The following is a 53,604-nucleotide window of genomic DNA, read 5'->3' as shown; positions in this document are numbered from 1 at the left end:
GCCCCGGCGGTGGCCGCGCGCCGCGCCGCCCCCACCCCCCACCGGGGCGGGCGCCGGGCCCCCGGCCCCCCCCCCCCCCCTCCCGTTCTCTCGTCGTTCTGCTACTGGAGGTGCTTCTTGACGGCGGCGGCGACACGGCCGCCCTCCGCCAGCCCGGCCACCTTCGGGCTCACGATCTTCATGACGGCGCCCATGGCCCGCGGCCCCTCGGCACCCGCGGCCCGGGCCTCCTCGACGGCCTGCGCCACGATCGCGGCGAGCTCGTCGTCGGTCAGCTGCTTCGGCAGGTAGGTGTCGAGGAACTCGCCCTCGGCCGTCTCCCGCTCGGCCTGGTCGGCCCGGCCGCCCTGGGCGAACGCCTCCGCGGCCTCGCGGCGCTTCTTCGCCTCCTTGGCGATCACCTTCAGGACCTCGTCGTCGGAGAGGACGCGCGCCTCCTTGCCCGCGACCTCCTCCTTGGTGATCGCGGCGAGGGTCAGTCGCAGCGTGGCGGAGTGGAGCTCGTTGCGCTCCCTGATCGCGGTGGTGAGGTCTTCCTGCAGCTTGGCCTTGAGCGTGGTCATGCCCAAGAGTCTGCCAGGTGCGGGGGCGGTGGCGCCTTCCGGTTTTCCGGGTCTGAGACGATGGCCCCATGCGTGCGCGTTACGGAGTACCCCTGAAGGTCACCGCCGGTATCGCGGCGGTGGGGGCCGCTGGAGTGGCCTATGCCGCCGGATTCGAGGCGCGGTCCTTCCGACTGCGCCGGATCACGATTCCGGTTCTGCCCGCCGGGATGCGCCCCCTGCGGGTACTCCAGGTGTCGGACATCCACATGGTCGGCGGCCAGCGCAAGAAGCGCGCCTGGCTGCAGTCCCTGGCCGGCCTGCGCCCGGACTTCGTCGTGAACACCGGCGACAACCTCTCCGACACGGAGGGCGTGCCCGAGCTGCTCGACGCGCTCGGCCCGCTGATGTCGTTCCCGGGCGTGTACGTGTTCGGCTCGAACGACTACTACGGGCCGCGGCTGCGCAACCCCGGGCGGTACCTGCTCGAGAAGGTGCAGGGCCGGCACGGGCTGAACGGCAACAAGCCGGTCGTCGGCGCCGTGCACAACCCGTGGGAGGGCATGCGGGACGCCTTCGACGCGGCGGGGTGGCTGAACCTCACCAACACGCGGGCCCGGCTCAAGCTGGACGGGCTGGAACTGGCCTTCACCGGCCTCGACGACCCGCACATCAAGCGCGACCGCTACGAGCGGGTCGCCGGCGGCCCCGAAGCCGACGCCGACTTCTCGATCGCCGTGGTGCACGCCCCGTACCTGCGCAGCCTGGAAGCCTTCACGGCGGACGGCTACCCGCTGATCCTGGCGGGGCACACGCACGGCGGGCAGCTGTGCATCCCCTTCTACGGGGCCCTCGTCACCAACTGCGACCTGGACACCGGCCGGGTCAAGGGGCTCTCCACCCACGAGACCGGTGGCCAGCGCGCCTACCTGCACGTTTCCGCAGGCTGCGGCACCAACCGCTACACCCCGGTCCGCTTCGCCTGCCCCCCGGAGGCCACCCTCCTGACCCTCGCCCCGAAGGCCTAGCGGGCCCCGCGGGCTGGTCCGCGACAACCGGATTTCGTCTCCGGCCGAGGGTCCGCTAAAGTAATCGATGTCGCCGGGGCGAGAGCCCGGAAAACGGCGGCGATCGGGGTGTAGCGCAGCTTGGCAGCGCGCTTCGTTCGGGACGAAGAGGTCGTGGGTTCAAATCCCGCCACCCCGACTCAGCAGTACCAGGTCAGAGCCACCTAGGAGAGATCCTAGGTGGCTCTTCCGTTTTCCTGGGCGACCGGCTGGGTGATCGCGGGCCGGCTGGCATCGTGGGGGTATGAGTGAGCTGAACGGGGTGGCGGTCGGGGTTCGGGAGTTGCAGGCGCTGGCGCTGGTCAACTACGGGCACTTCACGACCATGCGGGTCGAGGACGGGCGGGTGAAAGGGCTCGCGCTGCACCTGGAGCGGCTGCGGCGGGACTGCCGGACACTGTTCGGGGCCGAGCTCGACGGGGAGCGGGTGCGCGGGCTGGCGCGGCGGGTGGCGCCGGGCCGGGGGGCCGTCACGGTCCGGGTGACGGTCTTCGATCCGGGGCTCGACCTCGGGCGTCCCGTGACCGCCGGTGATCCGCAGGTGCTGGTCACGGTCCGGGGGGCGGGCGGCGCGGAGCCGCCGCCGCTGCGGGTGCGGTCGACGCCGTACGTGCGCGACGTGCCCGAGGTCAAGAGCGTCGGGCTCTTCGCCGGGCTGCACCACCGGCGGCAGGCGCAGCTGCACGGCTTCGACGACGCCCTGTTCGTCGACGCCGGGCAGACCGTGTCCGAGGGGGCCACCTGGAACGTCGGCTTCGTCGAGGGCGGGCAGGTGGTCTGGCCGGATGCCGAGTGCCTCGACGGGGTGACCATGCAACTGCTCAAGCAGGTTCATCCGCACGGAAGCCGGGGCGTGCGGCTGGCGGACGTCGCGGGGTTCGAGGCCGCCTTCGCCACCAACGCGGCCATGGGGGTGCGGGCCGTCCGGGCCGTGGATGCCGTGGAACTGCCCGGCTCCGGCTCCGGCTCCGGTTCGCTGATCGACGCGTTGCGGGACGCGTACGCCGCCGTTCCCGGCGAGCTGCTCTAGGGACCCCACCTGCGCGCCACCCGCGCGCCACCGTGACAACACCGCTTCCCCGGATGCTCGTCAGCAGCAAATGACCACGAGCCATCCGAACGGAGGTGACAACGATGAAGGTTTACACCAAGCCGGAGGCCAAGAAGGTCGACCAGGGCACCATCGTCGCCGCTGTCCGCTAGTAGCGACCCGCATGCCACGCCTCCCGCTCCGGGGGGCGTGGCATGTCCGCTCCCACCTCAGGAAGCCAGCCACATGTGCGGTATCGCAGGATTCGCCCACACGGACGGAAGCGCCCTCGCCGGGTCCGCCGACGCGGTGCTCCGGGACATGGCCCACGCGCTGCGCCCGCGCGGCCCGGACGACATGCAGTTCCACCACACGGAGCAGGCGTGCATGTCCTTCACCCGGCTCGCGCTGATCGACCCCGAGGGGGGCCGCCAGCCGTTCATCAGCGAGGACGGGATGGTCATCCTCGCCGCGAACGGCGAGGTCTACAACTACCGCGAGCTCCGCAAGGGCTTCGACGGGCGGGTGAAGTTCCGCAGCGACTCCGACTGCGAGGTGCTGCTGCACCTCTACCTGGAGAAGGGCCTCGACTTCCTCGACGACGTGCGCGGCATGTTCGGCATCGCCGTCATCGACCTGCGCGAGCAGCGCCTGCTGCTCGCCCGCGACCGGCTCGGCATCAAGCCGCTGTTCCTGCACCGCAGCGGTCCGACCGTGCTGTTCGGGTCGGAGATCAAAGCGCTCTTCGCGCACCCCGCCTGCCCGCGCGAGCTCGACTGGTCGCGCGCCCTCGCCGACCAGGGGCTCAGCTCGGCGCCGGTGATGACCGACGCGGAGCCGGTCACCTGGTTCAAGGACGTCGACCACGTCCCCTCGGGCACGATCGTCAGCATCGGCCTGCGCGACGGTGCGACCCGGGTGCACCGCTACTGGGAGCTGCCCGCCCCGGCCGAGGCCGGCAGCCTGCCCGAGGGCTTCTTCGTGCAGAGCATGGGCGACCTGCTGGCCTCCTCCGTCCGCGAGTGCCTGATCGCCGACGCCGAGATCGGGGTCTTCCTCAGCGGCGGCCTGGACTCCGCGGCCGTGACCGCGCTGGCCGCGCACACCGGGCTGCACACCTTCTCCGCGCTCACCGGCAGCACCGTCGTCAACCGGGATGCGCAGTACGCCCGGCAGACCGCGGACCTGCTGGGCCTGCCCCACCACCAGGTGGCGTTCGGCGCGGACCGCGTCCCCTCGCCCGACGAGTGGCGGCTGCTGCTGTGGCTGATGGAAACGCCGCAGTGTGGACCGGAGCAGTTCTACAAGAGCGAGATGTACCGCTTCGCCCGCGCCGAGCGGCCCGAGCTCAAGGCGATCCTGCTGGGCTCCGGCGCGGACGAGTTCAGCGGCGGCTACAGCGTCGCGCTCGCCGGCGGCGGCGACTGGGAGGACTTCGAGGGCAACCTCAAGACGATGGCCCGCCGCAAGGCGCTCGGCTCGCAGTCCTCCGTCTCCGTGTGGTGGGAGGGCACCGACCTGCCGCTGCTCAGCGACGACGCGGTGGCCGCGTACGCGCCCGGCGCGGTGGACGACCCGTACGGCTCCTACCTGGCCTGGAAGTTCCGGGACATGCAGCAGTACAACTTCTGGGTCGAGGACCGCACCGCCTCCGGCAACGGCGTCGAGGCCCGCGTCCCGTTCCTGGACCACCGCATCATCGAACTGCTGGCGACCGTGCCCCGCGCCCACCGCAAGCGGCTCTTCTGGGACAAGCAGGTCATCCGCGAGGCGGTACGGGACATCCTGCCGGCGGAGGTGATCAGCCGGCCGAAGCTCGCCTTCTACGAGGGCGAGGGCGTCCGCCACACCCACCGCACCTTCACCCGGATGCTCGCGCAGAACGGGGACGAGCTCGTCGAGCAGGCCCTGTCCTCGCCGCGCGCCGCCCAGTACCTCGACCGCGCCAACATCCACCGCACCCTGCGCCGGCTGGAGCGCGACCAGGGCTCCGGGCACGTGGAGCTGCTGATGCGCGTGGTCAACCTCGGCCTGCTCGACCTGATGGCCCTGGACGTCCCGAAGAGCCGGACCCCGAACGGCCCGGCCCCGTACGCACTGCGGGTCACCGACTTCGAGGGCCCCGCGGTGCAGGAGCTGTTCCCGCAGGCCCCGATCGCGGAGACCGCGGTCTTCCGGCTGGCCGAGGGCGTGCTCGTCCTCGACGACGTGCAGGAGGGGAACACCTCGTACGTCGTGGTCGACGGCAGCATCCGGTTCGTCATCGACCACCTCACGCATGCGGACTGGCTGCGGCTGCTGCGCGGGTTCGACGGCCGCCGGCCGCTGGCGCAGGCCCTCGCCGACGCCGGCTGCGAGCTGGACGCGATGCGTCCGCTCCTGGACGGCTCGCTGGAGGCAGGCCTGCTGGAGGCCGTCCCCGAGCCCGCCGTGCAGGTGCTCTGACCGCCTCGGAGCCGTGGCGGTTCGGTCCCCCCATTGGAATCGGCATCCGGACGTGGATGTACGGAAGTGAACACGAGTGAGGTCAACCCGATGACAGCCCATCTCTACTGGGACGAGGTCTGGCGCACCGACAGCGGGCGCGCGGACTGGTCGCGGCCGCACCCGTGGGTCGTGGACGAAGCCGCCCGGCTGCAGAAGCTCGGCGCCCGGGACGTACTGGACCTCGGCTGCGGCGTCGGCCGGCACGCCCTGTACTTCGCGGAGGCGGGGTTCGCCACCTCCGGTACGGACGCCAGCGAGGCGGCCGTCCGGGCGGCCCGCGAGGAGAGCGACGGGCGCGGCGTCACGGTCGCCCTGGACGTCGGCGACTTCACCGAACTTCCCTACGCGGACGACAGCTTCGACTACGTCCTCGCCTTCAACGTGGTGTACCACAACGACGAGGCCGGCCTCGCGGAGGTGCTCGGCGAGGTCCGGCGCGTGCTGCGCCCGGGCGGCATCTACCAGTCCACGATGCTCTCCAAGCGCAACGGCGAGTACGGGCGCGGCAACGAGGTCAGCCCCAACACCTTCTGCCAGCCCGAGGCCACCGACGACAAGGTGCACCCGCACCTGTACGTCGACGCGGCCGACCTGCTGCGGCTGCACGAGGGGTTCCGGCTGCTGAGCGCGGCCGACGCCGAGCACGCCAAGCCCGGCTCGTTCCACTGGCACTGCGTCTTCGAGCTGCCGGGGCGGGACGTGGCCGGCACCCGCCACGGCCACTACGCGCAGAGGGCTGGTGCGTAGTGTCGAAGGCGGCGCAGCTGCGCGAGTTGCTGGAGCGCAAGGAGATAGCGCGGATCGTCGGGGCGAGGGACGCGCTGACGGCCCTGCTCGTGGAGGAGGCCGGGTTCGACGGCGTGTGGGCGTCGAGCTTCGAGATCTCGGCGTCCCGGGCCCTGCCCGACCTCGGTCTGCTGACCATGTCCGAACTGCTCGAGGCCTCCTCCCACGTGAACCGGGCGACGTCGCTGCCGCTGCTGGCCGACTGCGACACCGGCTTCGGCGGCAACATCAACGTCGTCCGCACGGTCGACATGTTCGAGGCCGCCGGCATCGCCGGGATCTGCCTGGAGGACAAGGTGTTCCCGAAGCGGAACAGTTTCCTCGGCGGCGGCCAGAACCTGGAGGACCCCGCCGAGTTCGCCGGCCGCATCGAGGCCGCCGTACGGGCGCGGTCGGGCAGCGACTTCACGGTCGTCGCCCGGGTCGAGGCGCTCATCGCCGGCGCGGGGCTCGACGAGGCCGTGCGGCGCGCCCATCTGTACGCGGACGCCGGCGCCGACGCGGTGCTGATCCACTCCAAGAAGACCGAGCCCAGCGAGATCCGGGAGTTCCTCCGGGCCTGGCAGGGCCGCAAGCCCGTCGTCGTCGTGCCGACCACCTACCCGCACTGGGACCTCGCCGAGGCCGAGGCAGCCGGCGTGTCGGTGGTCATCTACGCCAACCACGCGCTGCGCGCCTCGGTCTCCGCGATGCGCGACGTGCTCGGCGAGATCCGGGTGGCGGGCGGCACCGGCGGCGTCGAGGACACGATCGCCCCGATGAAGGAACTCTTCGGTCTGACCCAGGTCAGCCGGTGGGAGGAGCGAAGCGCGTGATCAGCGCCGAATTCTTCTGCGCGGAACTCGACCGGCGCGGATTCGGGTTCTTCAGCGGGGTGCCCTGCTCGTACCTGAAGGGCCCGTTCGCCCTGCTCGAACAGCGCGGCAGCTACGTGCCGGCGCCCAACGAGGGCATCGCGCTGTCGATGGCGGCCGGCGCCGAGCTGGGCGGCACCAAGGCGGTCGTGCTGGCCCAGAACTCGGGCCTGGGCAACCTCCTCGACCCGCTCACCTCGCTCACCATGGCGTACGAGATCCCGCTGCTGCTCTTCGTGAGCCTGCGCGGCTGGCCGACCGCCGAGGACGACGAGCCGCACCACGCGGCCATGGGCGCCGGGACCATCGGCGTCCTGGAGGCCGTCGGAGTGGAGCACGGCATCCTCGGCCCCGCCGAGGAGAGCCTGGCCGGCCTCCTGGACCGGGCCGAGGAGGCGCGCCGCGACCGGCGGTCGTTCGTCGTCCTCGTCCCGGCGAGGACCGTCGGCACCTGCGAGGTGCCGGCCGGCGGGTCCGGGGGGCGGATGGACCGGCAGGAGGCCGTGGCCGCGCTCGCCCCGCACCTGGACGGCGCGCTGGTGTACAGCACGACCGGCATGATCAGCCGGGAGCTGTTCGGCGTCCGCGACACCGCCCGCAACTTCTACATGCAGGGCTCGATGGGCCACGCCATCGGCCTCGGCCTGGGCACCGCGCTCAACCGGCCCGACGAGAGGGTCGTCGTCGTCGACGGTGACGGCGCCGTCGTGATGCACCTCGGCGGACTCGCCCTGGTCGGCGAGCGGCGTCCGGCGAACCTGACCCACGTCGTCCTCGACAACGGCTCGTACGACTCCACCGGCGGCCAGCGCACCCGGGACACCGCCCTGCGCTGGGACGAGCTGGCGCTCGCCGCCGGATACCGCACCGCGCGCATCTGCCGCACCGCCAAGGAGGCCGACGCCCACCTGGCGGAGATCGACGGGCAGCCCGGCCCGCACCTGGTGGCCCTGGAGATCGGCCGGGGCGGGGCCACCCCGCCCCGGGTAACGTCGGCGCACACCAACGCCGAGGTCCGGGCCCGTTTCCAGGCCGCGGCGGCGAACGACGCGCGGAAGGAACCGACTTGACCGTCATCGCCCACGTCAGCGACCTGCACCTGGACCTCGGGGAGCGTGCCACGGCACGCGCCCGCAAGGTGCTGGGCTACCTGCGGGACATCCCCGGCCCGGTGGACGCCGTGCTGGTCTCCGGCGACATCGCCGACCACGGCACGGACGAGGAGTACGCGCAGGCGCGCGAGCTCCTCGACCTGCCCTGGCCGGTCCTGGTCCTGCCCGGCAACCACGACCGGCGCGGGCCGTTCCGGACCGGGCTGCTCGACGGCGGGCCGGAGGAGGACGAGCTGAACCAGGTCGTCCGCACGCCCGGCGCCGTGTTCGTGCTGTGCGACTCGACGATCCCGGGCAAGGACGAGGGCGTACTCGGCGACGCCACCCTGCGCTGGCTCGACGACGCGCTGGCCGCCGAGGACGGCACCCTGCCGGTCTTCGTCTGCTTCCACCACCCTCCGGTCGACCTGCACACCCCGCACGTGGACCGGGTCCGGCAGTTCGGCGAGGACCGCCTCGCCGAGGTGCTGGGCCGCCACCCGCACGTCGTCGCCCTGTTGTGCGGGCACGCGCACGTCGCCGCGGCCACCACCTTCGCGGGGCTGCCGCTGCTCGTGGCGCCCGGGGTGGCCTCCACCGTTCCGCTGCCCCTGGAGGGCCGCCCCGTCGTGGACTTCGACCTGGCGCCTGCGCTGGCGTTCCACGTCCTCGACGGCGACCGGCGGCTCGTCACGCACTACCGGGCGCTGGGCTAGCCCTCCCCGGAGACTGAGAGAAGGCCATGAGAAGAGTCCTGATCGCCAACCGCGGTGCGATCGCGGCCCGGGCCATCGCCACCTTCCGCACGCTGGGATGGTCGCCGATCGCCGTCGCCGCCGTCTCGGACCCTCAGCGGCTCCACACCCTCGCCGCGGACGGCCGGGAGTGGCTCGACGGCACGGGGCTCGCCGGGACGTACGACCACGTCGGCCGGATCGTCGACGCGGCCCGGCGCTGCGGGGCCGACGCGGTCTACCCGGGCTACGGGGCCCTCGCGGAGGACCCCGCGCTGCCCGAGCAGCTGGCGGAGGCCGGCATCGGGTTCATCGGGCCGACGGCCGGGGTGCTCGCGGCGGCCCGGGACAAGGACCACGCCGTGGCCACGGCCGACCGGCTCGGCCTGCCCGTGCTCCCGCACGCCACGGGACGCGGGGCGATCGGCCGGCTGGTCAAGGAGATCGGACTGCCCGTCATCCTCAAGCCGGTCACCGGCTGCGGGGGCCTCGGTGTGCGCATCGTGCACACCGAGGCGGACGCCGGGCAGGCCCTCGCCCTCATGGCCGCGGACGGCGACGACTGGTACGCCGAGCGGTACGTGGACCGCGGCCACGTCGTCGGCGTCACCGTCGCCGTCGACGCCGCCGGCACCGTGCACCCGCTCGGCGAGCGCGAGAGCCTGCTGGTGGACGGCAGCATGAAGCTGCTGGAGGCCTCGCCCGTCCAGGGGGTGGCCCCCGGGCTGCTGGAGCGGATGCGCGCGGACACGGCGAAGCTGGTCACCGGGATGGGCCTGCGGGGCGTGGCGACCGTCGAGTTCATCACCGGCGCGGGCCATCACTGGTTCCTGGAGGTCAACGGCCGGCTGCCGCTGGCGTACCGGATGTGCGAGGCGCAGACCGGTCGGGACGTGATCGCGCTCCAGACGGAGCTGGCGCAGGGCGCCGTGCTCGCCCCGGGTGCCGTGCGCGTCGACCGGGACGTGCACTGCCTGGAGGCCCGGCTGTTCATCGAGCCCGGCCCCGACGGGCAGGGCGGCCCGATCACCTCCCTGGTGCTGCCGCCCGAGCCGGGGGTGACGTACAACTGCACGCTCGACACCGCGCGGCCGGTCGTGCTCGACAACATCGTCACGCAGGTCCTCGCCCGCGCCGACAGCAGGCAGACGGCGGCCGGGGCGGTGCTCCGGGCCGTCGAGGGCGTGGGGACAGCGGGGGTCGCGCACTGCGCGGAACAGATAGCCGTGTGGCTGCGGGGCTCCGGGACCGTCCCGGAGCGCGCGGGCAGCCAGGCCTTGGGAGTCTGACTTGAACAGCAACGATCCGTTCGCAGCCGTCCGTCACGCCGTCGACCGCGACCTGGCCACCGCCGTCGCCGAGAGCGCCGGCGACCCGGCCGGGCAGCCCTGGTACGGGGAGTTCGGCGGCACCCTGCGCGCTCTGGTGCGGCGTCACCTGGACGCCCGGCCCGGATACTTCGTCCTCGGCGGCCTCGGCCACCTGAACGAGGAGCAGGCCCGGCGGTTCACGGTCGCGGTGTCGGAGCTGGCCGGCGAACTGCTGCCGCAGGACGGTGCGGGCGCCCTGCTGCGGGACGTACGCGACCGCGGGGTCAGGCTCGGCGAGGGCGCGACCGGCCGCTACTCGGACAGCCGGCAGGGCGGCAGCCTGCACACGGACGCCGCGCACCGCCCGGGGCGGCTTCCGGACATTTTCACGCTGTTCTGCCTCCGGCAGGCCGTCAGCGGCGGGTCCCTGGTCATGGTGCACGTCGCCGACCTGCTGGACATCCTCCGGGACCACCCTCGGGAGCTCGCCACGCTGCGGCTGCCCGTCCACTTCGACACCCGCGACGACACCCCGGGCGTGCCGCTGACCACCGAGCGGCCCGTGTTCGTGTACCGGGGCGGCCGCGAGCGGATGTACTACCTGCGCGACTACATCGAGATCGGGCACCGCCACCCGCACGTCCCGCCGCTGACCCCCGAGCAGGTCAAGGCGCTCGACCTGCTCGACTCGCTGCTCGACCGGCGCGACCTGCAGACGCACGGGCGCCTGCAGCCCGGCGAGATGATCTTCATCGACAACCGGTCGATCGTCCACGGCAGGACCGCCTTCCAGGACGTCACCCCGGCCGGCAGCAGCGGCGGCGGCCGGCTGATGCTCCGCACCTGGATCGGGCTGCCCGGGCAGGAAACGGAACGGCTGGGAGCGGAACGGGTGGGAGCGGAACGGCTGGGAGCGGAACGGCTGGGAGCGGAACGGCTGGGAGCAGAAGGGGCGGGAGCGGAAGGGGCGGGAGCCGAAGAGGCGGGAGCCGTCCGGTGACGCCGGTCGTCGCCGAGCTGGAGCGGCTGGGCCTCGCGGAGTTCCTGGCCGACTTCCCCGGGGACGGGGTCGACCGCCTCGAATGGGCCGCGGGCCTGCGCCGCCTCGACGGCGGGCTGCGCACCGTCGCCGGATTCCTGCTGCTGGGCGAGCCCGTCCGGGAGGAGCTGCTGCCCCCGGCGCTCCGCGGTGTCCTCCCGGCCCTGGTCAAGGGCGGTGTCGCCGTCCGCGGCGCGGCCGGGGTGCAGTTGGTGGACGTCAGCCTGTTCCGCGCCGGCGGGGTCTGGCTCTTCGCGGAGCCGCCGAGCCCCTTCCCGGTACGGCACTACTTCGGCCGGGACTCGGTCGCCCTGTCCCGCCGGACCGGCTACCGGCCCGGCGGCCGGGTCCTCGACCTGTGCTCCGGGCCGGGCTTCCAAGGGCTGGTCGCCGCCCGGCAGGGCGCCCCGGCGACCCTGGTGGAGCTGCTGCCCGGGACGGCCGCGGTGGCCCGCCTCAACGCGGAGCTCAACGGGGTGGCCGACCGGGTGGAGGTCCTGGTGGGGGACCTGTACGCGCCGCTGCCGGCGGAGGTGGAGCCGTACGACCGGGTCATCGCGAACATCCCGTTCCTGCCGACCCTCTCCCCCCGCGGTGAGGAGGCCGCCCATGAGGGCGGCGAGGACGGCTTCAGCGTCGGCCGGCGCGTCCTGGCCGGACTCCCCCGGTACCTGGCCCCCGGCGGCGCCGCCCACCTCACCGCGCTGCTGCTCCAGACGGACCGGGGTCTGGTCGCCGGCGGGGAACTGTGCGCCTGGGCCGCGGAGCACGGCTGCGGCCTGACCGTCACGCTGACCGACCGGATGGCGGTGGACGCCGACTCCGACCTCGTGCAGACCACCGTCTCGGACCGCCTGGAGACCGATCCGGAGGCCGCACCCGAGGAACTCACCGCGGCCGCCGCCGGCATGTACGCGCGGCACGGCGCGACCGCCGCCCGCCTGGCCTATCTGCGCGTCGACCACGGGATGGCCGACTTTCGCGTGTTCGACCGTGCGGGAGGCTGAAGCTGGCTAGCGTGATCCGCAACTGCGACCACGAACCGGAAGGACGTGCACGGTGACGGCTGGGACGGCTGGGACGGCTGGGACAGGCAGTACGGCAGGTCAGGCAGGCGGGACGGACGGGGCGGACGGGGCGGACGAGACGGGCGGGGCACGACCGGAGGTACGGGAACTCCGCTCGATCCGCGACGCGCAGCCCGGCGCGTGGGACGCCCTCGCCGGGGACGCCGCCCTCTACTCCAGCCACCGCTGGCTGCTGTACGGCGAGGAGCTCGCCGACTCCGCCTCCCGGCACCTGGTCGCCTCCGCCGGCGGCTCGGACGTCGCGGCCCTGCCCACCCACCGCTTCACCGAAAAGGTCCCGCACTTCTACGACCCGGCCGTGCTCTTCCCGGGCGCCGCCGAGCCCGCCACGCCCGAGCGGCCCCTGCTGCTGGGCGGCACCCGACTCGGCTACACCAGCGAGGTCATCGTCGCCCCCGGCACCACCGGGCCCGTTGCCGAGGCGGGCACGGCCGTCCTGCTCGACCGGTTCCGGAAGCTGGGCGCGGCCGAGGGAGCGCTGACGGCCCTGCTCTACCTCACCGACGCCTCCGTGGAGCGGCTGCTGCCGCTGCTGGGCCCGCGCGACCGGGTGGTGCTGATGGACGCCACCGCCGTGCTCGCCGTCCCGCCGGACGGGATGGACGGCTACCGCGCCCTGTTCACCGCGCGGCAGTTCAAGTCCCGGCGCCTGGAGATGCGGCGCTACGCGGAGGCCGGCTGCCGCACGGAGGTGCAGCGGCTGTCGGAGTGCCACCACCTGCTGGGCCCGCTGTCCGCGCAGGTCCTGCGCCGGTACGGACACCCGGTCACCGACGAGGGCGAGTCCGAGCGGTTCGCCCAGCAGGCCCCGCTGTTCGACGACAACTGCCGGGTGCTGACCGCCTGGCAGGGGGACCGGATGGTGGGGTTCACCCAGTTCTTCTTCTGGGGCCGGACGATGTACGCACGCTCGCACGGGCTGGACGACTCGATCGGCCGCGAGGCCAAGCTCTACTTCAACCTGACCTACTACGAGGCGGTGAAGTACGCGGCCGCGCACGGGTACCGGCTGCTGGACCTGAGCTGCGACGCCTTCGAGGCCAAGGTGACGCGCGGCGCCCGGCTGCAGCCGCTGTGGGGCGTCGTCCTCGACGCCCCCTGGTCCGGGCCGGTCCTGGACCGCGTACGCGCCGAGGAGAAGGCCCGGCGGGAGGAGTACGCCGCTCACGACGCGGGGATCGAGTCCGAGGTGGCCCGGCTGGTGGCGGCCCGCGGCTAGGAGCCGCCCGCAGGTGTGCGCGGGCCCCGGTGCGTAGCGGCCGCGCCCCGGCGGCCGGTCAGCCGGTCGGCCGGGGCTCCGCCTCCTTCAGGTCACGGCCGCGTTCGGCGATGGCCGCCACCGGCGGCACCGCCGCACCCGCCGCCACCATGATCGCCACGAGGGCGATCCAGCCCACCGGTCCCGCGCTCAGGCACAGGGCGTTCAGGACCGTCGGCGCCACCGCCCCGCCGATGCCGACGCCGACGGAGAACACGCCCTGGTACTCGCCCTGGGCGTGCTCCGGGGCGAGGCCGAACGACAGGGCGTACTCCCCTGCCGTGAACAGCATCTCCCCGAAGGTCAGCGCCGCCGTGCCGACCAGGATCAGCCCCATCGCCGTGTACGTGCTCACGTGCGCGGCGGCGAAGACGAGGCCCATGGCCGCCGCGATCACCGGTCCGCTGCGCCGCATCGCCAGCGCCCCGTCGCGCGGGGTCTCCACCCCCTTGGCCACCCTGGTCTGCAGGAGCACCACCAGACCGCAGCTGAGCGCGAAGACCAGCGACACGGTCCAGCGCGGTGCGTCGGTGTACTCGGCGATCCACACCGGCATCAGCACGGTCATGAACACATCGAACATCACGAGGGTGCCCGCGAGCATGCTCACGGCGAGGAACGGCTTGTCCGCGAGCGCGTAGCGCTGCCCGCCGCCGGACTCCCGCGGCGGGGGCGGCAGGTGCGGCAGCCGGGCCACCAGCAGCGCCGCCACCAGGTACGACACGACGTCCGCGCAGATCGCGATCACGTACGCGGTCCGGGTGTCGGCCTGTAGCGCGAGGCCGCCGAGCAGCGAGCCGGAGACCATAGCGAGGTTCTGCAGGGAGTAGATCCGCGCCCGGTAGGCCACCTTGTCGCGGCCGCCGACGTACGCGATCAGGGCCCCGCTGATCGCCGGGAAGGCGCCGCGCCCGAGGGCGATCAGGGTGATCACCACGAGGAAGCCGCCCATGCCGTCGACGGTCAGCAGCGCGGCGGCGGCGCCCGCCTGGGCGACCAGGCCGGCGACGCCCACCTCGCGCGGCCCGAACCGGTCGGCGAGCCGGCCCACGATCGGACCGGCGGCCAGCCCGGCCAGCCCGGCGGCGGTCAGCCCCAGGACGACGTTGCCCGTGGACAGGCCCACGGAGCGGACGAAGAACAGCACCTGCAGGGGTGCCCAGCTGCCCGCCCCGAGGTAGCGCACGAACAGCGCGGCCGCGAGGCCGCGCCGCAGGCTCCGCTGGTCGCGCGCCATCAGTGTCCGACCGGGGCGTCGGCCGCGGAGCGGGGGTTGACCACCACGCCCAGCTTCGGCGCGAGCAGCTTGCGCAGCTGCTGGGCCGCCGCTTCGGCCGTGTTGGCGCGGATGACGTCCCAGCCGTGCTGTCCGGCCCACTCCAACATGACCTCCCGTACGGCCGCCTGGTGGGACAGGAAGCTCTCCGGTCGGCATTCGGGGTCGCGGCCGCACTCGTAGGGGGTGATGTCGCCCTTCTTGCGGCGCAGCGCCTCCTCGGGGGTCACGTCGAAGAAGACGACGGTGTCCACGGGTGCCATCGCGCCCACGATGCCGTCCACGAGCTCCTGCGGGCAACCGGCGAGCAGTTCGGTGGCCGCGTGCTTGATCCAGTAGCCGTCGAGGACGACGAGGTCCGCTTCGGCGGCCCTGGCGCGTTCGGCGGCGAAGGAGTTGAGCCAGGCGAGGAAGAGCATGCGGGCCGGGTTCGGCATCTCGGCGATGCAGACGCGCAGTTCGTCCAGGGTGGTGCCGCGCAGGAACCGGGCCTGCGGGACCTCCGCCTCCTCGAAGACCTGCCACTTGCCGGCCACGGCGAACGACAGGCCCTGGCTCTCGGCCCACGACCGCAGGCGCTTGACCTGCGTGCTCTTGCCGGCGCCGTCGGGTCCGTCCATCGCAACGATCACTGTTCATATCCCTTCGGAAGATCCGCCACGGGCGTTGCCGTACGGAAGTCGTGCACTGCCGCGCCGGTTTCGGTGCTTCGGGTGGGTTCGGGTGGGTTCAGTGTGGCGCGGCAGCCCCGCCCGGGGCGGAGACGACGCCGGGGTCGGCCCGTCTCCGCCCGCCCGGTCAGTACGCCCGGTCAGTACGCGGCGAAGTACTCACGGTGCTCCCACGCGGTGACCTCCCCGGCCCCGGCCGCCCCGGCCGCCCCGGCGGCGGCCAGCCACTCCTCGAACCGGGCCACCTCGCTGCGCTTGAGCTGGACGAGGCAGTCGTGGAGCTGCTTGCCGAGCAGGTCGCGGGCCAGGGTGCTGTCCTGCATCGCGGCGACCGCCTCGCCGAGGTCGCGGGGCAGCGGCGCGGCCGAGGGGGCGTGCGGGTCCTCGGCGGCGGCGCCGGGGCGCAGCCCGCGTTCGATGCCGTCCAGGCCGGCGGCGAGCTGGGCGCCGAGGTAGAGGTACGGGTTGGCGCAGGGCTCGCCGAGGCGGTTCTCGACGTGGGTGGACTCCTCGCCGCTACCGCCGAGGACGCGGACGAGGGCACCACGGTTCTCGGCGCTCCACACGACGCGGTCCGGGGACAGCGAGAACTGCTCGGCGAGGCGGCGGTAGCCGTTGACGGTCGGTACGCAGAACAGCGCGGTGCCGGCGGCGTGTTCGAGCAGTCCGGCGAGGTACGCGAGGCCCTCGTCGGACAGCGGGGCGCCGCCGCCCCCGGCGGGCACGAACGCGTTGCGGTCTGCCGCGGTGTCGAACAACGACTGGTGCAGGTGCCAGCCGCTGGCGTCGAAGCGGTCGAGCCGGGGCAGGGCCATGAACGAGGCGTGGTGGCCGAGCCGGGCGCAGACCTGCTTGGCGACGGTGCGGAAGAGCAGCATGGCGTCGGCGGCGTCGAGGGCGTTCATCGGAGCGAAGGTGAACTCCAGCTGGCCGGGGCCCGATTCGTGCTCGACGGTCCGCAGCGGCAGCCCGAGCTCGCGGACGGCGCGCGCGAGCGGGGCGACGACGTGCATCAGCCCGTCGGTGAAGCTGTCGAGGTTGAACTGGTAGCCACCGTTGACGGGTTCGACGACGGGCGGCTCGCCCTGGACGCCGAAGCCGCCGACGGCCGCGGCGGCCGCGCCGGGCGCCGGTTCGGCCAGCCGGGTCAGGTACCACTCCACCTCCAGACCGACGACGGACTGCAGGCCGCGGGCGGCGGCGCGCTCGCTCTGGCGGCGCAGGACGGCGCGGCTGGACAGCGGGTGGGGGCTGCCGTCGCGCAGGTACTCGTCGGCGATGACCCAGCCGGTGGCCGCCTCGGTGTACGGCAGCACCTTGAAGGTGAGCGGGTCGGGAACGATCAGGAAGTCGCCGGCGCCGGTCAGTTCGGGGATGCCGATGCCGCCGCCCGGCGCGAAGAAGTCCACGCCGACGGCGTGCCCGGTGTCGAAGACGAACGGGCCCGGGCTCATGTCGATGCCGTTGCGCAGGGCGGTGCGGAAGGCGTCGACGGTGAGGGTCTTGGAGCGCACCAGCCCGTGCGGGTCGCCGAAGCCGACCCGTACGAACTCGAGGGAGGACAGGGTGTCCTCCAGGGCGTCCGCGGCGGCCCGCTGGGTCTCGTTCCACAACCCGTGCCGTGCGACGAAGCCGACGCTGCCGGTGGCGAAGCGGGCGTAGCGGGCGTAGCGGGGCGCGCCGGCGGCCTGGGGGGATCCGGTCTGGGATCCGGTCGTCGTCATCGTGTTCCCTCTTCCGGACGGTGCTGCGTGAGTGCCGGGTACCAGTGGTGCCAGGGGCGGTCCTGCTCCAGCTGGCGTGCGGCGGCGAGGACGGTGCGGTCGGCGTGGCGGGCGCCGACGAGCTGCAGGCCGACGGGCAGCCCGTCGGGGGACAGTCCTGCGGGGACGGACACGGCCGGCTGGCCGGTCAGGTTGAAGGTGTAGGCCTCGGGCGCCCAGGCCAGCCAGGACAGGGCGCCCTTGCGGACGGGTTCGGCCGGCTCGTGCCGCTCCGCGGCGAACGGGGCGACGGCCACGGTCGGCATGGCGAGCAGGTCGTACCGCTCCATCAGGGCCTGGGCGTCGGCGCGCAGCCGGCTGCGCGTCTCGTACGCCTGGGCGAGGCGTACGGCGTCGAGGCCGCGCCCGTGGCGGATGACCTCCAGGCGGCCCGGGTCGAGCCGGTCCGCGACCTCGTCCAGGTCCGCCGCGTGGGCGGCCGCTTCCCAGGCGGCCAGGATCGTCTCCAGCGCCGGGTACGGGTCCTCGAACGGGGGCTCGATCTCCTCGACGGTGTGCCCGCGGGCGGCCAGGACCTCCACGGCCCGGCGGGCGACGGCGGCGGTGCCGGGCCACGGGGCGGGCGCGCCGAGCGAGGCGGTCCAGCCGATCCGCAGCCCCCGGAGCCGCCCGGCCGCGGCCTCCAGGTCGCCGGCCGGGTCGCCGTCGGGGCCGCCCGCGAGGCCGGCGGGCAGCCCGCAGGACAGCGGGTCGCGCACGTCGGGGCCGGACATCACGTGCGTGAGCAGCGCGGCGTCCCCGACCGTCCGGGTGAGCGGGCCCAGGTGGGAGAGTTCCTCGGGGCTGTGCGGCACGTACGGGATCCGGCCCAGCGAGGGCTTGAAGCCGACGACCCCGCAGAACGCGGCGGGGATGCGGATCGACCCGGCGCCGTCGGTGCCGGTGGCGCCGACGCCCACCCCCACGGCCACCGAGGCGGCCGCGCCGGCGCTGGAGCCGCCGGGGGTGCGGGTGGGGTCCCAGGGGTTGCGGGTGGGGCCCTGGAGCCGGTTCGCGGAGGCGGCGCTCCAGCCGCCCTCGCTGGTGTTGGTCTTGCCGATGACCACCGCCCCGGCGGCCCGCAGCCGCGCCACGGCCGGGGCGTCCCGGTCGGGGACGGTGTCCGCGTGCAGCAGGGAGCCGCGGGTGGTGCGCAGGCCCGCCGTCGCCGTGAGGTCCTTGACCGAGACCGGCATGCCCAGCAGCGGCCGGCCCCGCCAGGCGGCCGTCCCGTGCCGGTGCAGGAGCCGGTCGGCGCCGGCGGCCTCGGCCGTCGCCCGCTCCCGGGCGACGGTGAGGAACGCCCCGAGGTACGGCTCCCACTGCTCCAGCAGCGCGAAGGTGGCGGCCAGGTGCTCCGAGGGGAGCAGGCTGCCGTCCGCGTACCGGGCGCGGAGGGTGCGGATGTCGGCGAACCGTGGGTCAGGCGCCATGGAAGTCCCGGAACCAGCCGTTGTCGAAGTCGGTGACCTCCAGGCCGCGGTCCGCGGCCGCCTGGTGGAGCAGCGCCTGCATGCGGCCCGTGATCATGGCGGCCCGCAGGTCCGGCAGCCCGAACCGGTCCCCGGAGGTGCGCAGCAGCCGCAGGTCGTAGAGGCCGGGCCGGTACGCCCCCTCCAGCACGATGCCGAGCGGCACGCGCAGGGCGTGCCGGACGCCGAAGGCGACGTGCCCGGTGTGGTGCTGGTCGGACCAGTCGGTGATGTCGGCCGTCATCGGCGCGAAGAACCAGTCGTCGCGCTGCGGGGTCTGCCCGGTCCAGGACATGGTGTGCGGCAGGTAGTGCCACGTGTTGTAGCGCATCCGCGCGCTGTACGCGGAGAGGGTCTTGGCGAGGGCGGCCCGGTCGTGTGCGAACCGGTCGGCGAAGGCGCGGCCCGGCGCCACGCAGCAGTAGAAGTCGCGGGTGGCCAGGGCGACCCGCTCCTCGGCGGGGACGGTGCTGTGCAGCGCGGTCACGCTCTTGGGGCCGCGGCCCATGGCCACGTCGCAGTCGAGGGCGTCGGCCACCGTCGCGAAGAAGCGGTGCAGGAAGCCCTCGTACGGGCTGGTGAACCCGGCCGGCGCGGCCTGCCGCACCACCTGTCCGACGACCTCCGCCGCGTAGGCCGCGGCCGCCGCGGGCGGGGCGTGGGAGGGCAGCGGCCGGCCGGCGGCCGCCGCGAGCAGGCCGGCGACCGGGCCGGGGAGCTCGTCCCAGGACGGCGGCTCGGGCATGATCCGCTCCCGCTTGTGCAGGGATGCGCCGTTGATCTCCCGGTATAAGACGGCCCCCCGGCCGAGCAGCCGGGCCCGGGCGGCGGCGCACGCGGCGGCGAGCCCGTCGAGCGCGGCTCCGGTCGGTTCGCCGGCCACGTCGGGGACCTCGGCGCCGTAGGCCCCGATGCGCTCGCGCAGGAAGCCGGCGAGCAGGTCCGGGGCGAGCTGCACGCCGTTGAACTCCTCGGCCCGGACCGGGGATCCGGAGCTGATGAGGGCGTGCAGGCACACGACGAAGACGGCGTCCTCGGGGGACCACTGCGCGACGGGCGTCCGCCGCAGCCGGGTCAGGACGGAGCCTTCGGCGCCGGGGGCCATGGAGCGCCCGGGCAGGTTGCTGAACCGGCCGAGGTTGCTGTAGCGGCGGTCGCCGACGTACAGCAGTACGGGGGCCATGTGGACGAGGGCGTGGCCGGTGGCGTCGATGCGCCGGTGGACGGCCTCGGGGCTCTGCTGGGCGAGCCAGCGGTGGACCTCCTCGAACTGGAGCCGTTCGACGTCCCGGGCCAGGGCGAAGAGCCGGCCCAGGGACTGGGGTCGGGACTGCCACTTGAGGGTGCCGAGGGCCTCGGCCTCCTCGTCGCCGGCCGGCCGGGTGCCGGCCGGGACGACGCGCAGCCGGCCGGTCTCGGTCAGCATCAGCAGGTCCCCGGCCCCGTCCCCGGCGGCGCCGTTCGCGTCGGCGGAGGGATCGGCGGACGGGACGAAGCCGGCGGCCTGCGACTCGGCGAGCTCGGTGTACACCTGCTCGCCGAGCCCCATGGCCGCGCGGCCGACCTGCTCGGGGACCATCCCGTCCAGGGTGGCCGCTATGCGGATGGCGTCGGCGGCCAGCGCGCAGCCGCGGGCCCGGGCGGCGGCCGCCGTGACCTGGGCATCGAATCCGGGCGTCTTCAGTTGCATGGTCGTCACCTACGGAACGTGATTCGACGGCGGTTCGGGACCGGGGAGGGGCGTCCGGTCCCGCAGGGCCCGGCCTCAGCCGAGCGCATCGAGGGTCCAGGCGGACTCGTGGCGGGTGAACCCGATGTGCGGGTAGTAGTCGACGGCGGCGGGGGCCGACAGCAGCACGAGCTTGGCCTGCGGTGCGGCCTCGCGGGTGGCGCGGACCAGGTCGCGGCCGACGCCCTGCCGCTGGAACGCGGCGTCCACGGCGATGTCGCTCAGGTAGGTGACGTACGAGCCGTCGGTGACCGAGCGGGCGATGCCGATCAGGCGGCCGTCGAGGCGGGCGGTGATCACGAGGTTGGCGCCCGCGAGCATGCGGGTGAAGCGCTCCACGTCCTCGACGGGGCGCCGCTCGCCCAGGGTGGACGCGCGGTAGAGGGCGATGACCTCGGCGACGTCGAGGCTGGCACCGACGACGGGCTCACACTTCCACATGGCTCTGCAGCTCCTTGCTCAGATCGTTCAGTCGGGACTTCAGGTGGTCGCGGTTTCCGAGGAAGCGCCGCGGGTCGAACTGCTCGCCGGTGACCTCGATGCCGCGGGCGGCGAGCCGGTCGGCCAGGGCCGACTCCTGCTCCCACGCCTCGGTGGCGGCGGCCTGGACGAGCCGGTAGGCCTCCTCGCGGTCCCGGCCCCGGGCGACCAGGTCCAAGAACACCTCGGAGCTGTAGACCAGGCCCCGGGTGGCGTCGATGTTGCGGGCCATCCGCTCGGGGAACACCCGCAGCCCGCGCAGCAGTTCGGCCGCCGACACCAGCTGGTAGTGGGCCGCGGTCAGGCTGTCGGGGAGGATGACCCGCTCCACGGAGGAGTGGGCGAGGTCCCGCTCGTGCCACAGGGCCACGTTCTCGCAGGCCGCCCCGGCGTTGGCCCGCAGGATCCGGGCGAGGCCGCACAGCCGTTCGCTCGTCGTCGGGTTGCGCTTGTGCGGCATGGCGCTCGACCCCTGGTAGGCGCTGGTCCGCGGTTCGTCGACCTCGCCGACCTCGGTGCGCTGGAGCATCCGCATCTCCAGGGCGAACTGCTCGACGACGGCCCCGGTCACGGCGAGCGCGGACAGCAGCTCGGCGTGCCGGTCGCGGGCCACGACCTGGGTGGGCACCGGCTCGACCCCGAGGCCGAGTTGGGCGCAGACCCGCTCCTCCACGTAGGGCGAGATGTGCGCGTACGTGCCGACGGGCCCGGAGATGGTGCCCACGGCCACGGCGGCCCGGGCGGCGGTCAGCCGGGCGATGCTGCGGTGCAGGGCGAAGGCGTGCACGGCGAGCTTCTGGCCGAAGGTGGTGGGCTCGGCGTGGATGCCGTGGGTCCGGGCGATGCAGACGGTGTCCCAGTGGTCGAGGGCGCGTTCCACGAGGACCTGCGCGAAGGCGCGGGCGGCGTCCAGGACGAGGTCGCAGGAGCGGGCGAGGAGGTGGCCGAGGGAGGTGTCGACGAGGTCGTAGCTCGTCATGCCGTGGTGCACCCAGCGGGCGGACTCCGACGGCATCGTCTCGGTGTAGGCGGCGAGGAACGCGAGGATCTCGTGGTCGCGGGTGCGTTCCAGCTCCCTGATCCGCTCGACCGCGGGGACGGGGGCGCGTCGGACGTCCTCCAGGCAGGCCTCGTCCACGACGCCCAGCTCGACCTGGGCGGTCGTCGCCAGCACCTCGACGCGCGCCCAGGTGGCGTACTTGTTCTCCTCGGTCCACAGGGCGGCCATCTCGGGCCGGGAATAGCGTTCGATCACGGTCGTTCTCCTCGGTTCTCCCCGTGGCCGCGGCCAGGGGCGGATGCGCCTCGGGCGGTGCGGCGGGGGCGGGTGTGGGGGGAAGGAGCTGGATGAGACGGAGCGGACGGGGCGGACGGGGCGGACGGCTCAGGCGGTGAAGCCGAGCTCGGGTGGGAGCGCCGCGGCGGCGCGGACGGCCGGGCCGGGCGCGGGCGGGGTGGCGCGCAGCGGGACGAGGGCCCCGGCCGGGCGCGCGTACCAGGCGGCCAGGGCGTCCTGCACCGCGCCGTGCCGGCTCTGTACGGAGTCCACGTTGAAGGTGAGTTCCCGCGCGTAGAGCCGGACCAGCCCGTGGTAGGAGAAGTGCACCCCGCTGCCCTTGACGAAGTCGGCGTCCAGCAGGTGTTGGGCGGCCAGCCGTTCGAGGATCTCCTCGGTCCGGTCGTCGGGCAGCCCGAGGGCGGCCGCCGCGACCCGCACCGACACCGAGGCCATCTCCAGCAGGCTGAGCAGGCGGAAGGCCCGCTGCTCAGGGGCGGCCAGGGCGGCGTAGCCGACGTCCAGGCTGTCACGGACGCTGAGGTCGCCGACCACCAGCTCGTCGAGCCGGCGGCGGTCCGACTCCATGCGGCGGGCGAGCTGCTCCAGGCTCCAGTGCGGGCGCTCCAGCAGCCGCGCGCCGACGATCCGGACGGCCAGCGGGAGCCGGCCGCAGTACCGCACCAGGTCCCGAGCCGCGCCGTCCTCGGCGGCCAGCCGCTCGGGGCCGATCATCCGGCCCAGGATGCCGAGGGACTCCCCCTCCGAGAGCAGGCCGAGGCGGACGTGCCGGGTGCCGCCGAGGGTCGACAGCATCTCCAGGCTGGTCACCACGGCCGCGCAGGTCGGCGAGGCCGGCAGCAGGGGCCGTACCCGGGCCTCGTCGGGGGCGCCGTCCAGCACGATCAGCACCCGCCGGTGGGAGAGCAGCCCCCGGTACAGGGCCACCCGTTCGGCGAGTTCCCCGGGCAGGGCCGTGGGCGCGACGCCGAGGGCGCGCAGGAGCTCGCCGAGCACCTCGGCCGGCTCGCGGAGGCGGCCTTCGCTCTGGAGCTCCGCGTACAGCTGTCCGTCGGGGAAGACGGGGCTGACGGCGTGGGCGAGGCGGACCGCCATGGTGGTCTTGCCGACGCCGGCGGCCCCGTACAGGTTGAGGGTCTGCGGCCCGGTGCGCTCGCCGCCGTCCCGGGAGACCGCCCGCAGCCACCGGCCCAGCTCCGCCTCGACGGCGGGCCGGGCGAACTCCGCGAGGCGCGGGGGCAGGGTGTACGGGGAGGCCGGGCTCGGGGCGCCGGCGCCGGCGCCGAAGGCCGGTGCCGCGGGATCCGGTTCCGGCGGTCCGGCGAGGATCCGCCGGTGCGTCTCGCGGAGCTCTTCGCCCGGTTCGACGCCGAGTTCCCGGGAGAGCAGCCGGCGGGCCTCCTGGTAGGTGCTGAGGGCCTCGCCCTGACGGCCCGCCTTGTACAGGGCCGTCATGAGCCGGCCCCATGCGCTTTCCCTGAAAGGGTGTTCGGATACCAGGGCCCGGAGCCGGGGCAGTACTTCCGCGTACCTGCCGACTGCCATTTCCGCGTCGGCCCAGTTTTCCGTCGCGTTCAGCCAGCGTTCAAGAAGGGCGGCCCCGTCGCCCTGCTGGAGGTATTCCGAGGGGATGTCGACGAGCGGGGTTCCCTTGGTCTGTTCCATGGCCTCGCGGAACAGCCGTGCCCGCCCGGCGGGTTCGGTGCACTCCTCGGCCTTCTTCAGCAGGGTGTTGAAGCGGTCGAGGTCCAGCCGCCCGCCCCCGGCCTCGATGGCGTAGCCCGAGGCGCGGCTGACGACGACGTCCGCGCCCAGGACTTTGCGCAGGCGGGCGACGTAGCCCTGGAGGGTCTTGCGCGCGGTCAGCGGGGGCTCGCCGCCCCAGAGCTGCTGGATGAGCTCCTCGGCCGTGAGCGTGCGGCCCGCCCGCAGCAGCAGGGAGGCCAGCACGACCCGGTGTTTCGCCTGCGGAATCTCTAATAACTTTCCGGCCCGCCGTACGGTCAGCGGACCAAATACATCGAACTGGAGATCGTCCAGCATGCGGTGCCCCCGATGTTCCAAATCCACGGGCAAATAAGCAAGGGGGTTCACCCCCGTTCGGCCCGGTGCCCGGAATACGCCTCAGGCGATTTTCACGACATCGTGTCGCGCGAGTTCCGTGAAGAGCTCCACGATGTCCGCGACGACGGATTCCTGATCGATGTCGTATTCCTCGGCGATCAGTGCGGCGATGTCGCGGACCGTCCGCTTCCCGTCGATCCCCCGCCAGATCGAGACGGCGGGGCCGGTCAGCTCGAAGAAGTGCTCGTACCCGCCGACGACCATGACGCCGCGGTGGTTGCGCATCTTCACGTTGAGCGGGAGGGAGGCGACCGAGTCCGGGCCGACCGTGGTGCTGTCGTCGAGCGGCATCAGACCGACACCTCCATGGAGATCCGCTGGCAGACGGCGATGGTCTCCTCGATCCACTTCTGCGGGTCGTCCGGGTCGAAGGAGCGCATGGTCTCGATGGCCCAGTACGCCTCGAACGGCAGCAGCTCCGGGTCGAGGATCTCCATGCGCCGGGCCCGCCACTTGGGCCACAGGCTGCCGAACTGGCCCTGGCTCGCCGCGAGCGCGTCGACCGCGTGGTTGAAGGCGTTGCGGGCGGCGATGACGGCGCTGTGCAGGTCTCCGCGGGCGATCTGGCCGGCCGTGTCCTCGGTGTAGCTGTCCGCCTGCTTCAGCGAGTTGACGATCAGCACGGACCGGTGGGCGGATGCGGCGAGCCGCTCGCGGGTCCGCTCCAGCCACGCGCCGTCGTCGGCGGCGGCCGCGTAGGGCAGCCGCTCCAGCATGGCGATCTCGTGGTAGCTGAGGGTGCGCCAGGTGCCCTGCTCGTCGGCGAACTGCTCGCGGGAGACCTTCTCCAGGACCTGCTCCAGCTGGGAGGAGGTCCAGTACTCGACGTCCCACCGGCGGCCGTCGACGAAGGTGCCCTCGTACTGGAGCGTGTTGGGCTCCAGGGCCACGTGGTTGGTCTCGTCGATCGTGCTGGCCCAGACGTCCCGGGTGACCACGTGGACGTCGAGGTCGCTGGTCGGGTTGCCCCAGCCTCTGATCAGGGAGCCGCTGGCGAACACGGTCTCGTACGCGGCCGGGAGCAGGTTGCGGCTCTTGAGCTCGGCGATTACCCCGGAGGTGTCATACGTCATGAGGCACGGCCCTTCCCCGTATCGGCCCGCTCTGTCCGAGGTCTTCGGAGTCGACGGGCATGGTTCCGCACCGGGCGCCGCCACGGCGTCCGAGCGGTCGGCAAGCCCCGGAATGGCGATCGCCGATTCCGCGGCCCAATTCCGGCACACCGAAAATATCGGCTGTCCGGTTTCGGACTCTAGCAATGATCGATAACGCCGCGGCAGTCCGGTTGATGCGACGTCAGTCACAGTACATGACCCTTGAACTTTCTTGCAGGCCAGCAGTATTGACGACATCTCACCGACTTCTCAAGACAGCCGATGGCGGAATTTGGACTTTACAGAACGCGGGATTCGGTGCCGGTCCGGGAGAAATACGGGAATCCGACACATCCCACGGCGAACACCGCAGCGGGGCCGAACCTGCCGGGAATGCCGTGCTCCAGGAGGAGTCCCACCGCGGACACGGGTCCCTGGGCGCGCCCCGGGGCTGCCGCGCGGGCAGCGCCCGCAGGGGACCGGCGGGGCCGCGGGGGCGTACGGGATCCCGCCACCGGTCGGCCCGCGGCGCAGCAGAACGCGTTCCCCCCGCCCGGCCCCGACCGCCTCGCCGACCCGGGGGTGCGGAGGGCCGGGGGCTACTCCTGCGCCGCCAGCGCCGCCAGTTCGGCCCGGGCCAGCTCCATGAAGGCCGCCGAGGCGGCGACCTCCACCCCGCGCCCGGCGGCCGACGACCCGAGGTGCTCCAGGACCGCGCCGACCGTGGCGAAGGGGCCGACCGGGCGCAGCAGCCACAGCCGGCCGGGCGGCCGGGGCGGCAGCCCGAGGGCGGCGACGGCCACGTCGGTCTCGCGGTCGAGGACGTGCAGGTCCGGCTCCTGCAGCGGGACGGCGTGCACGTCGGTGACGTGCCCGTGCCCGTCGAGGACGGTGTCCACCGCCCAGTGGGTGGACCGGTCGGGGATCCAGGCGCGGGCATGCGGGGGCCAGACGTACGGCAGGAACACCCAGGCCGCCCCCTCGGGCGCGGGCTCCCAGCCCAGCGCCTCCAGCTCCCGGACCTCCGGAAGCCGGTCCGGCTCCTGCTCGCTGCGGCCGCTGCGGCGCAGCGCGAGGGGATGCGGTGTTCCGCCCTCGTCCCACGACATGGCGAGAGGCTACCGGCGGGGTCCGGCCCGCGCCGGCCCGCCGCGCAGCCGGGCGTGCGCACGACCTGGTCCTCGGCGGTGACGTCGTCGGACGTGGGGCCGGACGGGCCGCCCGGCAGCCGGTCGGCCCGGCAGCCGGTCACCCCGTCGGCCCCGTGGCCCGTCGGCCCGTCAGCCCCGTGGCCCGTCGGCCCGTCGGCCCGTCAGCCGCGCTTGGCCTGGGCCTTCTGCTGCATGCCCCTCGTCTTCGCCGAGAGGGTCTGCGCTTCGCGGGCCGCGGACTTGGCGCGGGCCTCGGCAGCCGTGTTCTTCGCCCGCTCGTGCTCGCGCTCCGCGGCCTGTGCCGTACCGGCACGCGCCTTCTTGGTCATGACCAGTTCCTCCTCCGGCTTCGCGGGGGCGTATGACCTCCACTGTCCTCCCGTTCCGGGCGGGCGGCATCCGCAGCGGCGGCCGCCGGACCCCCTGGCCGCCGCACCCGATCGGGTTACATAGGGGGTATGACTGACAACACGGCCACGGGCATGCCCGACTGGGAGAAGCGCTTCCGGGCGCCGCGCGTCGCGCTGCCGGAATGGGCCGAGGACGCCCCGCACCGCTCGCTGTTCGTCTCCAACGCGACGGGGACCTACGAGCTGTACGCCTGGGACCGGGCCACCGGCACCCAGCGGCAGGCCACGGACCGGCCCAACGGCACCACCGACGGCACCCTCTCCCCCGACGGGGAGTGGATCTGGTGGTTCTCCGACACCGATGGCGACGAGTTCGGCACCTGGGTGCGCCAGCCCTTCGCGGGCGGCCCCGACGAGCCGGCCACCCCCGGCCTGAAGCCCTCGTACCCGGCCGGTCTCGCCATCGGCCGCGACGGGACCGCGGTCGTGGGCCGGTCCACCGACGAGGAGGGCTCGACCGTCCACGTGGTGCGGCCGGGCGGCGCGGAGCCGGTGGAGATCTACCGGCACCACGAGTCGGCGGGGGTCGGCGACCTGTCGCGGGACGGCACGCTGATCGCGATCGAGCACACCGAGCACGGCGACGCCATGCACTCCTCCCTGCGCGTGGTCGCCCTCGACGGCGCCACGGTCGCGGAGCTGGACGACTCCCGGGGCGGCACCGTCGAGCTGGGCCTGGAGGTCCTCGGCTTCGCCCCGGTCGCCGGCGACACCCGGCTGCTCGTCGGCCACCAGCGGCGCGGCCGCTGGGAGCCGATGGTGTGGGACGTGGCCACCGGCGCCGAGCAGGACCTGGCGCTGGACCTGCCGGGCGACGTGAGCGCCGAGTGGTACCCGGACGGCTCGGCCCTGCTCGTCGAGCACGCCTTCGAGGCGCGCAGCGAGCTGTGGCGCTACGACCTGGCGGCGCGGGAGCTGACCCGGGTGGAGACCCCGCCCGGCACGGTCTCAGGTGCGACGGCGCGGCCGGACGGAACGGTCGAGTACCAGTGGTCCTCGGCGGCCGAGCCCTCGGCGATCCGCTCGACGGCGGGCGGGGTGGTGCTGGAGCCGCCGGGCTTCCGGCCGCCCGGCTCGCTCCCGGTGGAGGACGTATGGGTCGAGGGCCCGGGCGGGCGGATCCACGCGCTCGCGCAGCGGCCCGTCGGCCACGGCGAGGGGCCCTTCCCCACCGTGTTCGAGGTGCACGGCGGTCCGACCTGGCACGACTGCGACGCCTTCGCCGCCGCCCCGGCGGCCTGGCTGGACCACGGCTTCGCGGTGGTCCGGGTCAACTACCGGGGCTCGACGGGGTACGGCCGCGAGTGGACCGACGCCCTCAAGCACCGGGTCGGGCTGATCGAGCTGGAGGACATCACCGCGGTCCGCGAGTGGGCGGTGGCCTCGGGCCTGGCCGACCCGGCCCGGCTGGTGCTCTCGGGCGGCTCCTGGGGCGGCTACCTGACGCTGCTGGGCCTGGGCATGCAGCCGGAGGCCTGGGCGGTGGGGCTGGCCGCCGTACCGGTCGCGGACTACGTGACGGCGTACCACGACGAGATGGAGGCACTGAAGTCCCTGGACCGCACCCTGTTCGGCGGCACGCCGGAGGAGGTTCCGGAGCGCTTCGCGGCGTCCTCCCCGCTCACGTACGTGGACGCGGTGCGGGCGCCGGTGCACATCGCGGCGGGCGTGAACGACCCGCGCTGCCCGATCCGGCAGATCGACAACTACGTCGACCGGCTGGCGGCGCGCGGCGCGGTGCACGAGGTGTACCGCTACGACGCCGGGCACGGCTCGCTGGTGGTGGAGGAGCGGATCAAGCAGGTCAGGATGGAGATCGACTTCGCGCTGAAGCACCTGCCCCGCTGAACCGGGGGACGGGCGGCGCGGGTGGCGAACCCCCGCCAGCGTGATCGCGGTGCACCCCCCGTACGGTGGTGGGGTGCACCGGTTTCTCCTGACCCCGCGCTGGTGGGGGATCAACGTCTTCGTCGCGCTGGCCGTTCCCGTCTGCCTGTTGATGGGGACCTGGCAGCTCGGCCGGTTCGAGGACCGCGTCGACACCCACCGGGAGGCGACCGGGGCGCGCCCCGCCGAGGAGGCGGCCGCGCCGCTGGACTCGCTGCTGCCGGTGGACAAGAAGACCTCCGGCCGGCTCGCCTCCGTCTCCGGGCAGTACGCCGACCAGCTGCTGGTCCCGGAGCGGCGGCTCGACGGGAAGAACGGCTTCTACGTCCTGACGCTGCTGAAGACCGACTCGGGCAAGGCCGTCCCGGTGGTGCGGGGCTGGCTGCCGGGAACGGCGGACCCCGGCCGGGCGCCTGCCGCGCCGGGCGGGCGGGTCGAGGTGACGGGGGCCCTGCAGGCCTCGGAGACCTCCAGCAGCAAGGGCGTGCACTCCCAGGGCGGGCTGCCGGCCGGGCAGCTCGGGGTGATCGGGGCAGCCTCGCTGGTCAACCTGGTGCCGTACGGGCTGTACGACGCCTGGCTGACGGTGCAGACCCCGGCGGACGGGCTCACTCCGGTGCCCGCGAAGGCGCCGACGAACACCGGGCTGGACCTGAAGGCCTTCCAGAACCTGGGCTACACCGGCGAGTGGTTCGTCTTCGCCGCTTTCGTTCTGTTCATGTGGTTCCGGCTGTACCGCCGCGAGGTGGAGACCCTGCGCGACGCCGAGTCGGGGCTGCTGCCCGCGACGGCCGCGGGGCCGGGGGCGGAGCCGCAGGAGCCGGTCAGGGCTTCTGCGCCGCGTCCAACGGAATGACGCCCGTCCGGTAGAGCGTGCCCCCGCAGGCCGCCGGGATCGTCGCCCGGGTGGTCGGGGCCGGTGCGCCCGGCACCGCCGTGGCCGGGGTGTGGGACACGGCCACGCCGGTGGACTCCGCGGCCGGGCTGCCGGTCCGCCCCGCCTCCGGGTCCACCGCGGCCGTACCGTCGCCCGGGAGCTGCTCCTGCGGCGCGCCGCCCGCCGGGGACTTGGCCGCCGGGTCGGGGGTGGCCGCCGGGCAGGACATCCCCGAGGGCACCCAGGCGAAGCGGACCTCGTAGGCCGCGTACGGCTGGAGCACGAGCGACGGCGCCTCCACCGACGGGTCGGGCAGCCCCGGCGCCGCGTCCCCCGCGGTGTGGCCGACGACGGTGACCCCCGGGGCCCCGCCGGACGGGGAGGAGCTCACCGAGGCGGCGGTCACGGTGTCCGGGCCGGCGACGCTGCAGCCGCGGGCCGAGACGTTGGTGACCGTGAAGCTGCCGTACACCTTCCCGTCGGCCTCCGGGGCGCGGGCACTGGCCTGCACCCCGAGCTGGTCCGCGCTGCATCCGGGCGCCGCGGGGGACGCGACGGGCGGCATCGGGCCACCGGTGGCCCTGGTCGCGCCGCCCGGGCCGCCGGCCGCGGACGGGCCGGCCGTACCGCCGCCGGTCGGGGAGCCCGCGGCGGTGGGGTCCGAGCCGGCGGCGGTGCCGCCGTGGCCTCCTGGCCCCGTATCGGTGCCCTTGGACTGCTTGGGCGGGTGGCCCGTTCCGTTGTGGACGTGGCCGTGGCCGCCCGCGCCCGCTCCGGTGGCGGCTTCCTCGCCGTGTCCGGCCATGGCCGAGTGGTCGCTGACGCTGCCGTCGCCGCCCGTGATGCCCAGGTGCAGGGCGGTGGGCAGGGCGGTGCCGGCCAGCAGTGCGGCCGCGGCGGCGCCGACGAGCGCCCGGCGCTTGCGGGCCCGGCGGGCGGGGACGGCGGACCGCAGCCGGTCCAGGGAGCCGGCGGAGGGCTCCAGGCCGGCGACGGCGGCGTGCAGCAGGGTGCGCAGCTCCTGCTCGTCGCCGGCGCCGTCCGGTCGCGTGTGGTCGTCCATCATGACTGCTGAGCCTCCATCGCCACCCGCAGCGCGGCAATGCCCCGCGATCCGTACGCCTTCACCGAGCCGAGCGAGACGCCGAGGGTCTCGGCGACCTGGGCCTCGGTCATGTCCGCGAAGTACCGCAGCACCAGCACCTCCCGCTGACGCCGCTGCAGTCCGCGCATCGCCTTGATGAGGTCGTCCCGTTCCAGCTGGTCGTACGCGCCCTCCTCGGCGCTGGCCATGTCCGGCATCGGCTTCGACAGCAGCTTCAGGCCGAGGATGCGGCGGCGCAGCGCGGAGCGGGAGAGGTTGACCACGGTCTGCCGCAGGTACGCCAGCGTCTTGTCGCGGTCCCGGACCCGGCTGCGGGCCGAGTGGACGCGGATGAACGCCTCCTGGACGACGTCCTCGCAGGAGGCGGTGTCGTCGAGGAGCAGCGCGGCCAGGCCCAGCAGCGAACGGTAGTGGGCCCGGTAGGTCGCGGTGAGGTGGTCGACCGTGGTGCCGGCCACGACCTCGGGTGGCGGTGCGGTGGCAGCGTTCTCCGCGCCGGGCCCGCCGGTCCCTGCGTTCGCGTCGTTCGGGTCGTTCGCGTCGTTCGCGTCGGGGTCGGCGGGTCCGGTGCTACCGCGCGGCGTGGGCACGCGTCCGCCCGGGGTCGGCGGGGCGGAACCGGGCGGCGGGGCCGGGGGCACGGTCGGCGGGACCGGGACGGTCACCGGGAGCCCGCCGGTCGTCTGGGTGCGCCGGCGCGGCGGCCCAGCGATCGTGCTGCGCACCGGTGCGCCGTCGCGTACGAGTAGTGCCTCTGCCACGCCAGTTGGACACGCGTCCCCCCACCAGGGTTGTACGCGCGAGGCGGACCGGCCAGCACCATCCTCATTGCCCTCATGCGTACTCGTTCTTCCCGATTGCCCCCGTCCGTCCAGCGGCAGTCAGGCCATCACCTTGATCAAGGGATCAGCACCTGATCCTACAAAGTGCATTACGCGAATTCATCAGCGATCAGTTCCGCGATCCGCGCGGCGTTCAGGGCGGCGCCGCCCTGGAGGTTGTCGGCGCACACGAAGAACTCCAGCGAGCGCGGGTCGTCGAGGGAGGCGCGCAGCCGCCCCACCCACGCCGGGTCCGTTCCCGCCGCGTCCACGGGAGTCGGGAACTCCCCCGCCGCCGGTTCGTCCACGACGACCACGCCCGGTGCGGCCTGGAGGACCTCGCGGGCCCGCCCGGCGTCGACGGGGGCGCCGAACCGGGCCCGGACGCTCAGCGAGTGCCCGGTCAACACGGGCACCTGGACGCAGGTCACCGACACCGGGAGGGCGTCCAGCCCGAGCACCCGGCGGGTCTGGGCCCGTACGGCCAGTTCGTGGGTGGACCAGCCGTCCTCGCCGAGCTGTCCGGACCACGGGACGACGTTCAGCGCGAGCGGGCCCGCGAAGGGGCCGGTGTCCTCGCCCACCGCGCGCCGCACGTCCCCGGTCATCTCGCCGAGCGGGGTCCCGGCGACCAGCGACAGCTGGCGGCGCAGCGCCTCGGAGCCGGCCCGTCCGGCGGCGCTCGCGGCCTGGTACGAGGACACGGTCAGGTCGACCAGCCCGTACTCGGCGTGCAGGGCGCCGAGGGCGGCGGTCAGCGCGGCGGTGACGCAGTCCGGGCCGGCCACGATCCCGCGCGGCCGGTGCCGTACGGCCGCGCCGTTGACCTCGGGCACCACGAGCGGCACCTCGGGGTCCTCGCGGAAAGCGGCGGACCGGTCGACGACTGCGGCGCCGCGCGCGGTGGCGACGGGCGCCCAGTGGGCCGAGACCTCGGCCGGGGTCAGGAAGATCACGATGTCGCCGTGGCCGAGGCCGTCGAAGGCGTCCTCGGTGAGGGCGAGCACCTCGGTCTCCTCCGCGCGGACGGCCAGCATGCGGCCGGCCGAGCGCGCGGAGGCGATCAGGCGTATGTCGCCCCAGACGTCCGCCCGCCGGGACAGGATCTGGAGCAGGACGGTTCCGACCGCCCCGGTCGCCCCGACCACGGCGAGCGCCGGGCCGGAGGACCGGGCGGTGGTCATCGTCCGGTGCCTCCGTAGACGACGGCCTCGTCGCTGTCGGAGTCGAGGCCGAAGGCCGTGTGGACGGCGACGACGGCAGCGTTGACGTCGTCCTGGCGGGTCACCACCGAGATGCGGATCTCGGAGGTGGAGATCAGCTCGATGTTGACGCCCGCGTCGGACAGCGCCTGGAAGAAGGAGGCGGTGACGCCCGGGTGGGTCTTCATGCCCGCGCCGACCAGGGAGATCTTGCCGATCTGGTCGTCGTAGCGCAGGGAGTCGAAGCCGATCTGCGCCTTCGCCTTCTCCAGGGCGTCGATGGCCTTGTGGCCCTCGGTCTTGGGGAGGGTGAACGAGATGTCCGTCAGGCCGGTCGACGCGGCGGACACGTTCTGGACGATCATGTCGATGTTGATCTCGGCGTCCGCGATGGCGCGGAAGATGGCCGCGGCCTCGCCCGGCTTGTCCGGGACCCCGACGACGGTGATCTTGGCTTCGGAGACGTCGTGGGCGACTCCGGAGATGATGGCGTGCTCCACCTGCTGGTCCCCTTGCGACTCGGGCTTCTCGTTGCTGACCCAGGTACCCGGCAGTCCGGAGAAGGACGAGCGGACGTGGATCGGGATGTTGTAACGGCGCGCGTACTCCACGCAGCGGTGCAGCAGCACCTTGGAGCCGGAGGCGGCGAGCTCCAGCATGTCCTCGGAGGAGATCCAGTCGATCTTCCGGGCCTTCTTCACCACGCGCGGGTCGGCCGTGAAGACGCCGTCGACGTCGGTGTAGATCTCGCAGACCTCGGCGTCCAGCGCCGCGGCCAGCGCGACGGCGGTGGTGTCCGAGCCACCGCGGCCCAGGGTGGTGATGTCCTTGCTGTCGGCGGACACGCCCTGAAAGCCGGCGACGATGGCGATGTTGCCCTCGTTCAGCGCGGTACGGATGCGGCCCGGCGTGACATCGATGATGCGCGCTTTGTTGTGGACCGAGTCGGTGATGACGCCTGCCTGGCTGCCGGTGAACGACTGGGCCTCGTGGCCCAGGTTTTTGATCGCCATGGCCAGTAGGGCCATGGAGATCCGCTCTCCCGCCGTCAGCAGCATGTCGAACTCACGCCCGGCAGGCATCGGCGACACCTGCTCGGCGAGATCGATCAGCTCGTCCGTCGTGTCGCCCATCGCGGAGACCACGACCACCACCTGGTGGCCGTTCTTCTTGGCGTCCACGATCCGCTTGGCGACGCGCTTGATGCCCTCGGCATCGGCTACGGAGGAGCCTCCGTACTTCTGCACGACAAGGCCCACGTGCGCTCCTCGCTCATTTCCCAGTACTGCGGTCGCGGGCCAGTCTAACGAGCGACCGCAATCCGGCCGACGCGTACCGCATCATGAGACATTTGGCCCACCTCATGATCAGTACGGTCGCTGCGAGGGGCGCTCGCTACCGTTCTCCGACCGGCCGCGGGTCCGGCCGGCGGCCGATCGCTCCGAGCTCCTCGGCCATCACCCGGCCGGCCTGTTCGGCGAGGTCGTCCTCGGCCAGGTCCTCGTCCGTGTCCAGCCCGTCCAGGGCCTCCAGCGGCTGGTCCAGGCGTACGTGCGCGACCAGCGACTGGAGGGCGCGCAGCGTCGCCGAGGCCGTCGAGCCCCAGTTGGAGAAGTAGGAGAACTGCCACCACCACAGGGCCTCGGCCGTCCGGCCGGCCCGGTAGTGCGCCAGGCCGTGCCGCAGGTCGGCGACGACGTCGGCGACGTCGTCCGAGATCCGGTGGGCGACCGGCGCCTTGCGCGGCTCGTACGGGTCGAAGACCTCGGAGTACACGTCGATCGGTTCGAGCAGGTACGCGAACCGCTCGCGCAGCTCGTCCACGTCCGGCTCCGGGCCGAGGTCGGGCTCGTAGCGCTCGTCGGGCAGGACGTCCTGGTACGCGCCGAGCCGGCCGCCCGCCAGCAGCAGCTGGGAGAACTCCAGCAGGAGGAAGGGCACCGCGCTGTCCGGGTCCTCGCCCTTGGCCACCTCGGTGACCGCGACGATGAACGACTCGATCTGGTCCGCGATCTGGACGGCGAAGTCGTCCGGATCCTGGGCCAGGGCGTGCAGCGTTGCGTCAGACATCGAGAAGTCGCCTTCCTTCAAAGGCCCGCCCGAGCGTGACCTCGTCCGCGTACTCCAGGTCTCCCCCGACGGGGAGCCCGCTGGCCAGGCGGGTGACCTTCAGGCCCATGGGCTTGATCATGCGCGCGAGGTACGTGGCCGTGGCCTCGCCCTCCAGGTTCGGGTCGGTGGCCAGGATCAGCTCGGTCACCTCGCCGTCCGCGAGCCGCGCCAGCAGCTCGCGGATGCGCAGGTCGTCCGGGCCGACGCCCTCGATCGGGCTGATCGCGCCGCCCAGGACGTGGTACTTGCCCCGGAACTCGCGGGTCCGCTCGATGGCGACCACGTCCTTCGGCTCCTCCACCACACAGATCACGGCGGTGTCGCGGCGCGGGTCGCGGCAGATGCCGCACTGCTCCGCCTGCGCCACGTTCCCGCACACGGAGCAGAACCGGACCTTCTCCTTGACCTCCAGCAGCGCGTGCGCGAGGCGCCGGACGTCGGCCGGCTCCGCCTGCAGGATGTGGAAGGCGATCCGCTGCGCGCTCTTGGGCCCGACACCGGGCAGCCTGCCCAGCTCGTCGATCAGGTCCTGGACCACGCCTTCGTACAACGGACTGCCTTCTTTCTGTACTGCTCTGGATGGGGGGCCGGGGCCGTGGGTGGGGCCGCGGGCGGTGGCCCCGGACGGGGCCGCGGGCGGTGGCCGGGGCCTAGAACGGCAGGCCGGGGATGCCGCTGCCGCCGCCCAGGCCCTGGGCGAGGGGACCCAGCTTCTGCTGCTGGAGCGCCTGGGCGTTCTCGTTGGCCGCCTGGACGGCCGCGACGACCAGGTCGGCCAGGGTCTCGGTGTCCTCCGGATCCACGGCCTTGGGGTCGATCACGAGTGCGCGCAGCTCACCGGAGCCGGTGACGGTGGCCTTGACGAGGCCACCGCCCGCCTGACCCTCCACCTCGGTGCGCGCCAGTTCCTCCTGGGCCGCCGCGAGGTCCTGCTGCATCTTCTGGGCCTGCTGGAGCAGCTGCTGCATGTTGGGCTGTCCGCCTCCGGGAAACACAGGTCACTCTCTCCGTACCGTCGGAACGCTTGGTCAATCTGAGCCTACGTGCTCACCGCGCGCAGCGCCCTACGCCGTGAGGACCAACTCTTTCGAGTGAGTGGCCGGGCGTGCGCGCCGCTGCCGGTGACCTTCTTGTGAGCGGAAATCCGGGGATTCTCCGTCCATCGGCGGTCATTCGAAGGTAGGAAGAGCATGCGCATCATTGCGCACACGCGCACCACCACACGTCAGCGCAGGCAGAGGGAGTGCCGGGTGAGCCAGCCGGAGATGCAGCCCGAGGGGCCACCCCGGGATCCCCTGGAACCCCGGGACTCCCCGGGATCCCGGGAGGAGGGCGGCGGGCCCATGGCGGCGGGCGATCTGACCGGCGGACCGTTCCCCCTCGGGGACTGGGGTGAGCCCGCCGAGCGGCTGGACGAGCTCTACCGGCGGGTCGAGGCGGATGCGCTGCGCACGGCGGAGTGGTACATGTCCGACCGCGCATGGAAGCGCAGGGGCGCGCGGATCCTGCGGGTGGGCGCCGCCTCGGGGGCGGTCGTGGGCGCTGCGATGCCGCTGCTGGAGCTGACCGGGGCCGTGCCCGGCGCCACCACGTACGGCTGTCTTTCGCTGTTGCTGGCCGCGGCCTGCGTGGCCTGCGACAGGTTCTTCGGCCTGACCTCGGGCTGGATGCGGGACGTCGCGACGGCCCAGGCGGTGCAGCGCCGGCTGCAGACCCTCCAGTTCGACTGGGCCTCGGAGAACGTACGGGAGGTCCTGGGCCCCACGGAGGGCACGGCGAGCGAGGCCGCCGAGCGCTGCCTGACGGTGCTGCGGCGGTTCTCGGAGGACGTGACCGAGCTCGTGCGCTCCGAGACCGCCGAGTGGATGCTGGAGTTCGGTTCGGGGCCCGCGCCGCTGGTGCTCCAGTCGCTGGGCGGCCCCGCTCCCCGCCCCGAGGCCGGGGTCCCGCCGGCACGGTTCCCGCTGCCGCCGGGGACCCGGCCCAACATGCCGCGGCAGCGGCCCCCGGAGCAGCCCCGCTGAGAGGCGGGGGCCCGCCCTCCGGCATCCGCCGGTCAGCTGAAGATGATCATCGAGCCCTGGCCGAGGCTGCGGGTCGCGGCCGCGTGCAGACCCAGCCACACGTGCCGCTCCCGGGCGAACGGGCTGTCGTCGTACGGAACCGGACCCGCCGGCTCCTCCAGTGCGGTCGGCCGGCCCGGTGGGGCCGGAGCCACCGGCGGGTTCGCCGGATCGATCCCGATCGCCGGAGCCACCACCGCCAGCTCCCGCAGCAGGCCCTGCGCCGAGCCCAGCGGCCCGCCCGCGGCCAGCAGCTCCTCGTTGGCCAGCGGCGCCGCGAAGTCCACCGGGACGTACGCCCCCGCGTGGTCGTAGTGCCACACCAGGTGCGACTGCTGGGCCGTGGCCTCGAACATCTCCAGCAGCTGCTCGTAGTCCCCGCCCAGCCCGTCCACCGGGGTCACGGGCAGTCCGCGGACCTGGAGCAGGTACGCCCGCCGCAGGAAGTGCAGGGCGTCGTAGTCGAAGCCGGCGACCGGGGCGACGTCCCCGCTGAGGCCCGGCATGTACGCGAAGACCGGTACGGACGGCAGCCCGGCCTCGCCCAGCGCCCTGTCGTACGAGGCGATCTCTTCCGCGAAGGGGTTGTCGGGGCTGTGGCACAGCACGTCGACAAGGGGGACCAGCCACAGGTCACAGGCCACTCGGGCTCCGATCAGTCGTTGCCGCCGATCCCGCCAGCGTAATGCGCCGGACACCCTCCGCGAAGGCCTGCGCAGAACCCGGCCCGGGCCGGGCCCCGCGCATGCCCCTACGGCTACGGCTGCGACCCGCCCGGGACCGCGTCCGGAACGGTGTCCGGCCGCGCGCCGACCCGCCACACCCACACGTCCAGCACCTGCTCCGGCTGCTGCCCCAGCAGATCGCTGACCAGGGCCTTCAGCTCGTCCGACCGGTCCTGGAACGGCAGCACCACCGCGCCCGCCTGCCAGTACTCCAGGTCCTGCCGGGCCTGCTCCCGCCACTGCGGCGTCACCTCGGGGGGCGCGGCCCCGTAGCGGACGTCGCGCAGCAGGTTCGACAGGTGGCGCGGGGCGGCCCCGTAGATCCCCGTCCGCTCGGGCCCCCACGGGCCGTTGAAGTAGCCCCCGGCGAGGCGGAAACCGAAGTCCGCCTCGACCTGCCAGTGCAGGGCGTCGGCCTGGCCCGGGTCGGGCAGCGGTACCGGAACGAGCACCCCGCCCTCGTTGACGTAGCCCTTCCACGCGCCGGAGGTGATGAACGCGGGCACCGGCGCGCGGTCCCGTACGGCCAGCGGCAGCGGCAGGACCGGGATCAGCGCCGCCGCGACCGCCACCAGGCCGGCGGTGCGCAGCTCACGGGTGCGCACCTGCGCGATCCGGTCGAGCGCGAGGGCGAGCAGGACGCCCAGGATCGGCGCGCACACCATCGCCACCCGGCCCTCGATCACCGACTCGAACAGCGGCAGCTTGCCGAGCAGCGCCCAGGGGCCGGGGAACGCGAGGTCGGCGCGCGGTACGGGCACCCGCGGCCCGAGGGACAGCAGCAGCGCCACGGCTCCGGTGACGGCCAGCGCGCGGACGGCGGGGCGACGCCACATCCACACGCACACGACCGTGCCGAGGGCCAGCAGCGGCCAGCCGTAGAAGGCGTTCTGCTCGGTGGTGTTCATCGAGAGGCGGCCCGCCGTCTCGGCGTCGCCGAACAGGGAGCGGGCGGCGTACTCGATCAGGGCGAGCGGGCTGTTGCCGGCGTCGTCCCCGTGCAGGACCGAGTGGTAGCTCTGCGGGCCGAGGAACTGCCAGGCCAGCGGGAAGGCCAGCAGCGGCAGGCAGACGGCCAGCGCGATGCCCAGGCCCCGCAGGAGCGACGGCGCGGCGGCGAGGGCGCGGCGGCGGTCGACGGCCAGCCAGGCGAGGCAGTAGACCAGCATGCCGAGCGCGGCGATGAGCAGCGGCTCCTCGCCGAGGAAGATCTGGTACGCCGCGAACAGCCCGAGCAGCACCCCGTCGCGGACCACGTTCCGCCCCTCGGCGAGGCGCAGCGACCGGTCGACGATCAGCGGGAGCATGAAGAGCACGACGAAGTTCGGGTGGCCGTTGGCGTGCGAGACCATCGGCGGCGCGAACGCGGCGAGCGCTCCTCCGACGGCCGCCGCCCAGCGGTTCGGCGTGCAGCGGCGCCGGATCAGCCAGTACCAGGTCCAGGCACTGGCCGCCATGCCCAGGGTCAGGACCAGGGCGAACGTGACGGTCTCGCCGAACAGCAGGGTGACCGGGATGAGCGGCACGGTCAGGCCGAGCATCGTCGCGTTGGCCATCAGGTTCACCCCGTCGGGCATGCCCTGGGCGGTGGTGAAGAGCGGGTTGCGCAGGTGGGCGATGTTGTCGGTGGCGACGCCGACGAACCACTCCCACTGGTTCTGGTCCTGGAGCGCGTCCTTGAGGTAGCGCCCGTCGAGGTCGGCCCACAGGCCGTGGAAGACGTAGAAGGAGAGCGCCAGGAAGACGGCGGCGACGGTGAGGCCGCCGGCGTTCAGCCGGAGCAGGTCCCCGAACGCCCGGCGCAGGTCGGCGGCGCTACGGCGGGCCGGCGCCGGCCGGTCGGCCCGCTCCGCGGCGGCGCGGCGGCGCACCGGCACCTCGACGACGGCCCCGGCTCCGGCACAGCGGCGCAGCAGGCGGGTGACCTCGGCGTGGGGGGCGCGGGGGGCGGGGGGGGGGGGGGGGCGGGCCCCCCCCCCCCGCGCCCGGTCCCCGTCGAAGAGGGCGAAGCCGCAGGTGTCGGCACGGAACCCGGGGATCCCCGGGATGCCGAGCGCCCGCACGAGGCGGCTCCCGGTCCGGCCGAGGACGGCGGCGGGGAAGCCCGGACGGTCGGTGGCGGCGCCGGATCCCGCGTCGGATCCGGCTTCGGCTTCGGCTTCAGATCCGGCTCCGGCTCCGGCTTCGATTCCGGCTCGGGCTTCGAATCCGGCTCCGGCTGCGGTGTCGAGGAGCCGTTCCAGCCGGTCCAGCTCGTCCAGCGGGGTGTCCAGCCCGGCGTCGGTCAGCAGCACCCGCCGCCCGGCGGTGGCCGCCACTCCGGCGCGCAGCGCCGCGCCCTTGCCGCGGGGCCCGTCCAGCCGGATCAACCGGATCCGGGGGTCGCCGGCGGCCGCGGCCTCGGTGGCGGCCTCGGTGCCGTCCGCGGAGCCGTCGTCCACGACGACGAGCTCCCAGTCGCCGGGTCCGGTGCCGTCCCGGGCGTCGAGGTGCTCGCGCACGGCGGCGACCGTCGCGCCGATGCGGTGCCCGTCGGCGCGGGCGGGGATGACGACGGACAGGCCGACGGATCCGGCCGCGCTGCGCGGCGCCTCCGCGTCCGTGCCGGCTCTGGTGCCGGTGCTGCTGCCGGTGCCGGTGTTCTGGTGCACGCCCGGGCCCGTCACAGGGCGACCGGCTTCAGTGTCGCGGCCCAGTCCAGGCTGTGCTGGTTGTAGGCGTGCACGAGGCGGCGCACCTCGTGGGCGTCCGCCAGCGCCACCGCGTCGACCAGCTCGTTGTGGCCCGACCACAGCCCGGCGTGCAGGTCCGGTGCCGCCTTCAGGTGCGGCACGGCGAAGGCCCAGCACTGCACGCGGATGCGGTGCAGGAATTCCGAGATATACGTGTTGCCGACCAGCCCGCTCAGCTCCCTCCAGAAGCGCAGGTCGTAGCCGATCAGCACTTCGAGCGAGCCGCTCTGTGCGGCCCGGCACGCCTCCTCGGCCCGACGGCGCACCGACACCAGCATTTCGCCCGAGCCGGGCGCTGTGCCACGCTCCACGAGCCGCCGGAAGATCCCGTCGACTATGAGCGTACGGGCCTCGATCATCCCCCGGAAGTCGTCCAGGGTGTAGACACGCACGCGGAAGCCCCGGTGCTGCACCGATTCCAGCAGCCCCTGCGCGGACAGGTCGACGAGTGCCTCGCGGACCGGGGTCGCGGAGACCCCGTACTGCTCGGCGATCTGCTTGACGGTGAACTCGGTGCCCGGAGGCAGGCGTCCCGCCAGCACCTCGTCGCGCAGCGCGTCCGCGATCTGCTGGCGAAGTGTGTTGCGGGTGACAGCGGCGCCGCCTGGCATAAGGGTCCGTCTCCTTCGGTGAACTTCGGACACCTTAGGCCAGGCGACGCGGCCGAAACCGTTCGATTCACGGACGTTATACGGATCTATACGTACATACAGATCACGCATTCAAGATCGTCGCGGCTCCGGGCCCCCTCAGCCGGCCGTGGTGTGCCGGTCCGCGACGGTCAGCGCCTCGTCGAGGAGCGCCAGGCCCTCCTTGGCCTCCGCCTCCGTAACGGTGCACGGCGGGACGACGTGCACCCGGTTCATGTTGACGAACGGCCACAGGCCCGAGGCCTTGCAGGCCGCCGCGAACTCGGCCATCGGCGCGTTGTCCGCGCCGGCGGCGTTGTACGGGACGAGGGGCTCGCGGGTGTCCCGGTCCCGTACGAGTTCCACGGCCCAGAACGCGCCCAGGCCCCGGACCTCCCCGACCGACGGGTGCCGCTCGGCGATCTCGGCGAGCGCCGGGCCGATCACGTTCCGCCCGAGGTGGGCGGCGTGCTCGACGACGCCCTCCTCCTCCATGGTGGCGATGGTCGCGACGGCTGCCGCGCAGGCCAGGGGGTGGCCGGAGTACGTCAGCCCGCCCGGGTACGGGCGCCGGGCGAAGGTCTCGGCGATGGCCCCCGAGATCGCGACGCCGCCGAGGGGGACGTAGCCGCTGTTCACGCCCTTGGCGAAGGTGAGCAGGTCGGGGGTGACGCCCCAGTGCTCGGCGGCGAACCACGTGCCGGTGCGCCCGAAGCCGGCCATGACCTCGTCGAGGACGAAGACGATGCCGTGGCGGTCGCAGAGCTCGCGCACGCCGGCAAGGTAGCCGGCGGGCGGGACCATGATCCCGGCGGTGCCGGGGACCGTCTCGAGGATGATCGCGGCGATGGAGGCCGGCCCCTCGAAGGCGATGGTGTCCTCCAGGTGGCGCAGGGCGCGCTCGCACTCCTCGGCCTCGGTGGCGGCGTGGAACGCGGAGCGGTAGAGGAACGGTCCCCAGAAGTGCACGACCCCGGCGGCGGCGGTGTCGGAGGGCCAGCGGCGCGGGTCGCCGGTGAGGTTGATCGCGGCGGCGGTGGCGCCGTGGTACGAGCGGTAGGTCGACAGCACCTTGTGGCGGCCGGTGTGCAGGCGGGCCATCCGCACGGCGTTCTCGACGGCCTCGGCACCGCCGTTGGTGAAGAACACCTTGTCCAGGTCGCCGGGGGTGCGCTCGGCGATGAGGCGGGCCGCCTCGGAGCGGACGTCGACGGCGAAGCCGGGGGCGAGGGTGCACAGGCGGCCGGCCTGCTCCTGGATGGCCGCGACGACCTTGGGGTGCTGGTGGCCGATGTTGGTGTTCACCAGCTGGGAGGAGAAGTCGAGGTAGCGCCGGCCGTCGTAGTCCCAGAAGTACGAGCCCTCTGCCCCGGCGACGGCGAGCGGGTCGATGAGCTCCTGCGCGGACCAGGAGTGGAAGACGTGCTTGCGGTCGGCGGCCTTGACGGCGACTCCGTCCGCGTCGAGGGGGAGGTGAGGGGTCATGTTGCCACGCTAGAAGTGCGCAGGTCGGAGGGGACATCGGCGGACTGTATGGACCCTGGCCCCACCCCTCGGCAGTCTGTCGCGCACTCCCCTCATTGACAGCACACTGTCTACCTGACAGCCTACTGCCATACGGCACGCCCTTCCGGCAAGGAGGCACCTCCCATGACGACGACGCCGAAGCGGATCCACCTGGCGGTCTACGACACCTACGCGGACTGGGAGACCGGCCACACCACCGCCCACCTGACCCAGCGCGGCCACCGGGTCCGTACGGTCGGCCCCGCGGCGGAGCAGCCGGTCACCACCATGGGCGGCGTCCGCATCCAGCCCGACATGGCCCTCGCGGACCTCTCCCCCGAGGACTCGTCCCTGCTGATCCTGACGGGCGCCTCCCTGTGGGACACCGGCGACGAGCTGGCGCCGTTCGCGGCGAAGGCCCGGGAGTTCCTGGCGGCCGGGGTACCGGTCGCGGCGATCTGCGGCGCCACGGCGGGCCTGGCCCGCGCGGGCCTGCTGGACGACCGGGCCCACACCAGCGCGGCCGCCGCCTATCTGGCGCAGCAGCCGGGCTACGCGGGCGCCGAGCGGTACGTGGAGGCCGACGCGGTGACCGACGGCATCCTGGTCACGGCCGGGCCGACGGAGCCCGTGGCCTTCGCCCGGGAGGTCTTCGCCCTGCTCGGCGCGTACAAGCCGGACGTCCTGGACGCGTGGTACCGGCTGTTCCACGACTCGGACGAGAGCGCCTTCCCGGTCCTCATGGCGGCGGCGGAGCGCGGCGATGCCTGAGCCGGCGCAGGCACCCGAGCTGCCGGAACCGCTCTCGCCGCGCGCCCGGCAGGACCTGCTCAGCCGCACCGCCCTGGGCGTCTTCGGCCTGAACGGGCGCTTCCTCGCGCTGTCGGAGGTGTTGGCCCGGCCGGCCGGGCTGACGGCGGCGCGGTGGCAGGTGCTGGGCGCGGTCCTGCGGGAGCCGCTGCCGGTGGCGGGCATCGCCCGCGCCATGGGCATCACCCGGCAGAGCGTCCAGCGCGTCGCGGACCTGCTGGCCGCCCAGGGCCTGGCGGAGTACGTACCGAACCCGGCGCACCGGCGCGCGAAACTGCTCCGCCCGACGGAGGCCGGCCGCGCCGCCATCGCCCGCATCAACCCGGGCCACGCCGCCCTGGCCGCGGCCCTGGCGGACCGTCTCGGCGACGCCGCGTTCCGGGAAACGGTCGCGGCCCTGGACCGCCTCACCGCAGCCCTGGACGCCCTCCCCGCCCTCGACCACCCCAACCCCGCTGACGCGTAGCCCACGGGGTCCATGGGGTTCATGGGGTCCATGGGGTCCATGGGATCCGTAGGCCCCACAGGGTCCATGGGCCCCACGGGGCCTCCCCAGCCCCATCGGCGCGCAGGGCGCGGGGGCCTTCCCGGCCTCGCCGGCGTTTGGGGCGCGGAGTCCGGGATGGAGCCCCGGGGGAAGGGCGGGGCGGGGAGAACGCCCCGCGCAGCGGCCCACGACCCACCCCCGGCCGGGCCGCACACACCCGCACCCCCGTTTCGTGTCGAAGTCAATAAGCCTGCGGGCAAAGCTTGTTGCCCGCCCCCGACCCCGCGCACACTGCCGCCCATGGACCTCGACCCGTTGAAGGTAGTGGCACGCCTGTGGGAGTGCATCGCCGCAGACGACTGGCAGGGCGCGTCCCTCCTCCTCGCGGAGGACGCCGCCATTGAATGGCCGGTCAGTGGCGAACGCATCGTCGGCCGGGCCAACTTCATCGCCGTCAACAGCGATGACGCCTATTCCGAGACGAGGCACGTCAAAATCCTCCGCATCTTCGCCGACGGCGACGACGTCGTCACCGAGGTGGAGATACCTCAGGACCACGTCGTCTACCGGGCCGTCTCCCTCTGGACCGTCCGCGACGGCGAGATCGTCGGCGCCCGCGAGTACTGGACCAGCCCGGGCCAGGACCCGGCCCCCCGCTGGCGTGCGGACTACGTCGAACCACTGGTGGCAGACTGACCCGCGTGCTCACGCAACTCCTCACCGCGACCGGCGTCCTGGCACTCCTGACCCTCGTCCCCGGCCCCGACATGGCCATCGTGACCAGGCGCGCCGTCGCCCGCGGCCGCGCCGACGGCCTGCGCACCGTGGCCGGGATCACCGCTGGCCTGCTCCTGTGGGGCGTGCTCACCGTGGCCGGCCTGGCCGCGCTGCTCGCCGCCTCGGCCGAGGTGTACCTCGTGGTGAAGCTCGCGGGCGCCGCCTACCTCTGCTTCCTGGGCGTCCAGTCCCTGCGCCGGCCGGGCGCGGCGGCGGACCCCGCCTCCGAAGCCCCCGACGCACCCGAAGGCACCGGCAGCCGGTCCGCCGCCGCGGGCGCCTGGCGCACCGGCCTCGTCAGCAACGCCCTCAACCCCAAGATCGCCGTGTTCTACACCGGCCTGCTGCCCGCCCTCGCCCCGTCCGGCCTGCGCCCGGCGGCGGGCATGGCCCTGCTGGTGCTGGTCCACGTCCTGCTGACGGTGACCTGGCTGGGCACGTACGTGTACGTCCTCTCGCGCGCCCGGCGGTTCTTCGGCAGGCCGCGCGTGCGCCGGGCCCTGGACCGGGTGACCGGGGTGGTCCTGATCGGCTTCGGCATCCGGGTCGCGACCACGCCGTAGCCCCCGGCCCGGCCCACCGGGGGCAGGTTGCGCCCGGCCCGCGCGCGGTCAGCCCGCCGTGCCGCCGCCCAGCCGGTCGAGTTCGTCGCCGATGGCCGTGCGCAGCCCGTCGTGCCGGGGGCCGAGCTCGTACTCGCTGCCCCTCCAGTACTGCTCCTCGTACCGCCAGACGGGCAGCTGGACCAGGTCGGCCGGCTCCCAGTCGTAGCGGGGCCAGACATGGGCGTGGAGGTAGGGGTCCTTGTTGCCCAGGATCTCGATGTTCACCCGGCGGAACGCCGGGTCGAGCCGCCGGCAGGCCCGTTCGACGGCCTCGGCGAGCCGCTCCATGTCGCGGAGGTACGCGGTCCTGCGCGCCCGGGGCAGGTCGGAGAGCCGGGTCACCGACGGATCGTCGGTGAGCAGCACCGAGTATCCGGGAAGGAACTGCCGGTCCCCGATCACGGCGAAGCCCTGGTCGAGGCGGCGCAGCACGGTCGGGTTCTCACCGCGGTGCGCGCTGCCGATGCGGTCGTGGCGCCAGTCGTCGTCGATCACGTCCGCCACCGTAGCGGCTGCTTCCGGGCCGCCGCCTGATCATCGGCGGCACGTCCGCGACCTGTGGCAGGACGTGCACCCCCACCCTCGGGATGCATCCCCGGGGATGATCCGCCCCTCCTTCCCGAACCTCCTTGCCTGGCTCTCAGGTTGCCCCTGTCATACCTGAGAGCTATGCGCGAAGGCGGCTCCCCAGCGGGATGCCGGCCAGGCCCTTCGATTTCTAACTTCGAGACCAGGAAGCGCAGAAGAGCCGGCCGACCGCAGGCCGCTCGGAGGGGCCGATGGGCGGCCGCGCGCCGGCCAGCGAAGGAGCAGGGGACCGCCATGACCCTCCTCGAAGGACGCCCCGGAGAAGGCCCTGAAGGACGCCGCACTGCCGGCCGCCTGCGCGGCCGTCTGCGCCGCACCCTGCTGGCGGGCCTCATCGCCGCGGCCGTGGCCGTCCCCGTGTCCGCCGCCGCCTCCCCGGACGTGCCGGCGCCGATACCGGCCTCACCGGCCGAAGGGGCCGCGCCCCGGGAGGTGTACGCCGCGAACCTCGGCAACGTCGCCGAGGCGGCCCGCATGGCCCGGGACGCCGCCCGCACCGGCCGCGCCGACCGGCTCCATGCCATGGAGGCGGAGGGGGCCGCGCAGTTCCTCGCCTTCGACGGCCGGGGCAGAGGGCGCGCCGTCGAGGTGTTCGGCGATCTGGAGACCGCCGACCGGATCACCGTCCTCGTGCCCGGCTCCGACACCAGCCTGGACACCTACCAGCGCTTCAGGGCCGGGGCGGTCAGCCTGCAGCAGCGCCTGAAGGCCGAGCACGCCCGCTCCGCAGTGGTGGCCTGGCTCGGGTACGACACGCCCGGCACCATCAGCGCGACCGTGCTCACCGCCGACCGGGCGCAGGAGGCCGCGGCCGAACTGGCGCCGTTCCTGCGCCGCTTGGAGCAGCTCTCCGTTCCCGAGGCCCGGGTCTCCCTCCTGTGCCACTCGTACGGCACGGTGGTGTGCGCCCGTACCGCCACCGGGCCCAAGGTCGGCGACCTGGTCCTGTACGGCAGCCCGGGCACGGGCGCGGCCTCCGCCGCCGAACTGCCCACCGGTGCCCGGGTCTGGGCCGGCCGCGGCGGCGACGACTGGATCGGGCGGGTCCCGCACGTCCGCGTCGGCGCGGTCGGCTTCGGCACCGATCCCGTCGTTCCTGCCTTCGGCGCCCGGGCGTTCGCCGCCGGGCCGGGCGGCCACAGCGACTACCTCAAGCCCGGTACGGAGTCCCTCGACAGCCTGGCCCGCATCGTCCTCGGCACCCCGGAGGCCCCCCGTGCGTGAGCTCCGCGCCCGCTGGTCCGTCCTCGCCGACCGCGTGGAGGCGGCCACGCCCGTCGACCGGGACCGGACCGTGGACGCGCTGCGCGCCTGCGCCATCCTCGGCGTGGTGCTGGGGCACTGGCTGGTCACGGCCCTGACCACCACCGCCGACGGCGGTCTGAGCACCACCAGCCCGCTGTCCCACCTGCCCTGGCTGGCGCCGATGTCCTGGGTGTTCCAGACGCTGGCCGTGTTCTTCCTGGTCGGCGGGCACGTCGCGGCCCGCGGCCATGCGGCGGCGCGCGAGCGCGGGGTGTCGTACGGCGCGTGGGTCGGGCAGCGCCTGTCCCGGCTGTTCCGGCCGGTCGCCGCGGTGCTGGCCGTGTGGGCCGTCGCCGCGGCCGGGATGCTGCTCGGCGGGGCGGAGCCGAAGACCGTCCACGCGCTGCTCCGGCTCGTCCTCTCCCCGCTGTGGTTCCTCCTCGTCTTCGCCGTGCTCACGGCCGCCACCCCGCTCGTGGCCCGGCTCCCTCCGCTGGGGCCGCTTGCCGTGGTGGCGGGCGTGGACGTGTGGCGGTTCGGGCTCGGCGGGCCCGAGTGGGTCGGCTGGGTCAACGTGGCCGCCGGCTGGCTCGTCCCCTACACCCTCGGCGCCGCCTGGTCCCGGGGCGCGTTCGCCCGGCGCACCCCGGCCGCGCTGCTGCTGGGCGGCGGCGCGGCCGGTACCGCCGCGCTCGTCCTGTGGGGCGGGTACCCGGCGTCCATGGTCGGTGTTCCGGGGGCGGAGGTGTCGAACCTGAACCCGCCGACCCTGGCCGCGGCCGCCTTCGGTCTCGCCCAGTGCGGGCTGGCCCTGCTGCTGCGGGAGCCGGTGGCCCGGGCCATGCGGCGGCCCCGGGTATGGGCGGCGGTGGCGCTGGCGAACCTGTCCGCCATGACGATCTTCCTGTGGCACCAGACCGCGATGATGGCCGTCACCGCGCTCGGCCTGCTGGCCCCCGCCGACCTGCCCGGGCTGCACACCGTGCCCACCTCGCCGCTGTGGATGGGCGCCCGGCTGCTGTGGCTGCCGGTCTTCGCCGCCGCGCTGGCCGTGTGCTGGACCGCGTTCCGCGCGTACGAGCAGGCCAGGCGGCCCCGGCGGAGCACCGGCGCCCCTTCCCGAACGGTCACGGGCTCCGCCGTCCCCGCCGCGGGGCGACCGGCGGCCGAAGGGGTGATCACCCATGCCTAGGCTGGACGCCGTGAGCAATCCGAGCGATCCCACGGCCACGACCGCCCCGCGCCCCGGATCCCTGGTGCGGACACTCGCCCTGGATCTTTTCACCGTCGCGTGGGACCCGCTGCCAAGGATGTCCCGGCCCCGCTGGCTCGCCTGGCTGCCGCACTTCGTGATCGGCTACGTCGCGATCTTCTGCACCTTCCTCACCGCCCAGCAGATGGGCGACTTCTACGGCGTCACTGGCGGCCACCCGCTGGTGGGGGCCCTGGCGACGGGCGGGTCGATCCTGCTCGCGATGTTCCGGCCGCTCGCCGGCTGGTGGCTCGGCCTGCTGGCGGGGGCGCTGGTCGCCGCCCAGGTCCACGACCGGGTCGGGGCCGAGCACAGCTGGCCCTGGCCCATCGGGGGGATCTTCGCGTTCGCCGTGGTCCTGCTGCTGGTGACGCTGCGCGTGCCACCGCGGGTGACGGTCACGGTCATCGGCCTGTCCGTCGGCCTCACGGGCCTCGCCGAGTTCCTGTTCATGCCGGAGCACGGCCGGAGCACCGTCCTCGACGTCACGCTGCTCTTCGGCTTCGTCGGCGTGCTCGGTTACGCCCTGCGCGCCACCCGGCTCGCCCGCACCAAGCTCGTCGAACAGGAGACGCTCACCGAGGAGGAGCGCGCCCAGCGCACCCTGCTGGAGGAGCGCAGCCGCATCGCCCGCGAACTGCACGACGTGGTCGCCCACCACATGTCGGTGATCTCCATTCAGGCACAGGTCGCCCCGCACCTGGTCGAGAACCCTTCCGAGGAGCTCAAGGAGAACCTCGCGGGCATCCGGGAGAACGCGCTGGAGGCGCTGACGGAGTTGCGCCGGGTGCTGGGCGTGCTGCGCTCCGAGCATCCCGACGACCCGGCGAACCCGCACCACCCGCAGCCCACGCTCGCCGAACTGGACGGCCTCGTCGACAACGTGCGCAGCGCAGGCCTGACCGTCACCACCGAGATCGCGGGGATACGACGGCCGCTGGCCCCGGGCGTCGAGCTCACCGCGTACCGGATCGTGCAGGAGGCGCTGAGCAACTGTCTGCGCCACGCACCCGGTTCACGGGTCGAGGTGGGCATCGCGTACGGGCCCCGCGAGCTGCACCTGTGCATCGCCAACACCTCCCCGAGCCGCCCGGCACCGCCCTCGCAGGGGGCGGGGCACGGGCTGCTGGGCATGCGGGAGCGGGCGGGCATGCTGGGGGGCGAGCTGGCCGCCGGTCCACGGCCCGGCGGAGGGTACGAGGTGAGCGCCGTGCTGCCCACGGATCCCGCGACGAAGAAGGGCTGAACAGACGATGACGACGCCGGCCGACCCGATCCGGGTGATGATCGCCGACGACCAGATGATGGTCCGGCAGGGTTTCACCGTCCTGCTGAACGCCCAGCCGGACATAGAGGTCGTCGGGCAGGCCGTGGACGGCGCCGACGCGGTGGCGAAGACCGCCGAACTCGGGCCGGACGTGGTCCTGATGGACATCCGGATGCCCGGCATGGGCGGCATCGAGGCGACGTCCGCCATCACCACCGCCGCCGGCTCCGCCGTGAAGGTGCTGGTGCTGACCACCTTCGACCTCGACGAGTACGTGTACGAGGCGCTGCGCGCCGGGGCCTCCGGCTTCCTGCTGAAGGACGCCTCGGCCGACCAGCTCGCGGAGGCGGTGCGCGTGGTGGCGGCCGGGGAGGCGCTGCTGTCCCCGAACATCACCAAGCGGCTGATCACCGAGTTCTCCCGGCTGGGGGCGCCGCGGGCGCCGTCGAAGGCGCGGATCGCGGAGCTGACGGAACGGGAGACCGAGGTGCTGGCGCTGATCGCGCAGGGCCTGTCCAATGCGGAGATCGCGGCGCGGCTGGTGGTCGCCGAGCAGACGGTGAAGACGCATGTGGGCCGGATCCTGGTGAAGCTGGGACTGCGCGACCGCACCCAGGCGGCGGTTTTCGCGTACGAGACGGGTCTGATCCGTCCGACGGGTTACTGAGGGCACCGGGTAGTACTTGAGGGGGAGGCCAACAGATCCCCTTCGGCGGCGACGCGGGCGACGAGGAGGGCGACCTACCGTGGGGGCATGACCGAGACGACCACATCCGGGGCGCCGCCCCGGGCCCCCGAGTTCCGGCTGGCTTCCGACTTGTTGCACGGCCTGCGCGAGGACCTGATCACGGATGCGTTCGCGTTCCGGCCGCTGCCGCCGAAGCGCACGGACGGTCCGCTGATGCGCCGGCTCCCGCAGCGGATACGCAGGCGGTCGGCGTACCTGCCGCATGCCGTGGTGGTCGGGGTCGCCCTGTTCGTGCTGCTGCTCGCCTCGACCAGCAGCGACTACGGATGGGGGCCCGCCCACCTCGTGGTGGGGCTGATGGCGGCCGCGCCGGTCCTGATGACTCTGGCCCGTCCCGTGGGCGCGTTCTGGGCAGCACTGTTGGGCACCATGGTGCTCTCGCTGGCCGACGCGGGGACGGACATCTGGCCCCGGTCGCCCGGCGCCTTCGTGATGTACCTGTTCGTGGTGACCGTGGTGGCGATGCGGACCCGGCCCCGGGCAGCCGGCTGGATGTGGCTGGTCACTCTGCTGGCCGGGTTGGTGATCCCCGTCGTCACCGGGCTGGGTGAGCCCGAGAGCGTGGTCCCGATGGCCTTCCTGCTGGCGGTGTCCCTGCTGGTGGTGACGGTCCGCAACGTCCGCAGGGAGGCAGCTCAGGAGGTCAGCGCGCAGCAGGAGGTCACGGCTGTCGAGCGGGACCGGCGCACGCTGCTGGAGGAGCGCACGACGATCGCGCGCGAGCTGCACGACGTGGTGGCGCACCACATGTCGGTGGTGGCGATCCAGGCGGAGGCCGCGCCCTACCGGGTGAAGGACGCGCCGCCGGAGCTGGAGGCCGCGTTCGCGACGATCCGGGAGAACGCGGTGGCGGCGCTGACGGAGCTGCGCCGGGTGCTGGGCGTGGTCCGCTCCGCGGAGTACGAGGCGCCCGACGCGCCGCAGCCGACGCTGGCCTCGCTGGAAGGGCTGCTGGCCAATGTGCGCGAGGCCGGGCTGAACGTGGAGAAGACGGTGACGGGCGCGGTGCGGGAACTGCCGCAGGGCGTCGAGCTGTCGGCGTACCGGATCATCCAGGAGGCGCTGAGCAACACGCTGCGCCACGCCCCGGGGGCGGCGGCCGAGGTCGAGGTCAGCTATGTGCTGGGCGGGCTCGGCATACGGGTGGTCAACGGGAAGCCGACCGGGGACGTGCGGCCCTCGCCGGGCGCCGGGCACGGGATTGCGGGGATGCGGGAGCGGGTGGCCATGCTGGAGGGGGAGATGACGGCCGGTTCGACGGAGGCGGGAGGGTACGAGGTGGCGGTGTTCATACCGGTGCGGGGACGGCAGGAGCCGGCCAGGGACACGGCGCAGGCCCCGGCATGACGATCAGGGTGCTCATCGTCGACGACCAGATGATGGTCCGGGAGGGTTTCTCCGTCCTACTGAACGCGATGGAAGGGATCGAGGTCGTCGGGGAGGCCGTCGACGGCCGCGAGGCCATCGACCGGGTCGCGGCGCTGCGGCCGGACGTCGTGCTGATGGACATCCGGATGCCGGTGATGAACGGGCTGGAGGCGACCCGGGAGATCGTGGCCGCGGACACGGACGCGAAGGTGCTGGTCCTGACGACCTTCGACCTCGACGAGTACGTGTACCAGGCCCTGCGGGCCGGGGCCTCCGGGTTCCTCCTCAAGGACGCCTCGGCCCGGCAACTCGCCGAGGGTGTGCGGGTGGTCGCGTCGGGGGAGGCGCTGCTGGCGCCGACGGTCACCAAGCGGCTGATCCTGGAGTTCTCGAAGCTGTCGGCGGCGCCGCGGCTCGCCGGAACGGCGGCGGTCGAGGCCCTGACGGAGCGGGAGACGGAGGTGCTGGTCCTGATCGCGCAGGGCCTGTCCAATGCGGAGATCGCGGACCGGCTGGTCGTCGCCGAGTCCACCATCAAGACGCATGTGAGCCGGATCCTGGTGAAGCTGGGCCTGCGGGACCGGACCCAGGCGGCCGTGTTCGCGTACGAGACGCGCCTCGTGACCCCGGCGTAGCGCGAGCCGCCCCGCGCCGCGCGGAGCGCTGCTCCGGGCGGACGGGCGGTGCGCCGCTGCGGCGGGCGGCTCGCGGGCGGGCTGGCTACGCTTCGGAAATGGGCTTTGATCCGTGGGATGCCGAGTTCGTCGCCGATCCGTACCCCGCCTACCGGGAGCTGCGTGCGCAGGGCCGGGCGATCTGGTGGGAGGCCACCGGGCAGTGGCTGGTGCCGCACTACGCCGATGTGAGCGCGCTGCTGCGCGACCGGCGGCTGGGGCGGACCTATCTGCACCGGTTCTCGCACGAGGAGTTCGGGCGCCAGGCCCCGCCGCCGGAGCACGAGCCGTTCCATGTGCTCAACGGCAACGGGCTGTTGGACCTGGAGGATCCGGCGCACGGCCGGGTGCGGCGCCTGGTGTCGAAGGCGTTCACCCCGCGGACGGTGGAGCGCCTCGCACCGGCCGTGGAGCGGCTCGCGGGGGAGCTGGTGGGCGGGCTGCTCGCGGACGGCGGCGGGGACCTGCTCACCGTCGTGGCCGAGCCCCTGCCGGTGGCGGTGATCGCGGAGCTGCTGGGGGTGCCGGAGACGGACCGGGGGCTGCTACGGCCTTGGTCGGCGGACATCTGCGGGATGTTCGAGCTGCGGCCGGACGAGGAGACGGCGCGGCGGGCGGTCCGGGCGAGCGTGGAGTTCAGCGCCTATCTGCGGGAGCTGATCGCCGAGCGGCGGGGGCGGCCCGGCGAGGACCTGATCTCCGGGCTGATCGCCGCTCACGACGAGGAGGGGCGGCTCAGCGAGCAGGAGATGATCTCCACCTGCGTGCTCCTGCTGAACGCCGGGCACGAGGCGACCGTCAACACCACCGTCAATGGCTGGTGGGCCCTGTTCCGGAACCCTGACCAGCTGGCCGGGCTCCGTCCCGAGAAGTTGTCCACAGCTGTGGATGAACTGATGCGCTACGACACCCCCCTCCAGATGTTCGAACGGTGGGTCCTCGACGACATCCGGGTCGGGGACACGGTCATCCCCCGCGGGGCGGAGGTCGCCCTGCTGTTCGGCTCCGCGAACCGGGACGCCTCCCGTTTCGCGGACCCGGACGCGCTGGACCTGTCCCGCGCCGACAATCCCCACCTGAGCTTCGGCGCGGGCATCCACTACTGCCTGGGCGCCCCCCTCGCCCGCCGCGAGCTGGTGGCGTCCTTCGGTGCTTTCCTGGCCGACGGTGTACCGCCGCTGAAGCTCGTCCGCGAACCCGAGTGGCAGCCGGGCTACGTCATCCGCGGCCTGCGCGAGCTCCTCGTCGAGTTCTGACGGACGTACGCGCACGCTGCGCGGCGCCGGGCCCCCCCGTGGGTGGGGGGGGCGGGGGGGCGGTGAGGGGGCTGGGGGGGGGGGGGCGCGGGGGGTGGGGGGGGTGTGGGCCGGG

General features: G+C 73.7%; 50 protein-coding genes and 1 tRNA gene. 26 read left to right on the top strand and 25 right to left on the bottom strand.

Annotation, left to right across the window (positions count from 1 at the left end):
• Positions 1-101 precede the first annotated feature (101 nt).
• On the bottom strand, positions 102-563 hold the full coding sequence (locus tag ACFVGY_RS13870) for a GatB/YqeY domain-containing protein (protein WP_385675835.1): 462 nt from the start codon (positions 561-563) through the stop codon (positions 102-104).
• Between the two features lie 68 nt (positions 564-631).
• Here ACFVGY_RS13870 and ACFVGY_RS13865 point away from each other — a divergent pair, with 68 nt between their 5' ends.
• The 12 genes from ACFVGY_RS13865 to ACFVGY_RS13810 all read left to right on the top strand — a co-directional run bounded on the left by ACFVGY_RS13865 (position 632) and on the right by ACFVGY_RS13810 (position 13,247).
• Entirely contained in the window at positions 632-1,570 is a 939-nt protein-coding gene (locus tag ACFVGY_RS13865) for a metallophosphoesterase (protein WP_385675832.1), read from the top strand.
• A gap of 104 nt (positions 1,571-1,674) precedes the next feature.
• A tRNA-Pro gene (locus ACFVGY_RS13860) sits at positions 1,675-1,748 on the top strand.
• Positions 1,749-1,853: 105 nt separating this feature from the next.
• Positions 1,854-2,639, top strand: coding sequence for an aminotransferase class IV family protein (locus tag ACFVGY_RS13855; RefSeq protein ID WP_385675829.1), 786 nt, complete (start codon positions 1,854-1,856; stop codon positions 2,637-2,639).
• 246 nt (positions 2,640-2,885) lie between these two features.
• Positions 2,886-5,084 carry an asparagine synthase (glutamine-hydrolyzing) gene (gene asnB, locus ACFVGY_RS13850; protein ID WP_385675826.1) on the top strand — a complete coding sequence of 733 codons (2,199 nt, stop codon included), beginning with the start codon at positions 2,886-2,888 and terminating at the stop codon, positions 5,082-5,084.
• 90 nt (positions 5,085-5,174) lie between these two features.
• Positions 5,175-5,873, top strand: coding sequence for a class I SAM-dependent methyltransferase (locus tag ACFVGY_RS13845; RefSeq protein ID WP_385675823.1), 699 nt, complete (start codon positions 5,175-5,177; stop codon positions 5,871-5,873).
• A complete protein-coding gene (locus tag ACFVGY_RS13840; protein WP_385675820.1) occupies positions 5,873-6,727 on the top strand; it encodes an isocitrate lyase/phosphoenolpyruvate mutase family protein in 855 nt (284 codons plus the stop codon). Before ACFVGY_RS13845 ends, ACFVGY_RS13840 begins: the two co-directional genes overlap by 1 nt.
• Positions 6,724-7,836: a phosphonopyruvate decarboxylase gene (aepY, locus tag ACFVGY_RS13835; protein WP_385675818.1), complete on the top strand. Its 1,113-nt coding sequence runs from the start codon at positions 6,724-6,726 to the stop codon at positions 7,834-7,836. The genes ACFVGY_RS13840 and aepY overlap by 4 nt, the downstream gene beginning before the upstream one ends.
• Positions 7,833-8,573 carry a metallophosphoesterase gene (locus ACFVGY_RS13830; protein WP_385675815.1) on the top strand — a complete coding sequence of 247 codons (741 nt, stop codon included), beginning with the start codon at positions 7,833-7,835 and terminating at the stop codon, positions 8,571-8,573. The genes aepY and ACFVGY_RS13830 overlap by 4 nt, the downstream gene beginning before the upstream one ends.
• A 26-nt stretch (positions 8,574-8,599) precedes the next feature.
• Positions 8,600-9,880: a biotin carboxylase N-terminal domain-containing protein gene (locus ACFVGY_RS13825; RefSeq protein ID WP_385675812.1), complete on the top strand. Its 1,281-nt coding sequence runs from the start codon at positions 8,600-8,602 to the stop codon at positions 9,878-9,880.
• A gap of 1 nt (position 9,881) precedes the next feature.
• Positions 9,882-10,901, top strand: coding sequence for a TauD/TfdA family dioxygenase (locus ACFVGY_RS13820; protein ID WP_385675809.1), 1,020 nt, complete (start codon positions 9,882-9,884; stop codon positions 10,899-10,901).
• Entirely contained in the window at positions 10,898-11,947 is a 1,050-nt protein-coding gene (locus ACFVGY_RS13815; RefSeq protein ID WP_385675806.1) for a methyltransferase, read from the top strand. Before ACFVGY_RS13820 ends, ACFVGY_RS13815 begins: the two co-directional genes overlap by 4 nt.
• A 52-nt stretch (positions 11,948-11,999) precedes the next feature.
• Positions 12,000-13,247, top strand: coding sequence for a hypothetical protein (locus tag ACFVGY_RS13810; protein ID WP_385675803.1), 1,248 nt, complete (start codon positions 12,000-12,002; stop codon positions 13,245-13,247).
• 58 nt (positions 13,248-13,305) lie between these two features.
• Here ACFVGY_RS13810 and ACFVGY_RS13805 read toward each other — a convergent pair whose 3' ends face one another.
• The 12 genes from ACFVGY_RS13805 to ACFVGY_RS13750 all read right to left on the bottom strand — a co-directional run bounded on the left by ACFVGY_RS13805 (position 13,306) and on the right by ACFVGY_RS13750 (position 26,672).
• The gene (locus ACFVGY_RS13805) at positions 13,306-14,523 is read right to left on the bottom strand and encodes an MFS transporter (protein ID WP_385675800.1); all 1,218 of its coding nucleotides are present in this window, start codon (positions 14,521-14,523) and stop codon (positions 13,306-13,308) included.
• The gene (locus ACFVGY_RS13800; RefSeq protein WP_385675797.1) at positions 14,523-15,182 is read right to left on the bottom strand and encodes a thymidylate kinase; all 660 of its coding nucleotides are present in this window, start codon (positions 15,180-15,182) and stop codon (positions 14,523-14,525) included. The genes ACFVGY_RS13805 and ACFVGY_RS13800 overlap by 1 nt, the downstream gene beginning before the upstream one ends.
• Before the next feature lie 191 nt (positions 15,183-15,373).
• Positions 15,374-16,957, bottom strand: a complete 1,584-nt coding sequence (locus ACFVGY_RS13795; RefSeq protein WP_385675794.1) for a glutamine synthetase family protein — start codon at positions 16,955-16,957, stop codon at positions 15,374-15,376.
• On the bottom strand, positions 16,954-18,429 hold the full coding sequence (locus ACFVGY_RS13790; RefSeq protein WP_385675791.1) for an amidase: 1,476 nt from the start codon (positions 18,427-18,429) through the stop codon (positions 16,954-16,956). The genes ACFVGY_RS13795 and ACFVGY_RS13790 overlap by 4 nt, the downstream gene beginning before the upstream one ends.
• Positions 18,419-20,167 (bottom strand): hypothetical protein, encoded by a 1,749-nt coding sequence (locus tag ACFVGY_RS13785; protein WP_385675788.1) that lies wholly within the window; start codon positions 20,165-20,167, stop codon positions 18,419-18,421. Before ACFVGY_RS13785 ends, ACFVGY_RS13790 begins: the two co-directional genes overlap by 11 nt.
• Positions 20,168-20,233: 66 nt before the next feature.
• A complete protein-coding gene (locus tag ACFVGY_RS13780; protein WP_385675785.1) occupies positions 20,234-20,638 on the bottom strand; it encodes a GNAT family N-acetyltransferase in 405 nt (134 codons plus the stop codon).
• Positions 20,625-21,932 carry an adenylosuccinate lyase gene (gene purB, locus ACFVGY_RS13775; protein ID WP_385675782.1) on the bottom strand — a complete coding sequence of 436 codons (1,308 nt, stop codon included), beginning with the start codon at positions 21,930-21,932 and terminating at the stop codon, positions 20,625-20,627. Before purB ends, ACFVGY_RS13780 begins: the two co-directional genes overlap by 14 nt.
• Before the next feature lie 129 nt (positions 21,933-22,061).
• Positions 22,062-24,017 carry a BTAD domain-containing putative transcriptional regulator gene (locus tag ACFVGY_RS13770; protein ID WP_385675780.1) on the bottom strand — a complete coding sequence of 652 codons (1,956 nt, stop codon included), beginning with the start codon at positions 24,015-24,017 and terminating at the stop codon, positions 22,062-22,064.
• 81 nt (positions 24,018-24,098) lie between these two features.
• Positions 24,099-24,389 (bottom strand): PqqD family protein, encoded by a 291-nt coding sequence (locus ACFVGY_RS13765; RefSeq protein WP_385675777.1) that lies wholly within the window; start codon positions 24,387-24,389, stop codon positions 24,099-24,101.
• Positions 24,389-25,171 (bottom strand): hypothetical protein, encoded by a 783-nt coding sequence (locus ACFVGY_RS13760; protein WP_385675774.1) that lies wholly within the window; start codon positions 25,169-25,171, stop codon positions 24,389-24,391. Before ACFVGY_RS13760 ends, ACFVGY_RS13765 begins: the two co-directional genes overlap by 1 nt.
• A gap of 620 nt (positions 25,172-25,791) precedes the next feature.
• A complete protein-coding gene (locus tag ACFVGY_RS13755) occupies positions 25,792-26,301 on the bottom strand; it encodes a DUF5956 family protein (protein ID WP_385675771.1) in 510 nt (169 codons plus the stop codon).
• A 203-nt stretch (positions 26,302-26,504) separates the two neighbouring features.
• The gene (locus ACFVGY_RS13750; protein WP_385675768.1) at positions 26,505-26,672 is read right to left on the bottom strand and encodes a hypothetical protein; all 168 of its coding nucleotides are present in this window, start codon (positions 26,670-26,672) and stop codon (positions 26,505-26,507) included.
• Positions 26,673-26,801: 129 nt separating this feature from the next.
• Here ACFVGY_RS13750 and ACFVGY_RS13745 point away from each other — a divergent pair, with 129 nt between their 5' ends.
• Entirely contained in the window at positions 26,802-28,601 is a 1,800-nt protein-coding gene (locus tag ACFVGY_RS13745) for a prolyl oligopeptidase family serine peptidase (protein ID WP_385675766.1), read from the top strand.
• A 73-nt stretch (positions 28,602-28,674) separates the two neighbouring features.
• The gene (locus ACFVGY_RS13740; protein ID WP_385675763.1) at positions 28,675-29,496 is read left to right on the top strand and encodes an SURF1 family protein; all 822 of its coding nucleotides are present in this window, start codon (positions 28,675-28,677) and stop codon (positions 29,494-29,496) included.
• Here ACFVGY_RS13740 and ACFVGY_RS13735 read toward each other — a convergent pair.
• The 7 genes from ACFVGY_RS13735 to ACFVGY_RS13705 all read right to left on the bottom strand — a co-directional run bounded on the left by ACFVGY_RS13735 (position 29,465) and on the right by ACFVGY_RS13705 (position 35,752).
• Entirely contained in the window at positions 29,465-30,583 is a 1,119-nt protein-coding gene (locus ACFVGY_RS13735) for a hypothetical protein (RefSeq protein WP_385675760.1), read from the bottom strand. The genes ACFVGY_RS13740 and ACFVGY_RS13735 overlap by 32 nt on opposite strands.
• On the bottom strand, positions 30,580-31,383 hold the full coding sequence (locus tag ACFVGY_RS13730; protein WP_385675757.1) for a SigE family RNA polymerase sigma factor: 804 nt from the start codon (positions 31,381-31,383) through the stop codon (positions 30,580-30,582). Before ACFVGY_RS13730 ends, ACFVGY_RS13735 begins: the two co-directional genes overlap by 4 nt.
• A 170-nt stretch (positions 31,384-31,553) precedes the next feature.
• Complete coding sequence (locus tag ACFVGY_RS13725; RefSeq protein ID WP_385675754.1) at positions 31,554-32,627, bottom strand: aspartate-semialdehyde dehydrogenase; 1,074 nt, start codon at positions 32,625-32,627, stop codon at positions 31,554-31,556.
• Positions 32,624-33,904 (bottom strand): aspartate kinase, encoded by a 1,281-nt coding sequence (locus ACFVGY_RS13720; protein WP_385675751.1) that lies wholly within the window; start codon positions 33,902-33,904, stop codon positions 32,624-32,626. The genes ACFVGY_RS13725 and ACFVGY_RS13720 overlap by 4 nt, the downstream gene beginning before the upstream one ends.
• A gap of 136 nt (positions 33,905-34,040) precedes the next feature.
• Positions 34,041-34,715, bottom strand: a complete 675-nt coding sequence (locus tag ACFVGY_RS13715; protein WP_385675748.1) for a DUF5063 domain-containing protein — start codon at positions 34,713-34,715, stop codon at positions 34,041-34,043.
• Positions 34,708-35,307 (bottom strand): recombination mediator RecR, encoded by a 600-nt coding sequence (recR, locus tag ACFVGY_RS13710; RefSeq protein WP_385675745.1) that lies wholly within the window; start codon positions 35,305-35,307, stop codon positions 34,708-34,710. The genes ACFVGY_RS13715 and recR overlap by 8 nt, the downstream gene beginning before the upstream one ends.
• A 100-nt stretch (positions 35,308-35,407) precedes the next feature.
• A complete protein-coding gene (locus ACFVGY_RS13705; RefSeq protein WP_360632362.1) occupies positions 35,408-35,752 on the bottom strand; it encodes a YbaB/EbfC family nucleoid-associated protein in 345 nt (114 codons plus the stop codon).
• Positions 35,753-36,007: 255 nt separating this feature from the next.
• Here ACFVGY_RS13705 and ACFVGY_RS13700 point away from each other — a divergent pair, with 255 nt between their 5' ends.
• Positions 36,008-36,781, top strand: coding sequence for an SLATT domain-containing protein (locus tag ACFVGY_RS13700; protein WP_385675742.1), 774 nt, complete (start codon positions 36,008-36,010; stop codon positions 36,779-36,781).
• 32 nt (positions 36,782-36,813) lie between these two features.
• Here ACFVGY_RS13700 and ACFVGY_RS13695 read toward each other — a convergent pair whose 3' ends face one another.
• The 4 genes from ACFVGY_RS13695 to ACFVGY_RS13680 all read right to left on the bottom strand — a co-directional run bounded on the left by ACFVGY_RS13695 (position 36,814) and on the right by ACFVGY_RS13680 (position 42,391).
• Complete coding sequence (locus ACFVGY_RS13695; RefSeq protein ID WP_385675740.1) at positions 36,814-37,464, bottom strand: hypothetical protein; 651 nt, start codon at positions 37,462-37,464, stop codon at positions 36,814-36,816.
• 113 nt (positions 37,465-37,577) lie between these two features.
• Positions 37,578-40,196: a glycosyltransferase gene (locus ACFVGY_RS13690; protein WP_385675737.1), complete on the bottom strand. Its 2,619-nt coding sequence runs from the start codon at positions 40,194-40,196 to the stop codon at positions 37,578-37,580.
• An 11-nt stretch (positions 40,197-40,207) separates the two neighbouring features.
• Positions 40,208-40,888 carry a GntR family transcriptional regulator gene (locus ACFVGY_RS13685; RefSeq protein ID WP_360632374.1) on the bottom strand — a complete coding sequence of 227 codons (681 nt, stop codon included), beginning with the start codon at positions 40,886-40,888 and terminating at the stop codon, positions 40,208-40,210.
• A gap of 138 nt (positions 40,889-41,026) precedes the next feature.
• Positions 41,027-42,391, bottom strand: coding sequence for an aspartate aminotransferase family protein (locus ACFVGY_RS13680; protein ID WP_385675734.1), 1,365 nt, complete (start codon positions 42,389-42,391; stop codon positions 41,027-41,029).
• A 165-nt stretch (positions 42,392-42,556) separates the two neighbouring features.
• Between ACFVGY_RS13680 and ACFVGY_RS13675 the strand changes: the two genes are divergently transcribed.
• From ACFVGY_RS13675 to ACFVGY_RS13660, 4 genes are all read left to right on the top strand, one after another.
• Complete coding sequence (locus ACFVGY_RS13675) at positions 42,557-43,183, top strand: DJ-1/PfpI family protein (RefSeq protein ID WP_385675732.1); 627 nt, start codon at positions 42,557-42,559, stop codon at positions 43,181-43,183.
• Positions 43,176-43,688, top strand: a complete 513-nt coding sequence (locus ACFVGY_RS13670; RefSeq protein ID WP_385675729.1) for a MarR family winged helix-turn-helix transcriptional regulator — start codon at positions 43,176-43,178, stop codon at positions 43,686-43,688. The genes ACFVGY_RS13675 and ACFVGY_RS13670 overlap by 8 nt, the downstream gene beginning before the upstream one ends.
• 321 nt (positions 43,689-44,009) lie before the next feature.
• Positions 44,010-44,405, top strand: a complete 396-nt coding sequence (locus ACFVGY_RS13665) for a nuclear transport factor 2 family protein (protein ID WP_385675726.1) — start codon at positions 44,010-44,012, stop codon at positions 44,403-44,405.
• Positions 44,406-44,410: 5 nt separating this feature from the next.
• Complete coding sequence (locus ACFVGY_RS13660; RefSeq protein WP_385675723.1) at positions 44,411-45,049, top strand: LysE family translocator; 639 nt, start codon at positions 44,411-44,413, stop codon at positions 45,047-45,049.
• Positions 45,050-45,097: 48 nt separating this feature from the next.
• Here the strand turns inward: ACFVGY_RS13660 and ACFVGY_RS13655 are convergent, their stop codons facing one another.
• Complete coding sequence (locus tag ACFVGY_RS13655) at positions 45,098-45,583, bottom strand: HIT family protein (RefSeq protein ID WP_385675963.1); 486 nt, start codon at positions 45,581-45,583, stop codon at positions 45,098-45,100.
• A gap of 330 nt (positions 45,584-45,913) precedes the next feature.
• Between ACFVGY_RS13655 and ACFVGY_RS13650 the strand changes: the two genes are divergently transcribed.
• The 7 genes from ACFVGY_RS13650 (at position 45,914) to ACFVGY_RS13620 (ending at position 53,489) form a co-directional block, all read left to right on the top strand.
• Entirely contained in the window at positions 45,914-46,903 is a 990-nt protein-coding gene (locus ACFVGY_RS13650; protein ID WP_385675722.1) for an alpha/beta hydrolase, read from the top strand.
• Positions 46,896-48,116 carry an acyltransferase gene (locus tag ACFVGY_RS13645; protein ID WP_385675719.1) on the top strand — a complete coding sequence of 407 codons (1,221 nt, stop codon included), beginning with the start codon at positions 46,896-46,898 and terminating at the stop codon, positions 48,114-48,116. The genes ACFVGY_RS13650 and ACFVGY_RS13645 overlap by 8 nt, the downstream gene beginning before the upstream one ends.
• Before the next feature lie 10 nt (positions 48,117-48,126).
• The gene (locus ACFVGY_RS13640; RefSeq protein ID WP_385675717.1) at positions 48,127-49,422 is read left to right on the top strand and encodes a sensor histidine kinase; all 1,296 of its coding nucleotides are present in this window, start codon (positions 48,127-48,129) and stop codon (positions 49,420-49,422) included.
• Positions 49,423-49,429: 7 nt separating this feature from the next.
• The gene (locus tag ACFVGY_RS13635) at positions 49,430-50,110 is read left to right on the top strand and encodes a response regulator (RefSeq protein ID WP_385675714.1); all 681 of its coding nucleotides are present in this window, start codon (positions 49,430-49,432) and stop codon (positions 50,108-50,110) included.
• 87 nt (positions 50,111-50,197) lie between these two features.
• Positions 50,198-51,538 carry a sensor histidine kinase gene (locus ACFVGY_RS13630; protein WP_385675711.1) on the top strand — a complete coding sequence of 447 codons (1,341 nt, stop codon included), beginning with the start codon at positions 50,198-50,200 and terminating at the stop codon, positions 51,536-51,538.
• Entirely contained in the window at positions 51,535-52,194 is a 660-nt protein-coding gene (locus ACFVGY_RS13625) for a response regulator (protein ID WP_385675708.1), read from the top strand. Before ACFVGY_RS13630 ends, ACFVGY_RS13625 begins: the two co-directional genes overlap by 4 nt.
• Positions 52,195-52,292: 98 nt before the next feature.
• Positions 52,293-53,489: a cytochrome P450 gene (locus tag ACFVGY_RS13620; RefSeq protein ID WP_385675706.1), complete on the top strand. Its 1,197-nt coding sequence runs from the start codon at positions 52,293-52,295 to the stop codon at positions 53,487-53,489.
• The last annotated feature ends 115 nt before the right edge of the window (positions 53,490-53,604 follow it).

The organism is Streptomyces sp. NPDC127106 (assembly GCF_042677605.1).
GTDB lineage: Bacteria > Actinomycetota > Actinomycetes > Streptomycetales > Streptomycetaceae > Streptomyces.
This window is presented reverse-complemented; position numbering and strand designations above follow the sequence as displayed.

What these genes read in the sequence shown, in the direction of transcription:
- ACFVGY_RS13870 (WP_385675835.1), bottom strand. Translation starts at nt 563, where the DNA reads ATGACCACGCTCAAGGCCAAGCTGCAGGAAGACCTCACCACCGCGATC.
- ACFVGY_RS13865 (WP_385675832.1), top strand. Translation starts at nt 632, where the DNA reads ATGCGTGCGCGTTACGGAGTACCCCTGAAGGTCACCGCCGGTATCGCG.
- ACFVGY_RS13855 (WP_385675829.1), top strand. Translation starts at nt 1,854, where the DNA reads ATGAGTGAGCTGAACGGGGTGGCGGTCGGGGTTCGGGAGTTGCAGGCG.
- asnB (WP_385675826.1), top strand. Translation starts at nt 2,886, where the DNA reads ATGTGCGGTATCGCAGGATTCGCCCACACGGACGGAAGCGCCCTCGCC.
- ACFVGY_RS13845 (WP_385675823.1), top strand. Translation starts at nt 5,175, where the DNA reads ATGACAGCCCATCTCTACTGGGACGAGGTCTGGCGCACCGACAGCGGG.
- ACFVGY_RS13825 (WP_385675812.1), top strand. Translation starts at nt 8,600, where the DNA reads ATGAGAAGAGTCCTGATCGCCAACCGCGGTGCGATCGCGGCCCGGGCC.
- ACFVGY_RS13805 (WP_385675800.1), bottom strand. Translation starts at nt 14,523, where the DNA reads ATGGCGCGCGACCAGCGGAGCCTGCGGCGCGGCCTCGCGGCCGCGCTG.
- ACFVGY_RS13800 (WP_385675797.1), bottom strand. Translation starts at nt 15,182, where the DNA reads ATGGACGGACCCGACGGCGCCGGCAAGAGCACGCAGGTCAAGCGCCTG.
- ACFVGY_RS13795 (WP_385675794.1), bottom strand. Translation starts at nt 16,957, where the DNA reads ATGACGACGACCGGATCCCAGACCGGATCCCCCCAGGCCGCCGGCGCG.
- ACFVGY_RS13790 (WP_385675791.1), bottom strand. Translation starts at nt 18,429, where the DNA reads ATGGCGCCTGACCCACGGTTCGCCGACATCCGCACCCTCCGCGCCCGG.
- ACFVGY_RS13780 (WP_385675785.1), bottom strand. Translation starts at nt 20,638, where the DNA reads ATGTGGAAGTGTGAGCCCGTCGTCGGTGCCAGCCTCGACGTCGCCGAG.
- ACFVGY_RS13770 (WP_385675780.1), bottom strand. Translation starts at nt 24,017, where the DNA reads ATGCTGGACGATCTCCAGTTCGATGTATTTGGTCCGCTGACCGTACGG.
- ACFVGY_RS13765 (WP_385675777.1), bottom strand. Translation starts at nt 24,389, where the DNA reads ATGCCGCTCGACGACAGCACCACGGTCGGCCCGGACTCGGTCGCCTCC.
- ACFVGY_RS13760 (WP_385675774.1), bottom strand. Translation starts at nt 25,171, where the DNA reads ATGACGTATGACACCTCCGGGGTAATCGCCGAGCTCAAGAGCCGCAAC.
- ACFVGY_RS13755 (WP_385675771.1), bottom strand. Translation starts at nt 26,301, where the DNA reads ATGTCGTGGGACGAGGGCGGAACACCGCATCCCCTCGCGCTGCGCCGC.
- ACFVGY_RS13750 (WP_385675768.1), bottom strand. Translation starts at nt 26,672, where the DNA reads ATGACCAAGAAGGCGCGTGCCGGTACGGCACAGGCCGCGGAGCGCGAG.
- ACFVGY_RS13745 (WP_385675766.1), top strand. Translation starts at nt 26,802, where the DNA reads ATGACTGACAACACGGCCACGGGCATGCCCGACTGGGAGAAGCGCTTC.
- ACFVGY_RS13735 (WP_385675760.1), bottom strand. Translation starts at nt 30,583, where the DNA reads ATGATGGACGACCACACGCGACCGGACGGCGCCGGCGACGAGCAGGAG.
- ACFVGY_RS13725 (WP_385675754.1), bottom strand. Translation starts at nt 32,627, where the DNA reads ATGACCACCGCCCGGTCCTCCGGCCCGGCGCTCGCCGTGGTCGGGGCG.
- ACFVGY_RS13715 (WP_385675748.1), bottom strand. Translation starts at nt 34,715, where the DNA reads ATGTCTGACGCAACGCTGCACGCCCTGGCCCAGGATCCGGACGACTTC.
- ACFVGY_RS13685 (WP_360632374.1), bottom strand. Translation starts at nt 40,888, where the DNA reads ATGCCAGGCGGCGCCGCTGTCACCCGCAACACACTTCGCCAGCAGATC.
- ACFVGY_RS13680 (WP_385675734.1), bottom strand. Translation starts at nt 42,391, where the DNA reads ATGACCCCTCACCTCCCCCTCGACGCGGACGGAGTCGCCGTCAAGGCC.
- ACFVGY_RS13675 (WP_385675732.1), top strand. Translation starts at nt 42,557, where the DNA reads ATGACGACGACGCCGAAGCGGATCCACCTGGCGGTCTACGACACCTAC.
- ACFVGY_RS13670 (WP_385675729.1), top strand. Translation starts at nt 43,176, where the DNA reads ATGCCTGAGCCGGCGCAGGCACCCGAGCTGCCGGAACCGCTCTCGCCG.
- ACFVGY_RS13665 (WP_385675726.1), top strand. Translation starts at nt 44,010, where the DNA reads ATGGACCTCGACCCGTTGAAGGTAGTGGCACGCCTGTGGGAGTGCATC.
- ACFVGY_RS13650 (WP_385675722.1), top strand. Translation starts at nt 45,914, where the DNA reads ATGACCCTCCTCGAAGGACGCCCCGGAGAAGGCCCTGAAGGACGCCGC.
- ACFVGY_RS13635 (WP_385675714.1), top strand. Translation starts at nt 49,430, where the DNA reads ATGACGACGCCGGCCGACCCGATCCGGGTGATGATCGCCGACGACCAG.
- ACFVGY_RS13630 (WP_385675711.1), top strand. Translation starts at nt 50,198, where the DNA reads ATGACCGAGACGACCACATCCGGGGCGCCGCCCCGGGCCCCCGAGTTC.
- ACFVGY_RS13625 (WP_385675708.1), top strand. Translation starts at nt 51,535, where the DNA reads ATGACGATCAGGGTGCTCATCGTCGACGACCAGATGATGGTCCGGGAG.
- ACFVGY_RS13620 (WP_385675706.1), top strand. Translation starts at nt 52,293, where the DNA reads ATGGGCTTTGATCCGTGGGATGCCGAGTTCGTCGCCGATCCGTACCCC.